Raw genomic sequence first — 42,599 nt, 5'->3', positions numbered from 1 at the left:
AGAACCTCCGGGTTGGAGTGGGCCTTCGACAAGCCACATCCCATTCGGAGGTTCTCGTTCGTTCAAGCAGGCGCGCTGCTACCAACCTGATGGCCGGGTACAACTAGGCGGCGGATCGCAGCCGGAGCAAACGTCCAAGCACCCGCAGCCAAGCCGATCGCGTAGGACAGCACGCTCAGGCCCTCGGCGCCGCCGAATTCCAGCAGCAGTCCGGTCAGCCACAGCACTCCAGCGGCGGCTGGCAGCGCCAAGCCCTGATCACGCCACCACGGCGCGAGATCCTCCGTCACGGGCCCGTCCGTTCCGCAACACACATCACTCATCGTCAGACCCTCTGCTCATCGGCAACCAGCGCAGGTGTATTCCCGCAGCACAACGGCACGTCGCAGTTCGCGTCCATGCAGGGGACCCCGTCGTCGACCGCCAAGACCACGTCCATCAACGACTCCAACGCCCGAGTCAGATGCGCATCGGCGATCTCGTAACGGGTCCGACGTCCCTCCGGTGCGGTGACCACGATCCCGCAGCCGCGCAGACAGGCGAGATGGTTGGAGACATTCGTGCGGCTCAGTCCAAGATCGCGGGCCAGCTGCGCCGGATAGCTCGCGTCCTGCAACAACGACACCAATATCCGCGCGCGAGTCGGGTCCGCCATCGCCCTACCCAAGCGATTGAGCACGTCCAGACGAGCAGCACTATTCAGCATTCAGTGACCATACATCGACGACTGACCCGTGAGCCAACCAAGGTATAGGCGCCAACGAATCGCTCCATGGAGGTAACATCGCTCTATGACGATCAATAGCCAAAATGAAAGCCCGACTGCGATGGAGGTGTCCGACGCCTGCGCTGCTTTGTTCCATGCCTTGGCCGAGCCCACGCGCTTGGCGCTCCTGAAGCACCTCTCCAGTGGGGAGCATCGGGTCCGCGACCTGGTCGACCACATGCACCTTGCTCAGTCGACGGTAAGCAAGCACTTGGCGTGCCTGCGGGACTGCGGGCTGGTGAGGGTGCGGACCGAGGGCCGCGCGTCGTGGATCTCGTTGACCGATCCGTCCCGACTGTCTGACCTGTTCGAAAGCGCGGATGCGCTACTGGCAGCGTCGGGCGCGTCGTTGTCCCTGCGCGAGCACCGTGACCACGACCAACTTGCGACCGAGGAGGCCTGATGGGATCCGACCACCACCACGGCACGGCAAATGGGCAAGCGGGCAGTGGCTTGCGCAACCGCCTTCTGATTGCTTTTGGCATCACCTCGTTCATCGTCATCGCGCAGGCGATCGGAAGCATCATCACCGGCAGCCTGGCGCTGCTGACGGACACCGCCCACGCTCTATCGGACTCCACCGGCCTGCTGGTCGCGGTCATCGCGGCCACCATGATGCTGCGGCCCCCCAGCAGCCAGCGCACGTGGGGCTTCGCGCGAATCGAGATCGTCGCTGCCCTAGGCCAAGCGGTGTTGCTGCTGCTGGTGGGTTCTTACGCGGCCATCGAAGGGGTCCGCCGACTGGTTGAGCCCACGCAGGTCCAAGCCAGGGAGCTGCTGCTCTTCGGCATCATCGGACTCGTCGCCAACATCGCCGCGATGGTGGTCCTGTCCTCCAGTCGCGACGCGAACTTCAACATGCGCGCGGCATTCCTCGAAGTGCTCAACGACGCCTTGGGTTCCCTCGGGGTGATCGTGGCCGCCATCGTGATCGCCACCACGGGGTTCCAACGGGCGGACACCATCGCCGGGCTGTTCATCGCGGCCTTGATCCTCCCCCGCGCTTACAAGCTCTTGCGCGAGACCGTGCGGGTGCTGATGGAGTTCACCCCGAAGGACGTCGACCTGGACGCCGTGCGGACACATGTCCTTGAGCTGGAGCATGTTCGTGAGGTCCACGACCTGCACGCCTCCACGATCGGCACTGGCCTGCCCGTCATCTCCGCGCACGTCGTGATCGACGACGAGTGCTTCGAGTCGGGCCACGCACCGCAGATTCTGGAGCAGATCATTTCGTGTGTGAAGGAGCACTTTCCCGTTTCCTTCGAACATGCCACCATCCAGCTGGAGACGACCGCAATACGAGAGCGAGCATGCACCTCGGTTCAACACACGTAGGGCGACCCCCCCGCCCTCCAGTTGACCGGTCGTAGTCGAGTTGCGGGGACCCACTCCTGGGCTATGAGGTCGCCCCCGGGTCGCGGGATGACGTGCGCCACGAGCGCGACCCACGTGGGCCCCTCCTGTGCCCATTGCAGAACCAGACCCTCGGTCTCAGTGCCGTCCTCGTGGGTGAGCCAGCAGTGCCGTCGACGGCGCGGCGTTGCTGGGGCCGGCTGGTCGCCTGTTGGTCGGTCTTTCAACGGCACGCCGGGTCGGGTGGGCGGTTGGGCTGTCATCTCACCCCACTGCCACGATCAACCCCACCCCACACGCCGATCCACTGGCCGCTGGCGTCTGCGTGATCGCCGCACTCGTCCCGGACGGGACATCGCTGGCAGACCATGATCGCGGCGGACACCTCGGGCCGACTGCCGTTGAGCGCCAGGAAAAACGTCTCGGCGGCGGATGCCTCCCCGCAGGCCGCATGGCTTTGCCACTCGGGGGCTTCTTTGAGTAGCTGAAGTATCGAGGCCATGTCGTCAGGGTCGCTGCCGCCACCGACAACCCCCACCCGAGAGCGACGAGGGGGCGCACTCCCGGTCGGTGCAGGAGGCCCCTCCCCCCGGGGGTCGGTTGAGGGGAGGGGCGTCCAAGACGCTACGACCCTGGGGTGACAACCCCAGCCCGGTCGTCGTCACGCTCAGTGGTCGACGGCGGCGCCCGCGATGATGACGACCACGATCATCAGCGATGACAGGTGGGCCACGTCCAGCGCCCACCCTCGCTCCTCGACCTCGGCGGCCACTAGTTCCTGACGGGCCTGCTCGTCGAGTCCAGGCGCCACACCCGCGACCAGCAACCCCTTGGCGACCTTGACGTCTTCCCTCTCCACCAACGTGCCCCGTGGCGGCTCCAGCGCCACGTCGTGAACGTGCAGCGCGGTCGTCGACCTGGCAGCCATCGCCTCGACGCAGCCGTTGAGCATCCCTTGAAGCGCCAGCGACCCCATGCCGGAGGACAGGAACGCCAGCCAGCGACTCTCGGGCATGACGTCCTCCAACCCAAAGGACGAACTGGGCGAGTCCATCACTGCCTGGTGGGCCAGGTGCTTGCACCTCTCGTAGACCCCACCGAGGTCCATCACGATTCCGTCATCTGCGCTCATGATTCTTGGCTCCATCTCCCCAGCGGGGGTTAGTTGAACAGGTCGTGGTCGTCGTGCTCGCCGGGGTCGACGACGTCCCCACTGGCCTCGTCGATCAGGACGTAGTCCCGCAGGATCGTCGAGCGGTCGGCCCCGGCGAGCAGCTGCCCGCCGTCGTTGGCGATGTCGCCCGCGGTGTACTCGTTTTGGATGACGTCGCGGCCGTAGAGGTCCGCGTCGTGCTTGCTGGAGAAACCTCCCTTGACCACCGACGCGGGTGTGACGACTCCCCCGCACTTGGGGTGCTTGGACTCGTCGCAGCCGGCGATCCCCTTACGGGCATGCGATCTGGGCTGACGCCTGTGACCGAGTGTTCAGTGCGCGCTGTATAGTTCAGTCCATGCTGACTATTGCTTCGCGTCTCGACGTGATGAACCGCCTGGGTCGTGCACTGGCCGACCCCACTCGATCCCGGATCATCTTGACCCTGCTCGACCATCCCGCTTACCCGGCGGAACTGGCCCGAGATCTGGACCTGACACGCCCGAACGTGTCCAACCACCTGGCATGCCTGCGCGATTGCGGGATCGTCGTCTCCGAGCCCGAGGGTCGTCGGACACGATATGAGATCGCCGATTCGCACCTGGCGCAGGCGCTGACGGCACTGGTCGATGCCACCCTGGCAGTGGACGAAGACGCCCCGTGCATCGATCCCGCCTGCTCGCTTCCCGGATGCGACGCAGCTGGGGAGGGCGCATGATCCTCACCTCGGTCTTGCAGGCGATGGGCCTGTTCGCAGCGACCAACATCGACGACATCATCGTGCTCTCCCTCTTCTTCGCGCGAGGGGCAGGCCAGCCCGGCACTACCGCCCGCATTCTGGCCGGCCAGTACCTCGGATTCGCCGGCATCCTCGGTGCCGCGGTCCTGGTGACCATCGGTGCCGGAGCATTCCTGCCCTCGGCAGCCATCCCGTACTTCGGTCTCATCCCTCTGGGCCTCGGCCTCTGGGCCGCATGGCAGGCCTGGCGCGGAGACGATGACGACGATGACGACGAGGCCAAGGTTGCCGGCAAGAAGGTCGGCGTGTGGACAGTCGCAGGCGTCACCCTTGCCAACGGCGGCGACAACATCGGCGTCTACACCCCTGTCTTCCTCAGCGTGGAACCTCTCGCAGTAGTCGCCTACTGCATCGTCTTCCTCGCGCTCGTCGCGGTCCTGGTGGCCCTGGCAAAGTTCGTCGCCACCCGCCCCCCGATCGCCGAAGTGCTCGAACGCTGGGAGCACATCCTCTTCCCCATCGTTCTCATCGGCCTCGGCATCGTGATCCTCGTCAGCGGCGGAGCCTTCGGACTCTGACGTAGCGGCAGCGATCCAAACGGCCCCGACCGGGCGCACCCCTCTCGGTTCAGACCGCGACACCTACCGCGGCAACAAGACCGCCACGGAGCGCTGCAAAAACCCCGCCACCAAGCGAACGAAGCCACACCCTCGGACCGCCCGGATGTGAGCATGGGCCTCGAGGCCCGCGATGGTCGCTATGGGGGTTGTCATCGCACAGGCTGGGTCCTCATCAGCCTCTCTCTGTACCGAGCGAAGCGGTCTCGCGCAGCGCCCTGGCCGCATGCTCGGCGATCACCGCCGGGCCTCCAGCAGCATCCGATCGCCGAAGCCGATGACAGTCTTACCCCGTGCACCACATCAAGGCGATCAGACCTTCCGAAGACGAGGACCTTGCCGAGGGGCTGCTCGCCATTCAACGCGCCGCCTACCGGGTGGAGGCGTCTTTGATCGGCGATGATCGCATCCCAGCGCTGCATGAAGATGTGACGGACCTGCGTACGGCACCTTTGAACTGGCTCGGCGCGTACACCAGCGACCGTCTGACGGGTGCTGTGGCATGGACCGAGAACGCCGACGAGGTCGCCATCGACCGGCTCATAGTTCACCCGGCGATACACCGCCGCGGCTTCGGTCGACTCCTCGTCCAGGCCGTGCTTGACCGGGCAGGAGAGCGCCGCACACTCGTCTCGACCGGGCAAGCCAATCTGCCCGCACGGATGCTCTATCGACGGCTTGGGTTCAAGGATCTCGTCGACGCCGAAGTGGCGCCGGGCCTTTGGGTGACGCATCTCGTACACCTCCAGCAGCTATAGCCCAGCGATGGCGTGCGGTGCGATGGCGGCGTGCAGTGGGGCGCTCGGAGCCTTCGGCCTGGTGGCCGCTGGGGCGGGGCAGAGTGCGAGGGCTTGCGCTTGCACTGGTCATCGTTGGCACGCGCGACTGACACTGCGGCGGTAAGATTCGCCTGCATGGCGACCCGTTACGACTCAGGCGTGAGCGGTACGCTGACCGAGCGCGGTGACCTCGACGTGCGGGCCTGGCTGGCGCGGCTGCTGCTCGACCTCGAGGAGCAGCCCATCGGCTCGACCTCGACGTGCGCGAACCCGGAGTGCGACCGGCCGGTGGACTACATCGGGCACGGGCACGCCCCGCATTACTGCTGCAAGCGATGCAAGAACCGCACGGGCGAGATCCGCCGCAGGGCAGCCCAACAGCTCGACGTCATCACCGAATTTCTGGGGGCGTCCAGAGGCAAGCACGGCATCCCGCGAGGCGAGTTCGAACACCGGGCGCGGATGCTGCGCTGGTGGCTCGAGCAGATGCCGCAGGATGGGTGACGCCGCCGAGCCGCCGGGGTGAGCACGGCACCCTCGACCACGGGGCTGGACGCCTCATAGTCGACTAGCGGGGCCGCCTAGGGATCTCGTCCTGAATCGCAGTCCGCGAGGTGATGTGGTCGGGCACGGAGCTGGGCCGCTTACTGATGCGCGTTGGAGGGTGCGGGCCGACCCGCTGCCATCGCAGACCGGTCGAATCTACAAGCTCGATATCGGCAGAGAAAACGTCCGGGCCGCTGTAGTGGGGGTACTTGCTCCCATCGTCGTGGAAGAGCAGAAGCGAGTGGCAGGACCCCGTGGATCGGTCCAGGTCGTGTGAGAGTCCGATCAATGGGTGCAGACCGCAGCGTAGGCCACCGGGCTGAGGTAGCCCAGGGATGAGTGCGGACGGTCGTGGTTGTACTCGGTCTTCCAGTCGCCGATGACGACCTGGGCGTGGGTCATCGACCAGAACAGATTGATGTTCAGGAACTCGTCGCGCAGCCTGCTGTTGAACGATTCGATGAAGGGGTTCTTCCAGGGCTCGCCGGGTGGGATGAACAGCATCCCAGTCTGGGTGCCGGCCCACTGGGCCAGTGCTGCCGCGATCATCTCCGGGCCGTTGTCGAGCCTCAGCACCGCCGGCGAGGCGCCACGGGCGGCCACGATGTGGTTCAGCTCGGCGGCCAGGGCCTCGGCGGTGATCGAGCGTTCCGCAAGGCCGCCCAGTGTTTCGCGGGTGTGTTCGTCGACGACGGAGAGGATCTTGATCGGTCGGCCGTCGGTGGTGGAGTCGAACTGGAAGTCGATCGCCCACACCACGTTGGCCGAGGTGGCGGTCGGGACTGGTGGCACGGTCGAGGATCCGACCCGTTTACGGCGGCGTCGCACGTGCACACGTAGCCCTTCTTCGCGCCACAGCCGCTGGAGCTTCTTGTGGTTCACGACCCAGCCCTGGCCGCGGGCGTCGTGGTAGGCGCGCCGGTGTCCCCACCGGGGATGGGCCCTGCGAAGGAGTGGGCCGACAACTCGATGTCACGAACAGCGAGAGAGGGTATGAGGGTGCGTAGGAGGTCGAGCATCGCGAGCCCTAGGACTTCACGAGGCGCGCGATGGCGTCGGAGGCTTCCTTGATCTTGGCCTCGGCGCGTCCGTCGCCGTCGCGGATCGCTGCGGTGACGCAGTGCTTGAGATGGTCGTCGAGGAGCCCCAGGGCTACGTTCTCCAAGGCCGCGGTGACCGCGCTGATCTGGGTGAGGATGTCAATGCAGTAGGCGTCCTCGTCACCATGCGGTGGATGCCACGGGCCTGTCCCTCGATGCGCTTGAGTCGAGCGAGGTAGCGGTCCTTGTCGCTGATGTAGCCGTGCCCGGTCGGGGACGGTGGCGTCGGGATGGTGGTCGTCATCGTGGTGCTCCTTTCCATGTCTACTTGGGGCGATGCCCGGTCGCCTTTGACCGGCTGGTCATGGCGCCGGTGTGCGGTCGAGGATTTTGGCGGTGCTGGCGGCCGGGGTGAGATCGAGACGTCGCAACAGCTGGGCGTTGAGGGCGACGACGACGGTGGACGCGGACATGAGGATCGCGCCGATGCTCATCGGCAGCACGAACCCGATCGGTGCTAGGACGCCTGCGGCCAGCGGCACGGAGAGGATGTTGTAGCCGGCGGCCCACCACAGGTTCTGCTTCATCTTGCGGTAGCTCGCTCGGGAGAGATCGATGACGGAGAGCACCGAGCGAGGGTCGGAGGAGGCGAGGATGACGCCCGCGGAGCCGATGGCCACATCGGTGCCGGCGCCGATGGCGATGCCGACATCGGCTTGGGCGAGGGCGGGGGCATCGTTGACGCCGTCGCCGACCATCGCGACCTTCCTGCCCTCGTCCTGCAGCTCCTTGACCTTGGCGGCCTTGTCCTCGGGTCGGACCCCGGCGAAGACTCGGTCGATGCCGAGCTCGGCGGCGACAGTGTCGGCGACGGCCTGCGCGTCGCCGGTGATCATCACGACCTGTACGCCGGCAGCGTGGAGGGCATCGACGGCGTCCTTGGACTCGGGCCGGATCTCGTCGGCCAGCCGCAGGGCGCCGATGACCTCGCCGTCGGCGAGGACGTGCAGGATGATCGCCCCCTCCGCCCGCCAGGTGTCGGCAACGGGCAGTTCATCGAGTCCGTGCTGTTCGAGCAGGTACGGACCCCCGACCTCGATCACCGTGGCCTTGACGGTCGCCTTGACTCCGACGGCCGGCGAGGAGGAGAAGTCACGAGCTTGAGGGACGTCGAGGTCGCGTTCCTTCGCGGCGCTGGTGATGGCGCGTGCCAAGGGGTGTTCGCTGTCGGCCTCTGCGGCGGCGGCCAGCGCCAGGATCTCGTCACCGTCGTGGCCTCCGGCGCGCTCGATGGCGGTGACGGTGGGCTCGCCCTTGGTGAGGGTGCCGGTCTTGTCGAAGAGGACCGCGTCGACGGTGCGCATGGACTCCAGGGCGAGGCGGTCCTTGACGAGAACGCCGCCGCGGGCGGCGCGCTCGGTGGCGATGGAGACCACCAGCGGGATCGCTAGGCCCAGAGCGTGAGGGCAGGCGATCACCAGCACGGTGATGGTGCGCACCACCGCGTCGTCGGGCAGCCCGACGAGTGACCAGACGACGGCGGTGATTGCGGCCGCGCCGAGGGCGAACCAGAACAGCCAGGCCGCCGCGGTATCGGCGATCCGCTGGGCGCGGGAGGAGGAGGCCTGGGCGTCGGCGACTAGCTTCTGGATGCCGGCCAGGGCGGTGTCGTCACCGGTGGCGGTGACTTCGACCCGGAGGCCGGAGTCGGTCGCGACGGTCCCGGCAACCACGGTCTCGCCCGCCTGGCGGCGGACGGTCTTGGACTCCCCGGTGACCATCGACTCATCCATCGACGCTGAACCGTCGACGATTCTCCCGTCGGCAGGGACCGCCGAGCCTGGGCGGACTATGACCACGTCGCCGACGGCCAGGTCAGTGGGCGCGACCTTCACGACCTGGTCGCCGTCGACCTTCTCGGCCTCGTCGGGCAGGAGCGCGGCCAGGGAGTCCAGGGCCGAGGTGGTCTGGGCCAGGGAGCGCATCTCGATCCAGTGGCCGAGCAGCATGATGACCACCAGGAGCGCGAGCTCCCACCAGAAGTTCAGCTCATGATCCAGGATGTGCAGCGTCGCGCCCCAGGAGGCGATGAACGCGACCGTGATCGCCAATCCGATCAGCAGCATCATCCCGGGCTTGCGGGAGCGGACCTCGCTCAGTGCACCGGTGAGGAACGGCCAGCCACCCCAGGCGTAGACGATGGTGCCGAGGACGGGCGAGACCCACCACACCCGCTCGGCGTTGGGGAGGTGGTAGCCGACGAGGTGGGCGAACCTCTCGTTGAAACCGACCACCGGGACTGCGAGGACGAGCATGATCCAGAACAGCCGCCGGAACTGCCCGACATGATCTCCATGACCCGCGTGACCGCCATGCCCAACGTGGTCGCCGTGACCGGAGTGGTGGTCGTTGCTCTGCTGAGCGGCGCCGCTTTCGGAGTGATCTCCGTGCCCGGCGTGCTCCTCGTGGCCGGTGTGGTGAGCATGGTGCTCGTCCCCGACATCCTGGGCGTGCTGCTGATGGCCAGCGTGATCCGCCCGGGCCTGGTCGGTTGGGGCGTGGCCCGTATGGCCCTTGGGGTGGCGGCTGGTGTGTTCGTTCATGTTCGTCTCTCCGGGTGTGCCGACGCTTGTGGCGGCGCTGATCGCGGCGCGTCTGCGTCTAGGAAGCGGGCTGTATCTCGCTCTCGACGACCCACTTGTGGTTGGTCATGGTCATGCCGCCGGCTTCGAAGTCGACGACGTAGACGGTCTCCTCGGTCGAGGAGGCGACCGTGGCCGTCGCGCCGTCCATGCCGTCCATGTGTGCGGCGTCGAGGGTGACCTCGGTGCCGTCGGCCAGCCGCTCGTCTCCGGCGTCGGCGAGTTCTTCCTGGACGACCCAGCGGTGATCGGTGATGGGGTCGCCACCGGTGGTGGGGGTGTAGTCGACGGAGTACGTGTAGGTGTCGTAGGCGCCCACGATCGTCGCGGTCGCGCCGTCCATGCCCTCCATGTGGTCCGCGGCCAGGGTGACCTCGGTGCCGACCGGGTAGGCGGGGTCGGTGGCCTCGGTCATGCCTTCAGGGACCGGGCCGCCGTCGGCCGGGTGGTCCATCCCGCCATGCTCGCCGTGCTCCTGTGAGGAGCCCGCAGGCGAGTCCTCATCCGCGTTGTCGCCAGCGCATCCGGCCAGCACAACGGCGACGCTGAGCAGTCCGGCGCCGACGACGGCACCCAGACGTCGGTTCGCGGCCCGGTTCATGCGTCTGCTCATGACGTTTCCTTCCTCGTGATCGTTTTCGCCAGGTCGTGGGCCGGACGCTGGCCTCGTGCCCGTGTGAGTGGTTCTCGGGGCACGAAAGCCAGGACGTCCGGTTGCGTGACCCGGTCTCAGGCCGCGTTCGCGTAGCGGTCGGGGTCGGCGTCGAACAGGGGTCCGCAGGCGGCGCAGCACAGCCAGTACCGCTGCCCGTCGTGGTCGCGGACCAGGCCAGCGGCCTCGGCGTCGGCCTTGACGACCGGGGTGCCGACCATGACGGGGCACTGGGCCATTTCGGCCGCGGGGGTCTGGGCGAGGGCCTCGGCGCTGGGGCCGTGGCCACTGCATCCGCCGTCGGATGCGGGAGTGCTCGCGGTGTCGGTGTGGTGGTGGTCGTGTGCAGTCATCGGAGGTGTCGTTTCGGTAGTGGTGATGACATGGAGCGGGTGGTCAGGCGTTCACGGGTTCGCGTGCCGGCGCGGGAGCGTCACCGGTGGGCGCGGTCTGGTCGTCGGCCTTTGCCTTGAACGTGCGCAACCGCAGGCTGTTGGAGACCACAGGCCGAGCCGCGCAGGCGCCTTCATCTCAGCTCCTGACCGCGGCGTAGCCGGCCTCGTCGACCGCCGCGATTACCGCAGCATCGTCGACCGGCTGCTCACCGGTCACGGCCAGCTGCCCGGTCTGGGCACTGACCTCCACCCCGGTCACGCCCGGAACCTGCGAGACCTCGGCTCGCACCGATCCCTCGCAGTGTTCGCAGGTCATCCCGGTCACCTGGTACTCGGTCGTGGTTGCCATGATGTAGAACTCCTTCACTCGTGTACGACTTGGACATGTCCGACCATATACCCCCTAGGGGTATGAATCACTCGGCGAGGATTTGCCGCCGGTTCATGTGGCCTTGGGCGGCTTGGGAATCGCGATGAGGGAAATGACGGGCCTTACCCCCGTGTCCAAGATCCGGGGGTAAGGCCCGCAGAATGTTCGAGGCAGGACCAACCCTCACGTCGCGGAATGGTGATTCGATCCCGATCGTATTGAGGTTGGATGAAGGCCACCGCGCTGCCGGTGGAGGATCGGCGCCGCGGAGTCCGAGACCTGGTCGCACAGGCACGACGACTCACTGGACCAATGTCTGGGTGGTCCTTCCTGCATCCGTGGTGCTGATCACGCGCCCGTCGACGGACGCGATGATCTCCAGTTGTCCGTCACTAGTGCGGCCCGCCCACAACGCTTCGGCCGGCCCGATGCTCCCCGGATGAAGGGTCCAGGTCTGGCCGGCGTCGCTGCTGGTTGCCAGTCTGCCCGCGGCTGAAGAGGTGACGATGGTCTCCTCGTCGGCCCAGGCGGCGAGGACGGCGACCTCTGGTGGGGCGAGGGAGGTCCAGGTGGTGCCCTCGTCCTGACTCATGAGCAGGCCAGCGCTTGTGGTGGCCAGCACCTTCCCGGACGTGGGGGAAGCGGCCAGCACCCGTGGCGGTGAGGGAATGTCCCGCGTATCCCAGGTCTCTTTGTCGCTGGTGTGTCGAAGCGTTCCGTCGAACCCGATGACGCCGTTTGGGCCGGCGGTCAGAGCGTGGAAATCCGAGCGCCCGCCGCGTGAGGCGACCTGCCAGGTGCGACCCGTGTCCTGTGACGTGATGAGACCTACTGGCTGGGGGAGGTCGGTACCGGGTGCTGGATGGCCGGAGGCATACAGAGTGCCGTCGTCGCCGATGGTGAAGCCCATCAGGTCGATGGCAGGACCGTTGCGGACGAGCTTGCCGTCGACCTGCTGGAACAAACCTTGATGGGTCGCCACCAGCACGTCGCCGGTTCGTGGATGTCGAGCGATCCCATGAACATGGATCAAGGGTGCGGGCTGTTGGCTCGCGTCGCTTCCCGCTGGGCTGGACGACTCACCGCCAGTGGACTGCGGTGTCCCGGTCTCGGATGTCGAAGAGCACCCGGCCAGCAGCGCCACCGCAGCCACCACAGCGATACCTCGGGCGACACGTCGTCGACGGGGCCTCATGCGATGTACTCCAACGCGATCATCATGCCGCCCTCTGCGTGGTAGATGTTGTGGCAGTGGATCATCCAGTCGCCCTCGTTGTCGGCGTCGAGGTCGATGGCGAAAGACTGCATAGGGGCCATGAGGACAGTGTCCTTCCTGAGCCCGGAGGGCAGGGCAAAGGTGTGGCCGTGCACATGCACCGGGTGAGTCATCATCGTCATGTTGGTGGCGTTGATCCGCAGTCGTTGCCCGGCCCGGACGGTCAGGGGCTCGTTCTTGCCGAACGGAGCTCCGTTCATCCCCCATGCGTAGGGCTGCATCGATCCGGTGAGAGTGAGCCGCGCGGTTGCATCGGGTCTCCTGCTGGGCAGCTTGGCTGCCTGGGCGGGTCTCAGGTCGGAGCCGATGAGGACCCGTCCGGTCAATTCTCGTGGGCTGGCGTCCCCGCCGGGTGCGGCGCCGCTTCCGGTGCGGGCTACGGCCATGGCCTGACCGCCGCTGGCCTTGCCGACCGGCTTGGCCACCAAGGGGAAGGCCCCGTCGCCGAGGGTGACAATCGCGTCATAACGTTCGCCCATCCCGATATAGAACGCGTCCGTCTCGGTCGGCTCGACCGGGAACCCATCGCTGTGCGTGATCGTCATCCGGTGCCCCCCGAGAGCAACGGTGAAGATGGTGTCGGAGGCGGCATTGCCCGATGAGGATGAGCGCGGGGACGACGAGCAGGCCGTGCCTGGCGGGCCCAAGGGCAAGCAGGAGTCCAGCGACGGCGGGTCCCAAGAGCCACAGCACTTCTTCGGTGACTGCGTCGAGCGCGTACGCAGTCCGGGTGGACGAGGGGGCCAGCGCACGCCACTGGGCGCGCATCGCTGGACCCAGCGGTGGTGCCAGCAGGCCTTGGGCGACGGCGACCGTCCACCACGCTGCGGGGCTGGTGACCTCGGCTGCCGCCATCCCGGTTGCAGCAACCAAGGCCAGTGCCATGCCGACCCCGAGCGGGATCAGTACACGACGCTGACCGTGCCGATCGATCAGCCGGGACTTGACCGGCATCGACAGCGAGGTCAGAGCCACCAGGGACATGGCCGTCGCCGCGACGGCGAATGAGCCAGACGCCTGGCGGACAGCGAAGAGGAACAGCAGCGGCAGCATCGCGTACGCGCTGCGACCCAGCGACGACAGCACATACGTGCGCCGCGTCGTCGAGGAGGCGAGAAGCTGGCGATAGCTGCCGGCACCAGAGGTGCCGGTCATAGGAACGACTCCGCATCAGAACAAGCCCACAGTCAGCAGCGGGCAACGGCTCAGGGACACGCGCGCCGAAGATCAGCGCCCGTGCGGCCTAGTGCGGAGACGGGGTCATACCCCCAAAGTAGCGCAGCACCGCGTCACGGTCTTACTCAACTCGGCACGACCGCCGAGCGGCATGAGCGTGAGACCGGCAGCTTCGGCTCGCGTTAGAAGCCGCTGGTGTGCAGGACGATCCCGGCTACCGAGAGCAGGCCCAAGACCAGGGGGGTGATCGCGGCGGCTAAGAAGGCCTCGTCGGTCGTGACGAATAGGACGTGCTGCCCGAGGAGGAAGGCGAGGCGGGGAAGGTCGGTGCGCATGGTGTCTCTGATCGAGAGAGAAGGACGGCCCTCAGGCCCTTGGGCCGAGTAGCCGTCCTCGGAGACGATCGCCGCGTGTCACCCGGGGCGCGTGACCCCCGGACCGGCGTGCGACCAATGAACAAACCGCTCAGCGAATGTCCAGAGGCCTGTCAGGGTTCTCTAAGGGTGGGTCTAGAGCGGCGATCGCGTCCGCCCTGCCACACTCTCTAGCGTCGGCGAGTCGAGGACGGGAGGCCCTGCGTCATGGCCGAGAAGAAGCCTGCGCCGGTCAAGCTGACGGCGCACGGGCAGTCGCCGGTCAGGTATGGCGGCGGCGCCGACGACGTCCTCAAGGCGGTCCTGTTGAGCGTCTGGTCGTACCGCTGCTATTGGTGCAAGAGGCACGTTGAGTTCGAGGACGCCGAGATCGATCACCTGATCCCGCAGAAGCCCAGGACTGCCACCGTGGAGGAGATCGCGGAGAACCTCGGACTGTCCGGCCCAGTAGACCTCCACGCCCCCGCCAACCTCGCCCCGTGCCACCACCACTGCAACAACGAGAAGCGGGACAGCGACTTCTCGCAGGCGCCGAGAATGATGCTCGTAGTCCAGAAGGCCCGGGCGTTCGCGCCCCGTGTCATTCGAGGGGTCAATGACCTTCTCGGCGAGCGGGGCGTCAAGGAGGCTCTCGTCGTTGTCCAGGGTGCCGATATCGAGAACGCGCAGGTGCGCTCGGGCATGAAGTTGATCGCGGAAGCCGCGACGCTGCGGCTCGAGCCGAACACCATGGTTCGCGAGGTGGACGTCCACACGGGGGGAGGACACTTCAGGACAGTCCTCGTCGACACCGGTTCGAAAGGCCACCAGGAGGTCCTCTTGGTGCTTGAGAGGGTTCTCTTCCTGGACCTCGCAGAACTCCTAGAAGGCCCGGTCCGGGAAGTGATGGGCGAAACGGCCAAACTCGTCCATTCGCACTTCCACGGGAAGGAGACCAGCGCGTTGGGGAGTCCCGTAGACGCGGGCGACCCGGCGCATGCGGTGCTCTCGATGGACGTCGACGAGCTCTCTTGGGGGCGCGACGGCAGCACCTACTCGTTCAACTTCGAGGGGACGTTCGAGGCCCAGCTCACGGTTTCTTTGGTGGTGTCCTCGCCCAATGGGGATGAGTTGTGGGAGGAGGAGCAGGGAGATGCCTTCGTGCCGGGGAGGTTCGTCCTGCAGGCAGAGGTGAGCACCGAGGACGACTCCGAGCCCGAGTTGGAGATTGAAGTTCACATCGCCGAGGGCGAGGTGGAGGTCTGGTCCACGCTCGACCGCTACTTCTCGTATGACGACCTGGCCGAGGAAGAGGAGGCCCGGCGACTCGCGAAGAAGTACGAGGACTGGGACTAGGCGAGCAGCGCCTCGCCCGGGTCAGGTCGCGGCGTCCCGCATCGCCGGGAACCCCTCGATCTTGGGCCTACCGTCCGCCCGCGCACGACATCCTTCTCGCCCTTCTTCGTCATCCCCGCCAGGACCGGGTGGCGAAGGATCCGCTGCCCCGACTGGTACACCCACTCGTCCCGGACCCGCACCCTCTGGGAGCGCGAGGGGTAGGGGACGCCCTCGTCCTCCAGCCACTTCTTCGCGCTGCAGATCGATGAGCCGGCCAGCACCATCCTGGCGATGTGCTCGACGTGGTCGATGGTGGCGGGGTCCTTCTCGAGGTACTTCCCCGGCTGGCCGTCGCGCTCGACGACCCGGTACCCCTACGGCGCGGGACCGCCGCGCAACCGGCCTGCCTCGACGATGCGCGCCCTGGCCGCTGTCACCCGCGAAAAGATGGAGGAGGCCTCGAACTCCGCGAAGGACGCCAGCATCGTGGCGAGGACCCGCTCGATGGGCGTGGTCATGTCGATGGACTCCTTGACGGAGACGACCGCCGCCGGGCGAGGCCGTGCCTGGAGCAACTGTCGGTGAGCCGGAAGTCCAGGGTCCTTCTGGCGAGCCGGTCCAGTCGCCACACGACGACCCCCTAGTAGGGGTGCTAGAAGTCGAGAAGGGGCCCTCCAGCCGGCGCTCCTCCGGCTTCTTGGTGCGCTGGGTCGCGACCCACGTCCGACGGTGCTCCTGGGCGACCGACGCCCTGACGGAGCGAGAAGACGGCGCGCCCGACTCTCGGCAGAGTGGCGCGTCATTCTCCTGAAGCGCTCTCAGGGAACTGCATCAGACTTCGACCCCAAATGCCGAGGGGGACGCCTAGTCAGTGGTGAGGCTGCGGCCCGAAGGAATGGGAGCCGGCTGCCGGCGCGACCGTTCGATCCTGATGGCTACGGCCGCTCAGGGTTGTCCCCGTAGGCGAGGATGTCCTGGTCTCTAGGGAAGAGGCTGCGCCCATGGCGACCGACGTCGAGGCAGCAACCTCATCCGTCCTGGCCTGAAGTTCTTCACGCACGAGGTCGGGCAGAACGGCTGGTGCGTTGTTGACGTGCTCACCCGCGGTGACCCACCCGCCGGAGGGCGTGTCGACGGTTTCTCCTCGCTCTGCTTGGAGCTGCTGGGCTCGAACGTTGAGCAGGCGGGCCGGGGCCCTCACGTCCGGGGCATGGGTGGCGTGGCCGATGACGTGAGCGACGTCGACGGAGCTGGAGATGGACTGCTGAACCGTCTGGGCTGTCGCGCTGAGGTCGACCCGGTCGGCGATCTCGATGGCGTCCGCCGGTCTAGTTCGGTCGTAGGCGACGTCGCGATAGGCAGCCCGGACCTCGTTCGCGGCCTCGACCAGGGAACGGTCTGCGCTCACCAGGGCGTGCGGCGGCATCAGGTGGCTCCACGACCGGGACAGGTTGCTCCACGCGGCGTGAGCGTTGTCCATGGCTGGCCCCACACGAGTGGCGTAGAGGTCAGCGTCGATCCGCCCGGCCTGGCCCGCAGCGCGCAGAAGGACCTGTCCGCCCTGGGCGATCATCATCTGCGTCTGGGCAGCCAAGAAGATGTTCTCGGCGCTGGGGGAGCGACTCAAGCCCCGGTGAGCCTGGACGTCCCAGGTCGCCAGCGCCTGCCGTAGACGGTCCGCCTGAGGTGGCGGCTTGTGCTCCCCCTCCAGCGCGTGCGGGTAGGTACGTGAGACATACGAGCCAGCCAGCTGCTCGAAGGCCGCGATCCGGTCCCGCGTCCTGCTCACCGCCTGGAACTCAAGCTGGTTTGGGTAATCCGGTCCGGGTGAGCGCTCGGGGAACCTGACTGCGGCCCGACGAGCCTGCATGTTCCGCACCTCTCGATCCAGGGTCACGTGCACCCCGTGCGCCCCGATGTAGAGCGTGTGCACCAGCCGGGCACGCGCAGCCCCGAGATCGGCTCTGACCTCCGGGCTCATCGCCGGGGAGTCACGCCGCCGGGTGAGCAGGTCACTGGCCCTGGTCAAGTTCTCAGCGATCCGAAGGAGCCTCTCGTCAGGGTCACCCTCACCTGGCCACTGCCGGCCCCGAGCGGCGCGCATGAGATGGCCGTTCATCGCCTGCAGCTGAGCCATCAGCGAGTAGTCCGCGTCCTCGGTACTCATGTGCGGTCGGGGCAGCGAGTCCCACAGATCACCTGCGCTCTCGACGACCTCACCCCACGTCCGCAGCATCGCGGCCCCATCCACCTCATCGGCGTCCATGAGCACGTCACGAGCCGCCAGCTCGGAGTCCAGAAGCAGCTCGCCGACAGAACGGCGGTCCTCGGCACTCACGGGCAGTGCTCCCGCACCAGGTCGCAGATATCAACCACGACGTGCGCCGTCCCAGGCGGGAACTGCTCCAGCGGGTGAGTCCGCATCAGAGACTCCGCTGCCCTCACCAGCTCGAAGGGGTCGGACTGAGCCACCGGCAGGTCCCCGATCTCGACGCCCTCGGGCAGCAGCCCATAGACCTTCCCGGCCGCGATGGCAGCCCCCAGGCCTAAGCACTCCAGCAGGAGGTCCGGCTCGGCCGAGGAGATCTTCCGGGCCCGATCCGAGGCCCTGCCCAGCAGGCGCACGACAGCCGCGAGCACCTCCAGCTCGTTACCGCCCTGGTGCGTCGGACCCGTCATGTCACTGCTCCTTCGTGCTGCTCGTGAACTGCCGACTTCCATGAGACCCGTCCCTGGACGATCCGTGACCCCCAGCGGAGGCCCTGTGGAAAACCTGCGAGGGGTGTCGGTCCCTGGGACCAAACTGCCTTCACAGACGAAAGCCGCTGGGACAACTCCCAGCGGTCACCGATACGCAATATCGAGTGATCTGCACTAGTGCTTTCGTTGGAGGTGCGTGATGAACAACTCGACGACCAAGACCTTGGCGACCGCCCCCGCAGTCGTCATCTCGACGTGGCTCGTGATGATGGTCGGGCCGTTCCTGCCGGCTCTGGCCGCGTGGGCGCTCATCCTCGGTGGGCTGCTGACCATGGGCCTGCTCCTGCTCGGGGTAGGGGAGTCCCTGGCCGCCAGGGTCCTGCTCCGAGCACGCCGACCCACCGCGGCCGAGGATGCGACCCTGGGCCCGGCGGTGGCGATCTTGTGCCAGCACCAGCTCGGTCCTCCGCTGGTCGAGTTGAGGATCCGAGACGGGATCTACGCGATCAGCGCCGGTGCGGCCGGCCATCGCACGGTCGTGGTCTCCGACGGCCTGATCGCAGCGATCCGCGAGGGAGTCCTGCCCGCGGAGCAGGCAGCAGCGGTCATAGGGCACAGCAGCGGCCTGATCCGCTCCGGTGCCGTCCGCTCCGACCTGGCCCTGAGCTTCTGGACCCTGCCCTGGCAGGTCGTCGCAGGCTTCGCCCTGGGTGTAGGCCGCTTCTTCGCGCGACTTCCCTTCGTCAGCCTCCTGTGGCGCGGCAGGTTCATCGTCGGCGCGGTCGCACTGGCCCAAGGGGTCGCCGCCGGGACCCCCGCAACCATCGCCAGCGGGATCATCGGCGCCAGCGTCATCGCCCTGAGCTACGCCATGCCCCGATGGGAATCGCGGTGGCAGGCTGCTCTGGTGAGCATCGGCGACACCCAGGTCACCCACGCAGGCCTCGACGGCCCCCTCAATGAGTTCCTCGGGCGCTGCCCCCAGACGCCCGCCACCGCTGAACGTCGCCACCACCTGACCCGCAGCCGACAGCCGGCCACGGCGCCACGCCTAGCTGTACTGACCTGACAGGTTGGTCAAGCGGGTGATGGGGGGCTTGTTCTCGCAGGCGGTGTGGGGTCGGTGGTGGTTGTACTCGTGGAGCCATCCTGCCAAGGCATCGCGGCGTTCGGCCTCGGAGGTGTAGCAGCGGGCGTAGCCCCAGCCGTCGGCCAGGGTGCGGTGGAAACGTTCGATCTTGCCGTTGGTCTGTGGCCGGTAGGGACGCGTGCGTGAGGTCTTGATCCCGAGCTCGGCGCAGACGTCCCGCCAGAGGTGGGAGCGGTACGCCGAGCCGTTGTCGGACAGGACCCTGCGGGCGGTGATCCCGCGGGCGGCGTACCAAGCGACCGCACGGCGCAGGACGGCGGTGGCGGTGGCTGCGGTCTCGTTGTCGTGCACCTCTGCGTACGCGACGCGTGAGTGGTCGTCGATGACGGTGTGCACGAACGCGTGGCCCAGCTTGGGCTGGTGGTACCGGTTTCGTGCCACACCGCGCGTCGCGGCCCGGTTGCGCAGCCCTTCTGGGCGGCCGACGAATCGCCACCCGCCCCCGTCGGGGATGTTCCCGAGCTTCTTGACGTCCACGTGCAGCAGGTCCCCGGGACGTTCGTGCTCGTAGCGGCGCACAGGCTCCCCGGTGGCTCGGTCGACATGTGAGAGCCGGTTCAGACGGCACCTGACCAGGACCCGATGCGCGGTGGAGGGCGCGACCCCGACGTGCGCAGCGAGCTGGACCGGGCCCAGACGCTTGCGCAACCGCAAGGAGACGATGCGTTTGGTCGTGGCGACAGAGGTCTTCGCCGGCATCGAGCGGGGCCGGCTGGACCGGTCGGTCATCGGCTCACCCGCTGCGTACCTGGACGCCCAGCGCTTCACCGTTGGCCAGGACACCTGGAAACGGGCCGCGACCTCGCTGATCGGCACCCCTTGGTCGACGACGAGCCGAGCGACCTTGAGCCGGTGACGGACCGTCAGAGCAGCGTTAGCGTGGGACACGAGGGCCTCCTGTGGGAGTGAGTGGTGACTTGGCAGTTCCACCCCACCGCGGGAGGCCCTCCCCGCGCCACTGATCAGATCAGCGGTGTCCCGCGTCAAGGAGTTGGCAGGATTTCCTTGTTCTGAAAGTTGGGGATGTTCGGGTCGGCCTGACCCAGGTGCACCTCCTTGGGTCGGTTCCAGGCGATGGCCTGGTGAGGGCGGACCTGGTTGTACTCGATGCGGTAGTCCTCGGCGCGTTCGGCCAGGACGATCGCGTCGTCGATCTCGTCGATGAACAGGCGTTCGTACTTCAGCGTCCCGAACCCTCGCTCGCGTGACCCGTTCTGCCCGGGCGACTTCACGCGGGTGCGGACGTGCGCGAGCTCGGGGTGGAGCTCGATGAACGCCTCGAACCGGAACGAGCGGAAGGGGCCCCCGTTGTCGGTGACGATCGTGACTACCGGCAGCAGCTCACCGGTCTGCTCATCGACCCGGCAGTCATCGATCATGGGATGCCCGAAGAGCTCTTCGTAGTCGGCCAGCGCGAGCTCGACGGCGTCGATCGCGTCGTGCTGGTTCGCCGTCGGCGACACATGGAACGGGTACTCGTACTTGGACCAGTAGTCCCGGCACCCCGCGATCCGCCACGTCCCGCCCGTGGTGGTCTCGAACTCGGAGAAGTCCAGCTGCCAGACCTGGTTGGCGCCCGTGGGCTCCTTGGCGAACGCAGCCTTGCGACGCTCAGCGAGCTTGCGCCGTTCGCGCTGGTACTGATCCGGCAGGATCAAGCCGCGGTCTCGCAACCGGCGCAGAACCGTCGCCTCCGACACGACGTGCCCGTCGTAGCGGACCATCGCCCAGATCTTGCGGTGCCCCCAGAGCGGATGCTCCCGGGCGTGCTTGTCGATCAGCTCGGCCGCAGCATCGCGGGCCGGCTGCGGCCACGGACCCTTCGCCCGTCGGCCAGCCCGAGCCTTGGCCTGCCACCGCCGCCAGGTCCGCTCCGGGATGTCGAACTTTCTGCACCACCTCGCGGTCGACATCCCAGACTCGACACGAATCACCTCGAGGTCCTCGAAGGGCCCAACCGGCCCTCCGCGCTCTTCTTCCACACCCGGATCTCAACGGCTGCCTCACCCAGGGCCTGCGTCAGATCCTCGACCTGCGCCTCCAGCTGCTCCTCCCGCGTCGACGGGCCGGACCGGCCCGCCGCCAACGCGGTCTTCCCCGCCTCGAGGAAGTCAGCCTTCCACCGGCCGATCGACTGCTCGCTGACCTTCTCCCGCCGAGCAGCCTCAGCGATCGACATCTCACCGGCAAGCACACTCAACACGATCCGAGTCTTCCGCTCGGCCGGGATCACAGGGGGCCTACCCATGTTCAGACTCTCCTTCAAGACCTACACAACGGCCCTGCCACAAAGTCTGACGCGCGACAACCCGAACCTCATCCACCAACTGCGCGCCCGGACCAACGCAGCCACCAGCAACTGACAAGCCCCTGCAACCCGGCATGGGTGTGCGGGCGGATGGAATGCCCGCTCATGCCGCGCGGCGCGTGCGTGCGCACGGTCGTGTCGAACGGGGGTAGGACGCAGAGCGCGATTCGGGGACGCATCTGGCAGCATCACGGCCATGCCAGGGGCCGCTGAGGAGAGACGCCAGCCGTGGTTGTGCGTGCTTGCCGGGCGCGCCGGCACGGGCAAGAGCACGCTGGCTAAGCAGCTGACGTGGGTGACCGGCGCCTGCTACCTACGGGTCGATGCGGTGGAGGCGGCACTGTCCGGAGTTCAGGACCACGTCGGAGCCGCCGGCTACGTCGTCGCCCACGAGGTGGCCGCCTCGAACCTGCTGCTCGGGGTCGATGTCATCGTGGACGCCGTCAACGGCGTTCCCGAAGCCCGTGCTGGCTGGCGTGAGACCGCGGATCGCTGCGGCGCACGACTGATCCTGCTCGAGACCGTCCTGCCGGATCCGGCGGAGCATCGTCGACGTGTCGAGTCCCGTGAGGCAGACATCCCCGGCCACCAGGTCCCCACCTGGGTCGAGGTCCAAGCCGACGGGTGGGTCCCGTGGGACGAGGCCCGGGACGGCACCCGCGTCGTCATCGACACCACCCACAGCGAACAGGCCCTACGTGCTGCCATGGCAGCATTCCAGGCGCCCTGACGACCGCAACCGCTGCTGTTGGGCCGTAGCGTCCGACCATGCCGCCAACGCCTGGGTGCGGGCTCATTCATCAACGGCCACCTGCACCAAGTTCTGGATGGTCGGGTTGACGCTCACCCGGGACAGCTCGGCGCTGAGTCGGGCGATCACGCGTCCGCCACGACCGAAGCCACGAAATCCGCGGGTGAACGTGACGCGCGTGCCCATCCCGGCCGGCTGCATGAGCAGGTGCAGGTAGTAGCCGCGTGGGTCGTGGAGCTTCCCCCCGGACCAGTGCTCCTGCCAGGCGATCGCTAGCCGGTCGCCGGTGCGGTCGTCGACGACCTTGCGTAGTTCGATGGTGGCTCCCTTCTGCTCGCGCAGAATGCGGTGCTGCTCGTCGAGGTGCACGTCCGGACCGCCGTAGAACCACTGGATCACCAGTTCCGGGCTGCGCGCCACGGTGGCGAGCCGCTCGATGTTCACCGGTACGAAGCGCGTCACTACGGAGGGCGCGCCCCGCTCAGGGCTGATCGGTCGGCGACTCTCCGGGCTGCGGGGCGTCGAGGGCATCTGCGATGGCACGGTCTCTCTCGACCGTTGCGCTCTGGTAGTAGAGCGCCATGTCGCCGGTGGCGTGCCCTAGACGATGCTGCATCTCGCGCACCGTTGCGCCGGCCTGTGCGCCGAGCGTTGCCGCAGTGCGTCGCAGGTCGTGCCAGTGGAGATCTGGTCGACCGATGGTTTCGCGGGCTGCGAAGAAGCCGTACGCACCCTTCGCGTAGGTGTGTCGGCCCCGCCGCTCCGTGCGCGAAGCTCGTCCGTACAGGCTGGTGGGGGCCAGCAGCCTGCCGTCGCGCCCGGGGAAGATGAGGTCCTCGCGACTTGCGACGGGATAGTCCTTGAGGTGCTGGGCGAGAGCGGAGGCGACGCTTGCCGGCATAGTCACGCTGCGCTTGCCAGCTGCGGTCTTGGGCGGGCCCGTGCCCTTTTTGCCGCCCGCTCGGTAGGCAGCCCGGTTGACGTGCAACTGGCGCTTTTCGAGGTCGACATCTTTGAGCCGCAGCGCCACCAACTCTCCGAAGCGAAGCCCGCACATGCCGGCAACGAGGGTCAGAGCCTTGTGCTGAGGCGGCATGGCATCGGCAAGAGCGAGCAGTTCTGCACGGGAAAGCACCTGCGGCTCGCGGCTCACCTTGGCTTTACCCCCCGCCTTGACCCTCACGGGGGAGCGGGGGATGAGTTCGTCGTCCTCTGCCTGACGCATGATCGCGCCAAGTACCTGGTAGGCGTGGGCGCGTGCTGCCGGGGTTCGCTTGCCGTACGCGGCGAACCAGGTCCGAACGTCCATGACGGTGATCTGGTCGATCGGTTGATCCCCGAATGCAGGGATGAGGTGGCGACGGAGCGAGGTCTCGTAGCTCTGTCGGGTCGTGGCGCGTAGGTCGTGACGACCTTCGAGCCAGGCCCTTGCATAGGTTTCAAACGTTCGGTTGCGCCTTGAGGTCTCGCGTGCTTCAGCTTCAGCGGCCTGCTCGGCCGGGCTGCGCCACTCGCCCGAGCGGATGAGTCGGTGCTGCTGGGAGAGCCAGTCCTCCGCATCGCGGCGAGTCAGGAACGTCCGCGAGGCCGTATGAAGAACGGGGACGGTGCGCCCGCCCCGGGTCACTGTGGTCGCGCCGTTGGGGTCCGAGTAGCGGGCCTGGTAGCGCCCGGACCGCATGCGAGTGACCTGCCCGAACCGGCGCTTAGGGTCCTTCATCCCGACTCCCTCTTACCGATGCAACTGCCGCTGCATCGCGAGATGCATCGGATAGTTGGCCATTCATGTCCACTTACGTCCACGCCGCCAGGTGGTAAAGTCCCTGGTAGTTCGGGTGATTGGAAGATCATCGCGGGTGGTGGGATGTAAGGCAAACGAGTCAGACAAAGATTCGAGTCCCTTTACGTCCACCAGTACGAAGCCCGAGGAGTCCGCGCTAGCCGGACGCCCGGGCTTTTTCGCTCCCCGGGTGCGCGGTTCCGTGAGTACGCTCCCCGGTATGACGAGCCGATTCGACGATGACTGGATGGCTGTCGTGTGCGGCCGGCTCGATCGGGTCTTCGAGGAAGCCAATGCGGGCTTCGTGCGCTCGGCGCCCCACGGGGCGCCAGGTGGCCCGGTGGATTCCCTCTTGTGGGAGGCCGACGCGGAGTCCTTCCTCGCCCGCTACCCCGACAGCGGGATCCGCGAGGCCTACGGAGACCAGTGGCCGCCACCGTGTATTGACCACTGGGTTTACGTGAGCCCAACTTCGACCCAGGCGGACCTCTCCCTTGAGGGTTGTGACCCGGAGTTCACTTCCCTGCCGATCACCGGCAATGCGGACGAGGACAGTGACCGGATCGCTCACGCGATCGCTAAGGCACTCGACATCTAGGCTCGATCTATGGGTCGGCTCACCTTCGGTATGAATGTCACCCTTGATGGTTGCGTGGACCATCGGGAGGGGATCGTCGACGACCAGACGCATGGCTATTTCACTGCGCTGATGGACGACCACGGCGCCATGCTGTGGGGCCGGACGACCTACGAAATGATGGAGAGTTATTGGCCTCTCGTCGCCCGTGGCGAGGAGGACGCGCCACCTTCGGTTCGCGAGTGGGCGATCAAACTCGACGCGAAGCCGAAGTACGTCGTCTCCGGGGCGCGCACCGACTTCCCGTGGAACAACAGTCACCACCTGAGTGGAGATCTGCGCGCGGCAGTGCAGCGACTGAAGGACGAGACCGACGACGGGGTATTGCTCGGCAGCGGCAAGCTCGCGACCGAACTCGACCGACTCGGGCTGATCGACGAGTACCGGTTCCTGCTGCAACCGATGATCACCGGCCACGGTCCGACGCTCTATCAGGATGGCCTCCCCAGCACCCGTCGTCTCGAACTGGTGTCGTCCACGCCCTTCAGCAATGGTGTCGTGGCGCTGCACTATCGGCGAGCCGACTAAAGCCGCGTCGCCTTCGCCCCCACCGGTGGGGGCGAAGTTGGCCAGTCGCGCCTAACGAGGGATGACGGTGCTCGCGGATAGGTTGAGGACACACACGACGGCACACTTCATCGCGCGAGAAGCGCGGGAGACGAGAGATGGTACCGACCACCAAGGAGGCGCAGCGCGCCGAACTCCACCGGACCATTTGGCGCATCGCGAACGACCTACGCGGCAGCGTCGATGGCTGGGACTTTAAGGCCTACGTCCTCGGGATGCTCTTCTACCGCTTCATCTCCGAGAACCTCACGACGTATCTCAACCGCGCCGAGCACGAGGCGGGCGACCCCGACTTCGCATATGCCGAGCTGGACGATGCGCTTGCTGAGCGCGGCCGGCTTGAGACGGTGCACGAGAAGGGCTTCTACATCCTCCCGTCCGAGCTCTTCGACAACGTCCGTCGACGGGCGCCGAGGGACCAAAACCTCAACGAGACGCTAGAGCGCGTCTTTAAGAACATCGAAGGCTCGGCCGTCGGGACGCGCAGCGAAGATGACCTCAAGGGGCTCTTCGATGATCTCGACGTCAACAGCTCCAAGCTCGGCAATACGGTCGCCCGGCGCAACGAGAAGTTGGTCAAGTTGCTTCAGGCCATTGGTGACCTGCCGCTCGGCAACTTTGAGGACAACTCGATTGACCTCTTCGGAGACGCCTACGAGTACCTCATGCAGATGTACGCCTCGCAGGCCGGCAAGTCTGGCGGCGAGTACTACACGCCACAAGAGGTTTCGGAGATCCTCGCGCGGATCACGGTGGTGGGCAAAACGCGGGTGAGTAAGGTCTATGACCCGGCCGCCGGGTCCGGGTCGCTGCTGCTGAAGTTCGCCAAGGTCCTCGGTAAGGGCAACGTCGGCGGCTTCTACGGTCAGGAGATCAACCTGACCACCTACAACCTCGCGCGGATCAACATGTTCCTGCATGACATCAACTACGAGCGCTTCGACCTCGCCCTTGGTGACACCCTGACCGATCCGCAGCACCGCGACTTCGAGCCCTTCGAAGCGATCGTCTCCAACCCGCCGTACTCGACCAAGTGGGAGGGCGATGCGAGCGCCCTCCTCATCACCGATGACCGGTATGCGCCCGCCGGGGTGCTCGCGCCGAAGTCCAAGGCGGACCTCGCCTTCACGATGCACATCCTCGCGTCTCTCGCGGTCAACGGTACGGCCGCGATCGTCGAATTCCCGGGGGTCTTGTATCGCGGGGGAGCGGAGCGCAAGATCCGCAAATACCTGATCGACAACAACTACGTCGACGCGGTCATCCAGCTACCACCGGACCTCTTCTTCGGGACGACGATCGCCACCTGCATCATCGTGCTAAAGAAGTCGAAGGGGGACAGCTCGGTCCTCTTCATCGATGCGTCAGCCGAGTTCAAGAGGATCGGCAACAAGAACAAATTGCTCGCTGCGAATCAGGAGAACATCCTCACGTGGTTCACGCAGCGCGAGGACGTGGACTACGTCGCGAAGCTCGTCTCCAACGACGACATTGCGGCCAACGACTACAACATCGCGGTGTCAAGTTATGTCGAGCCCGAGGACACCCGCGAGGTGGTCGACATCGTGGAGTTGAACGCTGAGATCGCGCGGATCGTCGCCCGGCAGGCGGAGCTACGCACATCCATCGACGCCATCGTCGCCGACCTCGAAGGCACCAAGTGAGCCGCATCGACGATCTGATCACAGACCTGTGCCCGGACGGGGTTCGGTCGGAACCTCTGCAAGACCTCGGAGCGTGGAGAGGCGGCGGGACGCCAGCGAAGGGTAGGTCAGAGTTCTGGGAAAATGGGACGATTCCATGGGTTTCCCCAAAGGACATGCGGGCTCGCTCTTTGCAGGTAACAAAGGATTACATCACCCAGGAGGCCGTTGCGCGGTCGGCAGCGAAGCTGATCCCGCCGACGTCGGTCGTTCTCGTCGTGAGGTCAAGCATCTTGGACAAGCGGCTCCCGGTCGCATTGTTGCCGCGAGAGGTCGCTCTCAACCAAGACATGAAAGCCGTCACCCCTCGCTCAGGCATCGAGGCGGGGTATCTATACCACGTCCTCGTGTCGCGCTCGGGGGCCATCCTACGTGCGACTCGTAAGTCCGGGGGGTCGGTCGCATCTCTAGATGTGTCCAAGCTGCTCGCCTTTCGGGTGCCCGTGCCGCCGCCGGAGGTGCAGCGGGAGATCGTGCGAATCTTGGACCAGTTCACTCAGCTGGAGGCGGAGCTAGAGGCGGAGCTAGAGGCGGAGCTGGAGGCCCGTCGCGCTCAGTACGACTATTACCGTGCAAGATTCATTTCAAACCTCCAAGCGCAACCGGTGCGGATCGGCGACCTGGGGCATTGGGTTGGTGGGGTGACTCCGAGGAAGACCAATCTTCGATATTGGGAAGACGGAGAGATCCCGTGGCTGGCGTCAATGGATGTCAGCGAGTCGGAAGGCCGGCGTATTCGCGGAAGAGTAACCACTGCCGCTCTGAACGAAACACCTCTTCGCGTCGTGGCCGCTCCGGCAGTCGTCGTAGTGATGAGGTCCAATATCTTGCGGCGACGTCTCCCAGTTGGGCTAACCGAGATGGACACCACAGTGAACCAGGACATGAGGGCTCTAGAAGCTCGTGACGGCGTGGACCCGGAGTTCGTCTTCCAGGTGCTTCGAAGTTTGAGTGACTCTCTTAGGACGAGGGTCGTGCGCACCGACGGTTCGATGGCGGGTGTCGACTCCAAGAAGTTCTTCTCGTCCGAGGTGCCACTCCCATCGCTGGAAAAGCAAAGGGATATAGCCCGCGAGTTGCGCTCCTTTGATCAACTCGTCAACGACCTCAGCGTTGGGCTGCCTGCCGAGTTGGCTGCTCGACGGAAGCAGTACGAGTACTACCGTGACAAGTTGTTGACCTTTCCGGAGGCTTCCGTATGAGTGGCAAGCACATCGAGCTCTTTCTGGTCGACGGCATCCCAGGTGGCATCACGACCGCCGAAATCGCGGGCTGGACCGGGCATGTCCTTTCCGGCCCGCGCACAGACATCGCCGACATCCTCAGGCGCGATGAGGCCGAGCGCAATGGCGCCTACCTTCTCCTCGGTGACGATGCCGACGCCATCGGAGGAGTGCGCGGCTATATCGGCCGGACCGAGACCTTCACTCGCCGCTTCAAGGACCATCAACTAAAGAAAGACTGGTGGGACCGCGTCGTCCTTGTGACCGCCAAAGACGACGGATTCAACGAAGGGCACTGGGGCTATCTCGAGGCCCGTTTGGTCGAGCTAGCCACGTCGGCCCAGCGGATCACGCTCGACAACACCCAGAGCCCCGTCCCGCGCAAGCTCTCCGAAGCGCAGCGTTCCGACATGGAAGCCTTCCTCGCGAACCTGCACATCATCTTGCCCGTCCTCGGCATTAACGCCATCCGTCAGCGTCCCGCGGCCAAGCCAACTATCGACCCGACACCGATCGAGTCTCCGGTCTTTACCATCTCCCAGCCCAAGACCGGTATCGAGGCCCGCGGGATTGTCGACGGCGACGAGTTCGTCGTGCTCGAAGGCTCCCGAGTGGTGGCGGCCTGGACTCGCACCGGGACGTCCGATAGCACCAAACGCGCATATGAGGCCTATGGCGCCGCGCACGCGAAGCTGGTCGCCGACGGCTCGGTCGTCGTTGATGGCAAGATCGGCCGTCTCACCCGCGACGTTCCCTTCACCTCACCGTCGACAGCAGGGTCCATCGTGCTCGGCAGGTCCTGCAACGGACGGGTTTCCTGGCTCTGGGAAGGCGGCACCTTCGCCACGTGGGCCGACCGCGATCTGGACGGGAGCACCACGTGACGAAGGAACCACCGGCCCGGCATTACGACCCGATCGCGGTATCGGCCGAGAGCACCGTCGTCGCGGAGTACATCCGCGACCAGCAGCGGGGGACCGCGTACCAGTCCGAAGCTGACTTGGAACGCGAGCTGATCTCCCTTCTCCAATCTCAGGCCTACGAGTTCCTACCCATCACCTCAGAGGCAGAACTGATCGCGAACCTGCGCGCCCGCCTCGAAGACCTGAACCAGGTCACCTTCTCCGACGCCGAGTGGGAGCGTTTCTTCGCCGGGAAGATCGCCAGCCGCAACGACGGGATCGTTGAAAAAACGATCCGGCTGCAGGAAGACCGCATCCAAGTTCTGCGGCGCGACGACGGCACCAGCAAGAACATCGCCTTGATCGATGCGACAAATGTCCACAACAACCGTCTGCAGGTCATCAACCAGTACGAGGTTGGCAAGGGCACCGGCGGAGGGCGCTACTCGAACCGGTACGACGTCACGATCCTGGTCAACGGACTGCCCGTCGTGCACGTCGAGCTCAAGCGTCGCGGCGTCGACCTGCGCGAAGCATTCAATCAAATTGATCGCTACCAACGGGACAGCTTCTGGGCCGGCTCAGGCCTCTTCGAGTACGTCCAACTCTTCGTTATCAGCAACGGCACGCTGACGAAGTACTACTCGAACACCACCCGCACCCAGCACCTTAAGGAGAACCGCAAACCCGGCAGGGGGCGCAAGACCTCACACAGCTTCGAGTTCACGTCGTGGTGGGCCGACGCGACGAACAAACCAATCCAAGACCTCTCGGCGTTCGCCAAGACCTTCTTCGCACAGCACACCCTGCTCAACGTCCTGACGAAGTACTGCGTTCTGACGGCCGACCGGATGCTCCTCGTGATGCGCCCGTACCAAATCGTCGCAACCGAGCGGATCTTGCAGCGGATCGAGACCTCGACGAACTACCGCAAGCTCGGCACGATCGCCGCCGGCGGCTACGTCTGGCACACCACCGGCTCCGGCAAGACCTTGACGAGCTTCAAGGCGGCTCAACTCGCCACCAAGGTCCCCGGCGTGACAAAGGTCCTCTTCGTGGTCGATCGCAAGGACCTCGACTATCAGACGATGCGCGAGTACGACCGCTTCGAGAAGGGCGCGGCGAACTCCAACACTTCGACCGCCGTCCTCAAACGCCAACTCGAGGACCCGAGCGCCAGGATCATCATCACCACGATCCAAAAGCTCTCGAAGTTCGTCCAGGGCAACACGGGCCACGCGATCACCGACGAGCACGTCGTGATCATCTTCGACGAGTGCCACCGCTCGCAGTTCGGCGATATGCACTCCGCCATCACCCGAGCCTTCAAGCGCTACCACCTCTTCGGCTTCACTGGGACCCCGATCTTCTCGGTCAATGCCGCGAGCGGGGGGAACCCGAGACTCAAGACGACCGAGCAAGCGTTCGGCGACAAGCTGCACACCTACACGATCGTCGACGCGATCACCGACAAGAACGTTCTGCCCTTCCGCATCGACTACGTCGACACGATCCAGGTCGGTGACGTCGTGGACAAGCAGGTGTCGGCGATCGACACCGAACGCGCACTCCTCGCGCCCGAGCGAATCAAGCAGATCGTGAAGTACACGCTCGACCACTTCGAGATGAAGACGAAGCGGGCTTTCGGGTACCAACACTCGGTCGTGACTAATGTGGCCGACCTGGCCCGTGACCGGCACCGGACCGAAGCCGTATCGGCGGCGAAACGGGTGAAGGGGTTCAACGCCATCTTCGCGACCGCGTCCATCGATGCAGCGCGGCGCTACTACAACCAGTTCCAGTGGCAGCAAGATGACCTCCCACCAGATCGGCGCCTGAAGGTCGGGCTGATCTACTCCTACGGTGCGAACGAGGCCAGCGAGGACGGCATCCTCGATGACGAGGGCTTTGAGGCCGATGCGCTACCGGTCGATGCACGAACCTTCCTCGAGGAGGCTATCCAGGACTACAACGACCTGTTCGGGACGAGTTACGACACGAGCAGCGACAGCTTCCAGAATTACTACAAGGACCTATCGCTGCGGCTGAAGAACCGCGAGGTGGATCTCGTGATCGTGGTGAACATGTTCCTCACCGGCTTCGACGCGACGACCCTCAACACGCTCTTTGTCGACAAGAGCCTACGCAGCCATGGCCTGATTCAGGCGTACTCGCGGACCAACCGGATCCTGAACTCGGTCAAGACCTACGGCAACATCGTGGCCTTCCGGGACCTAGAGGATCAGACCAACTCTGCGTTGGAGCTCTTCGGCAACAAGGATGCTCGTGGGGTCGTCCTATTGAAGCCCTTCGCTGAGTATTACGAGGAGTACTCACGCAAGGTCGACCAACTGCTCGCCGACTTCCCGCTGGGGGAGCAGATCGTCGGCGAGCAGCGGCAGAAGGACTTCATCGCCCTCTTCGGTCAGATCCTGCGGCTGCTGAACATCCTGACCGCGTTCGACGAGTTCGCGGGGAACGAACTGCTTACTGAGCGCGACCTCCAGGACTACCGGAGCATTTACCTCGACCTGTACGCAGAGTTTCGCACTTCGGCCCAGGGTGACAAGGAGATCATCAACGAGGACGTGGTCTTTGAGATCGAGCTGATCAAGCAGGTCGAGATCAACGTCGACTACATCTTGATGCTCGTCCAAAAGGCTCGCGACGAGCGCGGCGACGGCGACGACCGGGAGATCCGCGCCGAAATCTCGCGAGCCGTGGACTCGAGCCCGAGCCTGCGGAACAAGAAGGACCTCATCGAGGACTTCGTTGAGTATGTGTCGGTTGACGGAGCGATCGATGACGAGTGGCTCGCCTACATCGAGGCGAAACGACGCGAAGAACTGGACGAAATCATCGCCGCCGAGAGCCTGCGTCCCGATGCCGCCCGCCTGTTCATGGCGTCGGCCTTCCGCGACGGCGAACTCCAAACCGCCGGCACGGCGATCACAGCGATCCTGCCCCCGGTGTCACGTTTCGGGTCGGGCGACGCCCACGGTGAGAAGAAGCAACGGGTGATCGACAAGCTCACCGCATACTTCGATCGCTTCCACGGTCTGACGTTCACTGGCGCAGACGGCCTCTGAGGGAACCTATGGAGGGCGATGCTCGATGAGCGCGATTTGGTCGTCGGGGCGGTAGCACAAAGTGGAGCTGTGCACGCTAAGCCGGGGAGAGCAACGGAGGGCGCTCGCCTGACCCTCAAGGTTCCATCCGGGGGCTGGCGCAACGTCGGGGTGGCAAGCACGTCGACCGTGGCGCGAGGTAACTGATCTGATGACTTGTTCGCCGTCCCGCGGTTGTGAACGATCGAACTCGTGACGAAGCCCTCGATGAGTCCGACAGTGATGCCGTTCGCGTACGACGACCCATACGTGAACGAGCACCGAGCGACCGTCGAGAACGTTGTCGATCAGCTCACTCAGATGGGGTTTCATGGCGACGCCCGGCTCGATTTGGGGCGAACTCGGCGCTCGACGATTGACCGCTCGAATCCAGCCACTCGGGCATTGGTTAAGAGCATCCCAACAATCGGAGAGTGGCTCGACCTCGTACCGAGGGCTGCTGCTCTGGCGCCGGCGTACGCACCCTTCGAACCCACCTATCCCGGCGGTGTCGGTGTGAGCGAGGCCGCGCAGCACTACTTCGCGAACGTAGCGGATTGCCGTGGTATCCGCTCCCGAGCCGCTGTCCTGCAGGAGGTTGCGATCGCTCATGCGCGGACGATTGACGCCCGTGCGCCCCGGTGGTTGAGCCTCGCTTGCGGCGCGGCACAGCCCGCCATCTCGGCGGTGTCGCGAGTGAGGTCTGGAGGGGGACGGACACCGAAGCTCACGCTAGTCGACCTCGATAGGACGTCCCTCGCGCTCGCTCAGACCTACGCCACCCAGGCGAACGTCACGGTGTCGACTCGACGCGCCAACGTCCTGGCCCGGGGAGGGGTTCGCCTCGCGCGCCCCCGCCTGGCGCGCACAGAAGGCCCGGTTCGACCTCGTCGAGGCGATTGGCATTCTCGAGTATCTGCGCGGTGACGACTGGCCCTACACGTACTCCAAAGTGATCCGAACTCGAACCGTTTTGGCAGGGGCTCGCACCCTTTTGCGTAACGCCTACGACCTTGTGCGTCCGGGTGGATTGCTGGTCGTCGGGAATATGCTCCCGACCCACCCGCAACTTGGGTTCACCCTCAACGTCATCCAGTGGCCGCATATCCAGCCCCGGTCTGTCGAGGAGGTGGGATCACTGATCGATGACGCTGGGCTGGATGGAGAGCGATCGGTTTACCTCCCCGATGACGGGGTATATGCCGTCTACGTCGTACGCAAGCCTGAGCCTTCCGAGTGGTCGGTCGCGCTAAGGCGTGGCACCGCCGCCTGACGTCCCGTTGTCGGCGATCATCTCGGTCGTTAGCCACGACTGCGGGATTCCAAACGCATCGACGAGCACCTCGACGTGCGGCCGCAGCTCGTCGCACAACTCGTTGACCCGCACGATGATCTCCTTGGACTGCTTCGCGCTGATCCGCCCGTGCTCGAGATACCAGGCGCGGTTCGCCTCCATCGTCGCGAAGACGTAGAGATCGCACACCAGGTTCAGCAACTCGCAGGCCCGGTCATCGCAGTTGTCGTCGATCGCCGCGACGAAGGACTCGAGCACGATCCGGTCCATGTGCGCCCGCGCCGTCTCGAGCAGATGGTCTTGGACATTGTTGAAGACGTCGAAGGGGGAGACGTCCTCATCCTCGCTCGCGCCCCGAAGACGCATCGCGAGAGTCTCGAGCAGGTGCGACTCGCGGTCTTCGAAGAGGGCGATCTGCCCCCCGCGGTCGGTCAGGGCATTGTCCGCGTCCCGCCCCGGGGCTCCGGAGACGAGCCGCTGGATGAGCGAGCCACCGATGGTGCGCTCGATGATCGAGCCGGAGAACTGCTTGGCTCCGAAGAAGAAGGCCCCACGGGTGTCGAGGTCGTGGAAGGACTCCTTGTACTCGGTGAGCATGCCCTTGGCGACCAGTTGCAGCAGGACGGTGTTGTCGCCCTCGAAGGTGGTGAAGACATCGGTGTCGGCCTTCAGCGCCGCCAGCCGATTCGCCCAGAGATAGCCGGCGCCACCACAGGCCTGACGGCACGCCTGGATCGTGTCCGTCGCGTGGGCCGTCGTGAGGGCTTTGAGCCCAGCCGCGCGAGCCTCGAGTTCGCGCTGGGCGTCCTCGCCGCGATCCTCGCCCGTCGCGATCGCGTGCATCGCCTCCACGAGATTGTTCTGCGCGAACATCAGCGCATACGAGGTCGCAAGCCGCGGTAGCAGCGCCCGCTGGTGCGCCCGGTAGTCCAGGATCAGGACCTCGTCGTCACTGTCGGGCCGGTTGAACTGCCGCCGCACCAGTCCATAGCGGATCGCCACCGCGAGCGCACTGCGGGTCGCGGCACCAGCCCCACCGGCCACGCTGACCCGGCCGCGCACGAGCGTTCCGAGCATGGTGAAGAAGCGCCGCGAGGGCTTCTCAATCGGCGAGCTGTAGACCCCTTCGGCATCGATCGAGCCGTAACGGTTCAGCAGGTTCGCTCGCGGCACCCGGACCTGATCGAAGCTGATCCGCCCGTTATCGACCCCGGCGAGCCCCGCCTTCGCCCCACAATCACTGGTGGTGACCCCCGGCAGGTCCGCACCGGACTCGTCACGAATCGGCACGAGCACGCAGTGCACCCCTTGCGACTCACCTCCGACGATGAGTTGCGCGAAGACCGCCGCCAGCCGGGCATCCTGCGCCGCATTACCGATGTAGTCCTTGCGCGCCAGGTGGTCGGGGGAGTGGACGACGATCTCGTCGGTCGTCGGGTCGTAGGTCGCCGTCGTCGCGAGCTGCTGGACATCCGAGCCGTGCCCGGTCTCGGTCATCGCGAAGCACCCAAGGAGCGAGCCGTCGAGCATCCCCGGCAGGTACTGACGGTGATGCTCCTCGGTCCCAAGGTTCGCGATCGCCCCGCCGAAGAGGCCGAACTGCACCCCCGCCTTGACGAAGACCGACAGGTCCAAATGGCCGAGCATCTCAAAGCCGGTCACCGATGCCCCGGGATCTCCGGTCCCGCCCTGGTCCACGGTGAGGCCATCGGCGGGGAAGGGGGTCTTCGTCAGCTCGAGCACCGCCTCCAGAGTTCGCGCCCGGTGCTCGGCCATCGGCAACGGCGCAGGTGGGGGACCGAGGCGGGCGGGGTCAAGGTCGCGGCGGGCGCGTTCGCGCACCGCACCCCAACGACCGTCGAGACTGGACCGGATTGAGTCGGCAATCTGCATCGCCCCATCGTGGCACGCTGCCGATCGCGCAGATCAGGCCCCTTACGGGTGGGGCTGTGCTGGGTCCGAAGGGGGCCACGCTGCGGCGAGCCCGCTCCACGCCAGATCGGCGAGATGCTGGGTGAGGGCCTCGCGCGACATCGTGCCCGCAGCGCCCGCGAGCCAGGTGTCCGCGGCCGCGCGCACCATCCCGACGAGGGACTGCCCCCAGATTTGCGCGCGGGTGACCTCCGAGCCGCTCGCGATGAGCGCCTCGGAGATGAGCGCTCCGACCTGCCCGGCCATCTGACCGGTGACGCACACCGCGACATCGACCGCGTGAGCGCTCTTTTCGACGATCGGTGCCGAGACGATGAAGCGGTACACCTCGGGGTCCCGCTCGACGAGCCTGAGGTACGCGCTGATCGCCCCGGAGATGAGCTCCTGAGGATCCCGCGCCACCATCCGCTCGGCGATCGAAGGGGGCGCACCCTCGGCGCCCGCCCCACCGACCGCACTCGTGATATCCCGCATGATCAGCTGATCGACCCGCTCGGCGATCGCCCGGTAGAGACCGAAGCGATCGTGGAAGTGGCGATAGAAGACCGTCTTGGAGGTCCCGGCCGCGGCCGCGATGTCATCCATCCCGACCGTGGCGCCCTGCTCGCGGATCGCCCGGATCGCGGACTCGACGAGCTCGGCGCGCCGGGCCTGCCGGTGCACCTCCCAGCGCGCGCTGCGTCCATCGGTGGGCGTACTCACAGCGCCCGACGGTAGCAGGTACTGGCGGTACCTGCTACCGTCCGTATCGCATATCTCACTGGCGCGACCATGCGCGCCCAGCGATCCCCAAACGACGTTTTCAAGGAGTCCTTCGGTGGCCCAAAACCAGTCGACCGCGCCGCGCCGCGCCGCCATCCTCGGCGGCAACCGCATCCCCTTCGCCCGCCAGTTCGGTCCCTACGCCGACGTGTCGAACCAGGACATGTTCACCGCGGCTCTCGAGGGCCTGGTCGCCCGCTACAACCTCGGCGGCGAGCGCATCGGTGAGGTCGTCGGCGGCGCCGTGATCAAGCACAGCCGCGACTTCAACCTGACCCGCGAGTCCGTCCTCGGCTCTAGCCTGGACCCGCACACCTCCGCCTACGACGTCCAGCAGGCCTGCGGCACCGGCCTCGAGAACGCGATCCTGGTCTCTAACAAGATCAAGCTCGGACAGATCGAGTCCGCCATCGCCGGCGGGGTCGACACCGCCTCCGACGCCCCGATCACCGTCAGCGAGTCCCTCCGCAAGAAGCTGCTGAAGGTCAACCGCGCGAAGGGCGTGAAGAACCAGATTCTCGCCCTCGGCGCCATCCGCCCCACCGACATCGGCATCGCGACCCCGGCCAACTCCGAGCCGCGCACTGGCCTGTCGATGGGCGAGCACATGGCGATCACCGCCAAGAAGTGGGGCATCACCCGCGAGGCTCAGGACGAGCTCGCGGTGAACTCCCACCACAACCTCGCCCGCGCCTACGACGAGGGCTTCTTCGACGACCTGATGACCTCCTACCAGGGCGTCACTCGGGACCAGAACCTGCGCCCCGACTCCTCGATGGCCAAGCTCGCGACCCTGAAGCCGGTCTTCGGCAAGGGCGAGGGCGCGACGATGACCGCCGGGAACTCGACGCCGCTCACCGACGGCGCCTCCGTCGTCCTGCTCGGGAGCGAGGAGTGGGCCAAGGAGCGCAACCTCACCGTCCAGGCCTACTTCATCGATGGCGAAGCCGCCGCGGTCGACTACGTCCACGGTGACGAGGGCCTGCTGATGGCTCCCGCCTATGCCGTCCCGCGCATGCTCGACCGCAACGGACTCACCCTCCAGGACTTCGACTTCTACGAGATCCACGAGGCCTTCGCCTCGACGGTCCTGTCGACCCTCAAGGCCTGGGAGGACGAGGAGTTCTGCCGCGTCAAGCTCGGCCGCGACAAGCCGCTCGGGTCGATCGACCGGAGCAAGCTCAACGTCAACGGCTCCTCGCTCGCCGCCGGCCACCCCTTCGCCGCCACCGGTGGGCGCATCCTCGCCTCGCTCGCGAAGATGCTGCACGCGAAGGGCCCGGGTAGCCGCGGCCTGATCTCCATCTGCGCCGCCGGCGGCCAGGGCGTCGTCGCCATCGTCGAGGGCGCGTAAGCGCCTCCCGCACCCCACGACCAGTTAAAGGAATCACCATGGGATTTCAGTACGGCACGTTCGTTAGCAGCGGGCTCGGGAAGCAGCTCGCCACCACCTTCGGGCTGCCCCGCCCGTCGAAACTGCGCCGCCATGAGCCCGGCGCGTCCCTGATCAATGGGGCGGTCCTCCTCGCCGGTCACGGTGACGCCCCGCTCGTCGCGCACCTGCGCACTGTGCTCGAAGAGGCCGGCGTCCAGATCGCGACCCAGCCGTCCACCTCGGTCGCGGGCGTCGTCGTCGACATGACCGCCATCGAGCGTCCCGAGGACCTTGAGTCCCTGCGGGGCATCGTCGGCCCCGCCCTGAAGACGCTGGCGCCGACCGGCCGGATCATCGTGCTCGGCCGTCCGGTCGACGAGGCGACGAGCGTCCCGCAGGCCGCCGCGCGCCGCGCCCTCGAGGGCATCGTGCGCTCGGTCGCCAAGGAGATGCGCGGTGGTGGCACCGCTAACACCGTCTACATCGCCGACGGTGCCGATGAGGCCGCCGACGCGACGATCCGCTTCTTCCTCTCCGGCCGCTCGGCCTATGTCGACGGCCAGGTCGTCCACGTCGCCAAGCCGGTCGGCGAGGTCAAGACCCCCGCTGACTGGGACCAGCCGCTCGCCGGCAAGGTCGCGGTCGTGACCGGTGCCGCCCGCGGCATCGGCGCCGCGATTGCGAAGACCCTCGCTCGCGATGGCGCGACCATCGTGGCCGTCGACATCCCGGCGGCCGGTGGCCCGCTCGCCGAGGTCGCCAACGCGCTCGGCGGCAGCGCCCTTCAGCTGGACGTCACCGCTCCCGACGCGGGCACCAAGATCGTCGAGCACGCGCAGGCGCGCCACGGCGGCTTCGACATCGTCGTGCACAACGCCGGCATCACCCGCGACAAGCTGCTCGCGAACACCGACGCCGAGCGCTGGGCGAGCGTCGTGAACGTCAACCTCGCCTCGATCCTCGCGATGAACGAGGCCCTGATCCCCGCGATCCGCGAAGGTGGACACATCGTCAACGTCGCCTCGATCGCGGGCATCGCGGGCAACCGCGGTCAGACCAACTATGCCGCGTCCAAGGCCGGCGTCATCGGGATGACCTCCTCGCTCGCGCAGGACAAGGAGGTGCTCGCGAAGGGGGTCACCGTCAACGCCGTCGCCCCCGGCTTCATCGAGACCGAGATGACCGCGAAGGTGCCCTTCGCGACCCGCGAGGTCGGCCGCTTGCTCAACTCGCTCACCCAGGGTGGCAAGCCCGTCGATGTCGCCGAGACGATCGGCTGGTTCGCCTGGGACGCCAACCGTGGCGTCACCGGTAACACGGTGCGGGTGTGCGGCCAGATGATGCTCGGGGCGTGAGGCCCATGAGCATCGAGACCTTCACCTCCCCGCCGGCCCTCGCGCCGATCCTCGCGCGGGCGGCCGTGATGCGTGGTTCCTCGGCGACCGAGCTCCCGCAAACCCGGCTCGTGCTCGTCGGCTACGAGGTGGACCGCGCCGACCTACGGGAGTACCAGCGACTGACCGGCTTCCCCGTCGAGGATCGGCTCCCGCACACCTACCCGCACCTGCTCGGCTTCGGCCTGCAGGCGCACCTGATGGCGCGGCCGTCCTTCCCCTTCGCGCTCGTCGGGTTGGTCCACGTCGAAAACGTGATCACCGCCTACCGTCCGTTGACCGCGGACGAGAAGCTCGATATCACCGTCTCGGCGGACAACCTGCGCGACCACCCGAAGGGCCGTCAGGTGGACCTGCTCACCCAGGTGCACGTCCAAGGGGAACTGGTATGGGAAGGGCGAAGCACCTACCTCTCCCGGGGTCGCTCCAATCCCGATGCCGACCGCGGGTCGCAGCCTCCTGCCATCCCCACCGGCTACCCGGCGGCGAAGTGGCGCCTCGAAGGGGACCTCGGGCGCCGGTACGCGGCGGTCTCGGGCGATATCAACCCGATCCACCTCTACGGGATCACCGCGCGCGCCATGGGCTTCCCGTCGGCGATCGCTCACGGGATGTGGACCTACGCCCGCACCCTCGCCGCGCTTGGCCCTTGGGTCAATGGCGCGACGACGAGCCACGTGTGGTTCAAAAAGCCCGTCCTCCTGCCGGCATCGGTCGACCTCGTCGTCGACAAGTCGGGCGACCAGGTCGTCGCGGGCCTGCGCAACTCGCGCAAGCCCGCCACCGAGCACCTGGTGCTCACGGTCGGCCGGGACTGATTCGCGAGCCGCGCTCGGCAAGCACCGACTGCAGCCAGCGGTAGGACTCCTTGGGGGTTCGCCGCTGGCTGTTGTCATAGTCGCAGTGGACGAGCCCGAAGCGCTGCTGATACCCCTGCGCCCACTCAAAGTTGTCGATGAGGCTCCAGACGTAATAGCCGCGCACGTCCACCCCTTCGGCGCGAGCCGCGAGCACCGCCTCCAGGTGAGACGTCAGATAGGCGATCCGCGCCGGATCTGCGACCGTCCCGTCCGCCGCCACGACGTCGACCTGTGAGCACCCCGACTCGGTGACGTGGACCGGGGGGAGCGCAGCCCCGTAGCGCTCGTTTAGTTGATTCAGGATCTCGGTCAGTCCACTCGGGACCACCGGCCAGCCAAACGCGGTCTGCTCGTACCCGGTGATCTGGTGCAGAGCGAAGGGGAGGTCGTCACCGGCCGAGGCCGCCCCGACGAGGGTCGGGTTGTAGTAGTTGACTCCGTAGAAGTCGATCGGCTCGGCGATGATCGCGAGGTCGTCGGCGACCGGTCCCGGCAGGCCTTCGCCCATCCCATTCGGGTACTGCCCGAGCAGGATCGGCTCGGCGAACATCCGGTTGTGGATGATGTCGTAGAGGTCCGCCGCCGCTCGGTCGATCTCGGAATCGCCGTAGACCCAGACCGGGGTGTGATTGTTGGCCGTACCGACCGAGCGCGCCCCCGCCGCGCGCAGGGCCTGGACCGCGAGGCCGTGGCCAAGGAGCAGGTGGTGACCCACCTGGAGGGAGTCAAAGCCGAGGTGGAGGCCCGGTGCATGCTCGCCGATCGCGTGCCCGAGCATCGTGAAGATCGCCGGCTCGTTGATCGGACACCACATGGCGACGCGATCGCCGAGGCGCTCCCCGACGACCTGGGCGTACTCGCCGAATCGCAAGGCCGTCTCCCGGCTCCGCCAACCCCCGTGCTCCTGCAGCGCCGACGGCAGATCCCAGTGGAAGAGGGTCGCGCACGGCTCGATCCCGGCCTCCAACAGCCCGTCGACCAAGCGGTCGTAGAAGGCCAGGCCCTCCTCGTTCACGGCACCCGCGCCCTGCGGCAGGACCCGGGGCCACGCGATCGAGAAGCGATAGGAATCCACCCCAAGCTCGCGCATGAGCGCGATGTCTTCGAGGTAGCGGTGATAGTGATCGGTCGCGACCTCACCACTGGAGCCGTCCGCGATCACCCCCGGCCGGTCGCAGAAGTCGTCCCAGATGCTGCGCCCTCGGCCGCCTTCGCGGACACCCCCTTCGATCTGGTAGGCCGCGGTCGCGACGCCGATGCTGAGGTCAGGGGGCAGGCTCACCATGGTGGGCAGCCTAGGGGCCCACCGGTGCCCGTTAGGCTTAGGCGTCCACCTGCTGCACACCACCCCTAGGAGACCCGCGTGTCTGCCCCCTTCGCCATCACCGTCGCCGGAGACCAGCGAACGGTCGAATCGGGCACTACCGCGGCGGATCTCTTCGAGGGGGACCGCGCCGTCCTCGTCGCCCGCGTCAACGGCGAGCTGCGCGACCTCGCGCACCCCCTCGCCGAGGGCGACATCGTCGAGCCCGTGACCGCCGCCGAGCAGGACGGGCTCGATGTGCTGCGGCACAGCGCCGCCCACGTCCTCGCCCAGGCCGTCCAGCAGGTCAACCCCGACGCCAAGCTCGGCATCGGCCCCCCGATCCGCGACGGCTTTTACTACGACTTCGATGTCGAGGACCCCTTCACCCCGGAGGACTTGAAGGCCCTCGAAAAGGCCATGCAGCGGATCATCAACGAGGGCCAGACCTTCGTGCGCCGCGAGATCAGCGACGAGGACGCCCTCGTTGAACTGAAGGACGAGCCCTACAAGTGCGAGCTGATCGGGCTGAAGGGGGGAGCGGCCGAGGACGCAGCGGACGGCGCGAGCGTCGAGGTTGGCGGCTCTCAACTGACGATCTACGACAACATCCGCCGCGATGGCACCCGGGCCTGGGGCGACCTCTGCCGCGGCCCACACGTGCCGACCACGAAGGTTCTCGGCAACGCCTACAAGATCATGCGCAGCGCCGCCGCCTACTGGCGTGGCAGCGAAAAGAACCCGCAGCTGCAGCGCATCTATGGCACCGCCTGGCCGAGCAAGGACGAACTGAAGGCCTACCTCGAGCGCCTCGCCGAGGCCGAGCGCCGCGACCACCGCAAGCTCGGCGCGGAGATGGACCTCTTCTCCTTCCCGGATGAGTTGGGCGCCGGCCTGCCCGTCTTCCACCCGAAGGGGGGCGTGCTGAAGCGGGTCATGGAGGACTACGCCCGCCAGCGCCACATCGAGGAGGGCTTCCTCTACGTCGGGACGCCGCACGTCAGCAAGGAAGGGCTCTTCCACACCTCGGGGCACCTGCCGTACTACGAGGACACGATGTTCCCCCCGATGGAAGAGGACGGGCAGCGCTACTTCCTCAAGGCGATGAACTGCCCGATGCACAACCTCATCTACAAGTCGCGCCAGCGCTCCTACCGCGACCTGCCGCTGCGCCTCTTCGAATTCGGGCATGTGTACCGGTACGAGAAGTCCGGTGTGGTCCATGGCCTAACGCGCGTGCGCGGCCTGGAGATGGACGACTCCCACTCCTATGTGACCGCCGAGCAGGCCTCCGAGGAGATCAAGCACCTCCTCCACTTCGTCCTGTCGCTCCTGCGCGACTTCGGGATGAACGACTTCTACCTGGAGTTGTCGACCCGCGATGACTCCGAGGCCAAGAAGGACAAGTTCATCGGCTCCGACGAGCAGTGGGAGGCCGCGACCGCCGTGCTCGAAGAGGCCGCCCGCGACACCGGCCTCGATCTCGTGCCCGACCCGGGCGGCGCCGCCTTCTACGGCCCGAAGATCTCGGTGCAGGCCCGGGACGCGATCGGCCGGACCTGGCAGATGTCGACCGTCCAGTACGACTTCAACCAGCCGGAACGCTTTGGCCTCGAGTACTCCGCCGCCGACGGTTCGCGCCAGCAGCCGGTG

General features: G+C 66.5%; 44 protein-coding genes and 2 pseudogenes (1 of these 46 running past the window's edge). 19 read left to right on the top strand and 27 right to left on the bottom strand.

Going from position 1 to position 42,599, the window contains the following annotated elements; genetic code table 11:
• Positions 1-62: 62 nt before the first annotated feature.
• Both AB8K43_RS08495 and AB8K43_RS08490 read right to left on the bottom strand, forming a co-directional pair.
• On the bottom strand, positions 63-323 hold the full coding sequence (locus AB8K43_RS08495; RefSeq protein WP_370893372.1) for a hypothetical protein: 261 nt from the start codon (positions 321-323) through the stop codon (positions 63-65).
• A 2-nt stretch (positions 324-325) separates the two neighbouring features.
• Positions 326-706, bottom strand: coding sequence for a helix-turn-helix transcriptional regulator (locus tag AB8K43_RS08490; protein WP_259909128.1), 381 nt, complete (start codon positions 704-706; stop codon positions 326-328).
• An 85-nt stretch (positions 707-791) separates the two neighbouring features.
• Here AB8K43_RS08490 and AB8K43_RS08485 point away from each other — a divergent pair, with 85 nt between their 5' ends.
• Together AB8K43_RS08485 and AB8K43_RS08480 are read left to right on the top strand one after the other, a co-directional pair.
• On the top strand, positions 792-1,169 hold the full coding sequence (locus tag AB8K43_RS08485) for a helix-turn-helix transcriptional regulator (RefSeq protein WP_259909127.1): 378 nt from the start codon (positions 792-794) through the stop codon (positions 1,167-1,169).
• Positions 1,169-2,104: a cation diffusion facilitator family transporter gene (locus AB8K43_RS08480; protein ID WP_259909126.1), complete on the top strand. Its 936-nt coding sequence runs from the start codon at positions 1,169-1,171 to the stop codon at positions 2,102-2,104. The genes AB8K43_RS08485 and AB8K43_RS08480 overlap by 1 nt, the downstream gene beginning before the upstream one ends.
• Positions 2,105-2,381: 277 nt before the next feature.
• On the opposite strand, the gene AB8K43_RS08475 is transcribed toward AB8K43_RS08480, so the two are convergent.
• The 3 genes from AB8K43_RS08475 to AB8K43_RS08465 form a co-directional block, all read right to left on the bottom strand.
• Complete coding sequence (locus AB8K43_RS08475) at positions 2,382-2,624, bottom strand: WhiB family transcriptional regulator (RefSeq protein WP_368246113.1); 243 nt, start codon at positions 2,622-2,624, stop codon at positions 2,382-2,384.
• Positions 2,625-2,789: 165 nt separating this feature from the next.
• Positions 2,790-3,254, bottom strand: a complete 465-nt coding sequence (locus AB8K43_RS08470) for a hypothetical protein (RefSeq protein ID WP_368246112.1) — start codon at positions 3,252-3,254, stop codon at positions 2,790-2,792.
• 29 nt (positions 3,255-3,283) lie between these two features.
• Complete coding sequence (locus AB8K43_RS08465) at positions 3,284-3,502, bottom strand: hypothetical protein (protein ID WP_259909123.1); 219 nt, start codon at positions 3,500-3,502, stop codon at positions 3,284-3,286.
• Positions 3,503-3,633: 131 nt separating this feature from the next.
• Between AB8K43_RS08465 and AB8K43_RS08460 the strand changes: the two genes are divergently transcribed.
• From AB8K43_RS08460 to AB8K43_RS08445, 4 genes are all read left to right on the top strand, one after another.
• On the top strand, positions 3,634-3,993 hold the full coding sequence (locus AB8K43_RS08460; RefSeq protein WP_006590980.1) for a helix-turn-helix transcriptional regulator: 360 nt from the start codon (positions 3,634-3,636) through the stop codon (positions 3,991-3,993).
• Positions 3,990-4,592 (top strand): cadmium resistance transporter, encoded by a 603-nt coding sequence (locus AB8K43_RS08455; RefSeq protein ID WP_370893365.1) that lies wholly within the window; start codon positions 3,990-3,992, stop codon positions 4,590-4,592. Before AB8K43_RS08460 ends, AB8K43_RS08455 begins: the two co-directional genes overlap by 4 nt.
• Positions 4,593-4,924: 332 nt before the next feature.
• Complete coding sequence (locus AB8K43_RS08450; protein ID WP_370893363.1) at positions 4,925-5,389, top strand: GNAT family N-acetyltransferase; 465 nt, start codon at positions 4,925-4,927, stop codon at positions 5,387-5,389.
• Between the two features lie 156 nt (positions 5,390-5,545).
• A complete protein-coding gene (locus AB8K43_RS08445; RefSeq protein WP_370893361.1) occupies positions 5,546-5,914 on the top strand; it encodes a hypothetical protein in 369 nt (122 codons plus the stop codon).
• Positions 5,915-6,241: 327 nt separating this feature from the next.
• Here AB8K43_RS08445 and AB8K43_RS08440 read toward each other — a convergent pair.
• The 10 genes and pseudogenes from AB8K43_RS08440 to AB8K43_RS08395 form a co-directional block, all read right to left on the bottom strand.
• Positions 6,242-6,901, bottom strand: a pseudogene (locus AB8K43_RS08440) (IS3 family transposase); the annotation flags it as partial.
• A gap of 82 nt (positions 6,902-6,983) precedes the next feature.
• Positions 6,984-7,300: pseudogene (locus tag AB8K43_RS08435) on the bottom strand (metal-sensitive transcriptional regulator).
• A 58-nt stretch (positions 7,301-7,358) separates the two neighbouring features.
• A complete protein-coding gene (locus AB8K43_RS08430; RefSeq protein ID WP_370893359.1) occupies positions 7,359-9,599 on the bottom strand; it encodes a heavy metal translocating P-type ATPase in 2,241 nt (746 codons plus the stop codon).
• Between the two features lie 58 nt (positions 9,600-9,657).
• A complete protein-coding gene (locus AB8K43_RS08425) occupies positions 9,658-10,251 on the bottom strand; it encodes a YdhK family protein (RefSeq protein ID WP_370893357.1) in 594 nt (197 codons plus the stop codon).
• Between the two features lie 116 nt (positions 10,252-10,367).
• Positions 10,368-10,643 (bottom strand): hypothetical protein, encoded by a 276-nt coding sequence (locus AB8K43_RS08420; protein WP_370893355.1) that lies wholly within the window; start codon positions 10,641-10,643, stop codon positions 10,368-10,370.
• 178 nt (positions 10,644-10,821) lie between these two features.
• On the bottom strand, positions 10,822-11,034 hold the full coding sequence (locus AB8K43_RS08415; protein ID WP_370893353.1) for a heavy-metal-associated domain-containing protein: 213 nt from the start codon (positions 11,032-11,034) through the stop codon (positions 10,822-10,824).
• 322 nt (positions 11,035-11,356) lie between these two features.
• Positions 11,357-12,250 carry a F510_1955 family glycosylhydrolase gene (locus AB8K43_RS08410; RefSeq protein WP_370893351.1) on the bottom strand — a complete coding sequence of 298 codons (894 nt, stop codon included), beginning with the start codon at positions 12,248-12,250 and terminating at the stop codon, positions 11,357-11,359.
• Positions 12,247-12,876 carry a multicopper oxidase domain-containing protein gene (locus tag AB8K43_RS08405; protein WP_370893350.1) on the bottom strand — a complete coding sequence of 210 codons (630 nt, stop codon included), beginning with the start codon at positions 12,874-12,876 and terminating at the stop codon, positions 12,247-12,249. Before AB8K43_RS08405 ends, AB8K43_RS08410 begins: the two co-directional genes overlap by 4 nt.
• A complete protein-coding gene (locus AB8K43_RS08400) occupies positions 12,794-13,486 on the bottom strand; it encodes an MFS transporter (RefSeq protein WP_370893348.1) in 693 nt (230 codons plus the stop codon). Before AB8K43_RS08400 ends, AB8K43_RS08405 begins: the two co-directional genes overlap by 83 nt.
• Positions 13,487-13,689: 203 nt before the next feature.
• On the bottom strand, positions 13,690-13,842 hold the full coding sequence (locus tag AB8K43_RS08395) for a hypothetical protein (RefSeq protein ID WP_370893346.1): 153 nt from the start codon (positions 13,840-13,842) through the stop codon (positions 13,690-13,692).
• A 246-nt stretch (positions 13,843-14,088) separates the two neighbouring features.
• Here AB8K43_RS08395 and AB8K43_RS08390 point away from each other — a divergent pair, with 246 nt between their 5' ends.
• Entirely contained in the window at positions 14,089-15,216 is a 1,128-nt protein-coding gene (locus tag AB8K43_RS08390; protein WP_370893344.1) for an HNH endonuclease, read from the top strand.
• On the opposite strand, the gene AB8K43_RS08385 is transcribed toward AB8K43_RS08390, so the two are convergent.
• The 4 genes from AB8K43_RS08385 to AB8K43_RS08370 form a co-directional block, all read right to left on the bottom strand.
• Positions 15,213-15,509, bottom strand: coding sequence for a recombinase family protein (locus AB8K43_RS08385; protein ID WP_370893392.1), 297 nt, complete (start codon positions 15,507-15,509; stop codon positions 15,213-15,215). The two genes, AB8K43_RS08390 and AB8K43_RS08385, sit on opposite strands and share 4 nt — an antisense overlap.
• A gap of 63 nt (positions 15,510-15,572) precedes the next feature.
• On the bottom strand, positions 15,573-16,001 hold the full coding sequence (locus AB8K43_RS08380; RefSeq protein WP_370893342.1) for a recombinase family protein: 429 nt from the start codon (positions 15,999-16,001) through the stop codon (positions 15,573-15,575).
• Between the two features lie 65 nt (positions 16,002-16,066).
• Positions 16,067-17,536 carry a hypothetical protein gene (locus tag AB8K43_RS08375; protein WP_370893340.1) on the bottom strand — a complete coding sequence of 490 codons (1,470 nt, stop codon included), beginning with the start codon at positions 17,534-17,536 and terminating at the stop codon, positions 16,067-16,069.
• Complete coding sequence (locus AB8K43_RS08370) at positions 17,533-17,877, bottom strand: hypothetical protein (RefSeq protein ID WP_370893338.1); 345 nt, start codon at positions 17,875-17,877, stop codon at positions 17,533-17,535. The genes AB8K43_RS08375 and AB8K43_RS08370 overlap by 4 nt, the downstream gene beginning before the upstream one ends.
• A 220-nt stretch (positions 17,878-18,097) precedes the next feature.
• Between AB8K43_RS08370 and AB8K43_RS08365 the strand changes: the two genes are divergently transcribed.
• On the top strand, positions 18,098-18,967 hold the full coding sequence (locus tag AB8K43_RS08365; protein WP_370893337.1) for a hypothetical protein: 870 nt from the start codon (positions 18,098-18,100) through the stop codon (positions 18,965-18,967).
• Here AB8K43_RS08365 and AB8K43_RS08360 read toward each other — a convergent pair.
• From AB8K43_RS08360 to AB8K43_RS08350, 3 genes are all read right to left on the bottom strand, one after another.
• A complete protein-coding gene (locus AB8K43_RS08360; RefSeq protein ID WP_370893335.1) occupies positions 18,950-19,936 on the bottom strand; it encodes an IS481 family transposase in 987 nt (328 codons plus the stop codon). The genes AB8K43_RS08365 and AB8K43_RS08360 overlap by 18 nt on opposite strands.
• A 95-nt stretch (positions 19,937-20,031) precedes the next feature.
• Entirely contained in the window at positions 20,032-20,982 is a 951-nt protein-coding gene (locus AB8K43_RS08355; RefSeq protein WP_370893333.1) for a transposase, read from the bottom strand.
• A complete protein-coding gene (locus AB8K43_RS08350; RefSeq protein ID WP_370893332.1) occupies positions 20,979-21,296 on the bottom strand; it encodes a transposase in 318 nt (105 codons plus the stop codon). The genes AB8K43_RS08355 and AB8K43_RS08350 overlap by 4 nt, the downstream gene beginning before the upstream one ends.
• Positions 21,297-21,552: 256 nt before the next feature.
• Here AB8K43_RS08350 and AB8K43_RS08345 point away from each other — a divergent pair, with 256 nt between their 5' ends.
• On the top strand, positions 21,553-22,086 hold the full coding sequence (locus AB8K43_RS08345) for an AAA family ATPase (protein ID WP_370893330.1): 534 nt from the start codon (positions 21,553-21,555) through the stop codon (positions 22,084-22,086).
• Positions 22,087-22,149: 63 nt separating this feature from the next.
• Here the strand turns inward: AB8K43_RS08345 and AB8K43_RS08340 are convergent, their stop codons facing one another.
• Positions 22,150-22,551, bottom strand: a complete 402-nt coding sequence (locus tag AB8K43_RS08340) for a hypothetical protein (protein ID WP_370893329.1) — start codon at positions 22,549-22,551, stop codon at positions 22,150-22,152.
• A gap of 37 nt (positions 22,552-22,588) precedes the next feature.
• Positions 22,589-23,827 carry a tyrosine-type recombinase/integrase gene (locus tag AB8K43_RS08335; RefSeq protein WP_370893327.1) on the bottom strand — a complete coding sequence of 413 codons (1,239 nt, stop codon included), beginning with the start codon at positions 23,825-23,827 and terminating at the stop codon, positions 22,589-22,591.
• Positions 23,828-24,107: 280 nt separating this feature from the next.
• Between AB8K43_RS08335 and AB8K43_RS08330 the strand changes: the two genes are divergently transcribed.
• The 6 genes from AB8K43_RS08330 (at position 24,108) to AB8K43_RS08305 (ending at position 32,008) form a co-directional block, all read left to right on the top strand.
• On the top strand, positions 24,108-24,485 hold the full coding sequence (locus AB8K43_RS08330; protein ID WP_370893326.1) for a hypothetical protein: 378 nt from the start codon (positions 24,108-24,110) through the stop codon (positions 24,483-24,485).
• Positions 24,486-24,494: 9 nt separating this feature from the next.
• Complete coding sequence (locus tag AB8K43_RS08325) at positions 24,495-25,052, top strand: dihydrofolate reductase family protein (RefSeq protein ID WP_370893325.1); 558 nt, start codon at positions 24,495-24,497, stop codon at positions 25,050-25,052.
• Positions 25,053-25,189: 137 nt separating this feature from the next.
• Positions 25,190-26,755, top strand: a complete 1,566-nt coding sequence (locus AB8K43_RS08320) for a type I restriction-modification system subunit M (RefSeq protein ID WP_370893323.1) — start codon at positions 25,190-25,192, stop codon at positions 26,753-26,755.
• Positions 26,752-27,996 carry a restriction endonuclease subunit S gene (locus tag AB8K43_RS08315; RefSeq protein ID WP_370893321.1) on the top strand — a complete coding sequence of 415 codons (1,245 nt, stop codon included), beginning with the start codon at positions 26,752-26,754 and terminating at the stop codon, positions 27,994-27,996. The genes AB8K43_RS08320 and AB8K43_RS08315 overlap by 4 nt, the downstream gene beginning before the upstream one ends.
• Positions 27,993-28,901 carry a GIY-YIG nuclease family protein gene (locus AB8K43_RS08310; protein ID WP_370893319.1) on the top strand — a complete coding sequence of 303 codons (909 nt, stop codon included), beginning with the start codon at positions 27,993-27,995 and terminating at the stop codon, positions 28,899-28,901. Before AB8K43_RS08315 ends, AB8K43_RS08310 begins: the two co-directional genes overlap by 4 nt.
• Complete coding sequence (locus AB8K43_RS08305; RefSeq protein ID WP_370893318.1) at positions 28,898-32,008, top strand: type I restriction endonuclease subunit R; 3,111 nt, start codon at positions 28,898-28,900, stop codon at positions 32,006-32,008. Before AB8K43_RS08310 ends, AB8K43_RS08305 begins: the two co-directional genes overlap by 4 nt.
• 1,267 nt (positions 32,009-33,275) lie before the next feature.
• On the opposite strand, the gene AB8K43_RS08300 is transcribed toward AB8K43_RS08305, so the two are convergent.
• Together AB8K43_RS08300 and AB8K43_RS08295 are read right to left on the bottom strand one after the other, a co-directional pair.
• Complete coding sequence (locus AB8K43_RS08300) at positions 33,276-35,213, bottom strand: acyl-CoA dehydrogenase (protein ID WP_370893316.1); 1,938 nt, start codon at positions 35,211-35,213, stop codon at positions 33,276-33,278.
• Between the two features lie 42 nt (positions 35,214-35,255).
• Positions 35,256-35,954: a TetR family transcriptional regulator gene (locus tag AB8K43_RS08295; protein WP_370893314.1), complete on the bottom strand. Its 699-nt coding sequence runs from the start codon at positions 35,952-35,954 to the stop codon at positions 35,256-35,258.
• A 115-nt stretch (positions 35,955-36,069) separates the two neighbouring features.
• On the opposite strand from AB8K43_RS08295, the gene AB8K43_RS08290 reads away from it, so the two are divergent.
• From AB8K43_RS08290 to AB8K43_RS08280, 3 genes are read left to right on the top strand one after another with little or no spacing between them, the layout of a single operon-like run.
• Positions 36,070-37,368: an acetyl-CoA C-acetyltransferase gene (locus tag AB8K43_RS08290; RefSeq protein ID WP_370893313.1), complete on the top strand. Its 1,299-nt coding sequence runs from the start codon at positions 36,070-36,072 to the stop codon at positions 37,366-37,368.
• A gap of 38 nt (positions 37,369-37,406) precedes the next feature.
• Positions 37,407-38,744: a 3-oxoacyl-ACP reductase gene (locus AB8K43_RS08285; protein WP_370893311.1), complete on the top strand. Its 1,338-nt coding sequence runs from the start codon at positions 37,407-37,409 to the stop codon at positions 38,742-38,744.
• A gap of 5 nt (positions 38,745-38,749) precedes the next feature.
• Positions 38,750-39,601: a MaoC/PaaZ C-terminal domain-containing protein gene (locus tag AB8K43_RS08280; RefSeq protein WP_370893309.1), complete on the top strand. Its 852-nt coding sequence runs from the start codon at positions 38,750-38,752 to the stop codon at positions 39,599-39,601.
• On the opposite strand, the gene AB8K43_RS08275 is transcribed toward AB8K43_RS08280, so the two are convergent.
• Entirely contained in the window at positions 39,582-40,928 is a 1,347-nt protein-coding gene (locus AB8K43_RS08275; protein ID WP_370893307.1) for a GH1 family beta-glucosidase, read from the bottom strand. The two genes, AB8K43_RS08280 and AB8K43_RS08275, sit on opposite strands and share 20 nt — an antisense overlap.
• Positions 40,929-41,006: 78 nt before the next feature.
• Between AB8K43_RS08275 and thrS the strand changes: the two genes are divergently transcribed.
• Positions 41,007-42,599 carry the 5' portion of a threonine--tRNA ligase gene (gene thrS / locus AB8K43_RS08270; RefSeq protein WP_370893304.1) on the top strand. 405 nt of this gene lie beyond the right edge of the window, so the window shows 1,593 of its 1,998 coding nt (coding positions 1-1,593); its start codon is at positions 41,007-41,009; its stop codon lies beyond the right edge, outside the window.

The sequence above is a fragment of the Janibacter sp. GXQ6167 genome (assembly GCF_041365945.1).
Lineage (GTDB): Bacteria > Actinomycetota > Actinomycetes > Actinomycetales > Dermatophilaceae > JBGFSK01.
The sequence above is the reverse complement of the archived record's forward strand: the minus strand, read 5'-3'. Positions and strand labels throughout refer to the sequence as shown.

Bases quoted from the DNA above. Each gene is read 5' to 3' on its own strand.
- AB8K43_RS08460 (WP_006590980.1), top strand. From the start codon at position 3,634: ATGCTGACTATTGCTTCGCGTCTCGACGTGATGAACCGCCTGGGTCGT.
- AB8K43_RS08430 (WP_370893359.1), bottom strand. From the start codon at position 9,599: ATGAACGAACACACCAGCCGCCACCCCAAGGGCCATACGGGCCACGCC.
- AB8K43_RS08275 (WP_370893307.1), bottom strand. From the start codon at position 40,928: ATGGTGAGCCTGCCCCCTGACCTCAGCATCGGCGTCGCGACCGCGGCC.
- AB8K43_RS08300 (WP_370893316.1), bottom strand. From the start codon at position 35,213: ATGCAGATTGCCGACTCAATCCGGTCCAGTCTCGACGGTCGTTGGGGT.
- AB8K43_RS08425 (WP_370893357.1), bottom strand. From the start codon at position 10,251: ATGAGCAGACGCATGAACCGGGCCGCGAACCGACGTCTGGGTGCCGTC.
- AB8K43_RS08485 (WP_259909127.1), top strand. From the start codon at position 792: ATGACGATCAATAGCCAAAATGAAAGCCCGACTGCGATGGAGGTGTCC.
- AB8K43_RS08335 (WP_370893327.1), bottom strand. From the start codon at position 23,827: ATGAAGGACCCTAAGCGCCGGTTCGGGCAGGTCACTCGCATGCGGTCC.
- AB8K43_RS08420 (WP_370893355.1), bottom strand. From the start codon at position 10,643: ATGACTGCACACGACCACCACCACACCGACACCGCGAGCACTCCCGCA.
- AB8K43_RS08455 (WP_370893365.1), top strand. From the start codon at position 3,990: ATGATCCTCACCTCGGTCTTGCAGGCGATGGGCCTGTTCGCAGCGACC.
- AB8K43_RS08470 (WP_368246112.1), bottom strand. From the start codon at position 3,254: ATGAGCGCAGATGACGGAATCGTGATGGACCTCGGTGGGGTCTACGAG.
- AB8K43_RS08380 (WP_370893342.1), bottom strand. From the start codon at position 16,001: ATGACGCGCCACTCTGCCGAGAGTCGGGCGCGCCGTCTTCTCGCTCCG.
- AB8K43_RS08490 (WP_259909128.1), bottom strand. From the start codon at position 706: ATGCTGAATAGTGCTGCTCGTCTGGACGTGCTCAATCGCTTGGGTAGG.
- AB8K43_RS08400 (WP_370893348.1), bottom strand. From the start codon at position 13,486: ATGACCGGCACCTCTGGTGCCGGCAGCTATCGCCAGCTTCTCGCCTCC.
- AB8K43_RS08320 (WP_370893323.1), top strand. From the start codon at position 25,190: ATGGTACCGACCACCAAGGAGGCGCAGCGCGCCGAACTCCACCGGACC.
- AB8K43_RS08415 (WP_370893353.1), bottom strand. From the start codon at position 11,034: ATGGCAACCACGACCGAGTACCAGGTGACCGGGATGACCTGCGAACAC.
- AB8K43_RS08350 (WP_370893332.1), bottom strand. From the start codon at position 21,296: ATGGGTAGGCCCCCTGTGATCCCGGCCGAGCGGAAGACTCGGATCGTG.
- AB8K43_RS08405 (WP_370893350.1), bottom strand. From the start codon at position 12,876: ATGACGATCACGCACAGCGATGGGTTCCCGGTCGAGCCGACCGAGACG.
- AB8K43_RS08495 (WP_370893372.1), bottom strand. From the start codon at position 323: ATGAGTGATGTGTGTTGCGGAACGGACGGGCCCGTGACGGAGGATCTC.
- AB8K43_RS08445 (WP_370893361.1), top strand. From the start codon at position 5,546: ATGGCGACCCGTTACGACTCAGGCGTGAGCGGTACGCTGACCGAGCGC.
- AB8K43_RS08285 (WP_370893311.1), top strand. From the start codon at position 37,407: ATGGGATTTCAGTACGGCACGTTCGTTAGCAGCGGGCTCGGGAAGCAG.
- AB8K43_RS08330 (WP_370893326.1), top strand. From the start codon at position 24,108: ATGACGAGCCGATTCGACGATGACTGGATGGCTGTCGTGTGCGGCCGG.
- AB8K43_RS08480 (WP_259909126.1), top strand. From the start codon at position 1,169: ATGGGATCCGACCACCACCACGGCACGGCAAATGGGCAAGCGGGCAGT.
- AB8K43_RS08395 (WP_370893346.1), bottom strand. From the start codon at position 13,842: ATGCGCACCGACCTTCCCCGCCTCGCCTTCCTCCTCGGGCAGCACGTC.
- AB8K43_RS08365 (WP_370893337.1), top strand. From the start codon at position 18,098: ATGAACAACTCGACGACCAAGACCTTGGCGACCGCCCCCGCAGTCGTC.
- AB8K43_RS08410 (WP_370893351.1), bottom strand. From the start codon at position 12,250: ATGAGGCCCCGTCGACGACGTGTCGCCCGAGGTATCGCTGTGGTGGCT.
- AB8K43_RS08475 (WP_368246113.1), bottom strand. From the start codon at position 2,624: ATGGCCTCGATACTTCAGCTACTCAAAGAAGCCCCCGAGTGGCAAAGC.
- AB8K43_RS08310 (WP_370893319.1), top strand. From the start codon at position 27,993: ATGAGTGGCAAGCACATCGAGCTCTTTCTGGTCGACGGCATCCCAGGT.
- AB8K43_RS08280 (WP_370893309.1), top strand. From the start codon at position 38,750: ATGAGCATCGAGACCTTCACCTCCCCGCCGGCCCTCGCGCCGATCCTC.
- AB8K43_RS08325 (WP_370893325.1), top strand. From the start codon at position 24,495: ATGGGTCGGCTCACCTTCGGTATGAATGTCACCCTTGATGGTTGCGTG.
- AB8K43_RS08390 (WP_370893344.1), top strand. From the start codon at position 14,089: ATGGCCGAGAAGAAGCCTGCGCCGGTCAAGCTGACGGCGCACGGGCAG.
- AB8K43_RS08370 (WP_370893338.1), bottom strand. From the start codon at position 17,877: ATGACGGGTCCGACGCACCAGGGCGGTAACGAGCTGGAGGTGCTCGCG.
- AB8K43_RS08345 (WP_370893330.1), top strand. From the start codon at position 21,553: ATGCCAGGGGCCGCTGAGGAGAGACGCCAGCCGTGGTTGTGCGTGCTT.